A 56495-nucleotide genomic window follows, 5' to 3' on the forward strand; every position below is an offset into this window, starting at 1 on the left:
GAAAACCCCGGTCGACCACAAAGGCAATGCGGTGCATCAGGCCCATTTCTTCCAGCGCAATCAGCAGCAGCAACAGCGGCAGCATGTAGGGCACCACGATGCCGATCAGGCCAATGAAGCCATCGACCACGGCGCGCGCCACCACTCCAGGCGTGGACTGCGGCTGCCAGCCGCTGGCGGCCTCGATCAGGCGCTGCGTGGTTTGGCTGTCGATCCAGCCGCTGACCTCGAACACCACAAACAACACGCTGGCGAAAACCGCCAGGCTGGCCAGCAGCCCCCACTGCCGGTGCAGCATGAAGGCATCCAGCCAGAAGCGCCAGCCGCGCCCCGGCTCCAGCGGCCCCGGGCGCTGCGCCGCCTCAAAAATGGTGGCGGCGCGGTGGTGCCGGTCGGCATGGATCTCTTCGGCCAGCGGGCGCGGCAAGCCCAGGCCGGACGCTGCGCGCAGCGCCAGCAAGGATGGCATCAGCGGGCCGAAGTGCTCCTGCAATTCACGTTCGATATAAGCATGGCCGGAGGCAAACAACATCAACAACAACTGGTGCGGCATGCGAAATGCGGCGTCAATGCCGGGCTGCTGCAAGGCGCTGCCCAGCGCCTCCAGGCTGCTGGCAATGTGCTGGCTGGGCGCCTGCGGCAGCGGGCAGACGGCTTGGCGCACCGTGGCCACGGCGGTCCGGAAGAGCTCGGCAACGCCTTGCCCCATCAGCGCTGAAATGGGCACCACGGGCATACCCAACTGGCTGGACAAGGCCTGCAGGTTGATGTGCAGGCCCTTGCGGCGCACCTCGTCCATGTGGTTGAGCGCGAGCACCACCGGACGCCCCAGCTGACTCAGCTCGAGTGTGAGTTCAAGCTGGCTTTGCAGGTTGGTGGCGTCGACCACTTGCACGATCAAATCGGGCGGTTCGAACGGCGCTGGCGCGGCACCGGGCTCGTGCGCCGTGATGGGCGGGCGCTCATTGCCCCACAGCAGGTACTTGAGTGTGCCAAGGTCTTCGTCCTGAAGATGGTGCAGCGCGCTCAGGCTGGGCAGGTCGACCACACTGGCCTCGTCCAGGCCGATCTGCACCGTGCAGGCGCGGTAGATGCGGTGTGTGTCGGTGAGTTCGCCAATCTGTGGCGCGGTGCTGGACACCGCCTTGAACAGCGTGGTTTTGCCGGCACCCGGCAAACCAACCAAGGCGATGCGCAGGCGGCGTGCGCCGCGCAGCAGCGGGGTATGCAGCATGATGCTGGTTTCGGACACGTGGGTCCTGGGGCTTTTCGTGGGGTGGTGACTGACTGCCATGGGCAGGCGTATTGTCGCCCAAGGCACCAGGTCAATCTGCTATAAAGCGGCAAGAAGGGCTAGCGCATTACCATGAATCAATTGCATCGCATCCACGCCAGTGGCTCGCAGGAGCGGCTGGACCGCCTCATTCAGGAGCGCCTGGCGCCGGACGCTGACAAGGCGCGCATCGACCAGCGCATCTGGGACCTTTTTGGTGAGGACTGGTGCGTCATGTTCACTGACCTGTCCGGTTTTTCGCGGCGTGTGGAAGAGTTCGGCATCATCCATTTTCTGCAGATCATTCACGAAGCCGAGCGCTTGCTGATTCCGGTCATCGAGGACCATGAGGGCATTCTTTTGAAGCTGTTGGGCGATTCCTTTCTGGTCATTTTTCGCAATCCGCAAAAAGCCATGAAATGCGCCCTGGGTCTGCAGCAATTGCTGGCCGCGTACAACCTGGACCGGCTGCCAGAAGAGCAGGTGCTGTTATGCGTGGGCCTGGGCTATGGCCGGGTCCTGCGCATCGGCGACAGCGATGTGTTTGGCGCCGAGGTCAACGCTGCCAGCAAATTGGGCGAGGACATCGCCAGGGGCGGTGAAATACTGGTGACCGGCGCGTTCAGGCAGCAGTGCGGGGATTTGGCTGGCACCAGCTTCATGCAGCTCGCGCAAGCGCCAGCGGGTACCGCCACGGCTTTTCGGGTTGTGTTTTGACAAGCCGCCCGGATCTCAGGGCCTGACCACCGGCCACCCTCGGCGCACCCATTCGCTCATGCCGCCCTGCACAAATCGCACGTGCGGGTAGCCGCGTTCACGCAAGGCCGACAGCGTTGAACTGCTGCGGTTCTGCGTGTTGCAAATCAGCAGCACCGGCTTGTCACTGGCAGTGGGTATTTCCGACAGGCGCGCGCCGAGTTGGCGCATGGGCAGCAACTGCGCGCCTTTGGCCACGCCCGTGGCGTGCTCGTTGGGTTCGCGAATGTCGATCAGCACCACCCGACCGGCCTCATGCTCGGCGCGCGCGAAATCCAGCGTCACCGAATCCGACGTGGCGGCTTCCGGGCTGCAGGCGGCCAGGGTCAGCCCCAGGCTGATCACAAGCAAGGACAGGCTGCGTCGTGTGCATGGAAATGAAAAGTCCTGATGGCTGGCGGGAAGGCGGGTCGTGCGTGGCATGGTTGGCGTCTGAAAAAGGAGGAACGGGGGCAATTCGGGTTGAACTATTATCCTTCCACCATGACCACCACCCATTTGCTCTATCTGCACGGTTTTCGCTCGTCGCCCGCTTCCAACAAGGCGCGCCTGATGGCGGCCACGGTGGCCAGCCGACACCCGGACGTGGTCTGGTGGTGCCCGGCGTTGGCGGCGTCGCCGAAACAGGCGATGGCCGAGGTGCTGGAGGGCATTGCGGATTGGCCAAGAGACCGCATGGCGGTGCTGGGCTCTTCACTTGGCGGGTTTTATGCCACCTGGCTGGCCGAGCGTCTGGGCTGCAAGGCGGTGCTGTTGAACCCTGCGGTGCACCCGGCGCGTGACCTGGCGGCCTACATTGGCGACAACGCGCTGTGGCATGACCCTGACCAAAGCTTTTACTTCGACCCGACTTTTGTCGATGAGTTATTGGCGCAGGAAGTGACCCGCATCAGCCGCCCGGAGCGCTACTTGGCCGTGATCGCTCGCGGCGACGAGGTGCTGGACTGGCGCGAGATGACCGGCCATTACCCCGGTGCCACCATCAAGCTGCTGCCCGCTGGCGACCATGCCCTGAGCGACTTTGAGCAGCATCTGGAGGACATCCTGGCGTTTTTGGCATTGGCCTGAACGCCAGCAATGGGCTCAGTTTTCGACCACGCGCAAAGACCACGGCGTTTTTTGCCAGGCCACGCATTCTTCGTTGAGCAGGTAGGCTGACTGTGGGTACAAACGGGCCCAGTCGCTGTTGAAGTGCAGCACAAATTGGCGCACGTTCTTGGGATCCTGGTGCAGGCTGATGCCCGTCACATCCGGGTCGCGCCGGGCGTGGCACAACACCACCGCCAGGCGCAGCACCAGCAGTTGCTGGATGAACAGCTGGTCTTCAAAGTCGGCCTCCAACTTGCGCAATTTGCCGCGGTGCCCCAGCACCAGCAGGCTGAGCTTGTGCAGTTCGGTCAGGGCGAAACCCATGGCGTCGGTGTTGTCCAGAATGTAGGCGCCATGCTTGTGGTAGTCGCTGTGCGAGACGTGGCTGCCAATCTCGTGCAATTGCGCGGCCCAGGTGAGTTTGCGGCTGACGCGCTCGTCCACTGTCGCGTTGTTGAGCTGCCGGTAAAGCGCGTTGGCAATCTGGCCGACCCGTCTGCCGTGCACCGGATCGGCGCCAAATTTGGCAGCGAGGCGCTCCACCGAATGGTCGCGCAGGTCGGTGTGCTGCTGGCCCGACCCCAGCATGTCCTGCAGCAAGCCGTGGCGCAGACCGCCGGTGGCCTGTTCCAGGCGCTCGATGCCCAGCAGGTCAAACAGGGCGCGCAGCACGCTCAAGCCGCCGCCAATGATGGGTTTGCGATCGTCGCGCATGCCGGCCAGGCGCAAGCGGTCGGTGCTTTGGGCCGCCAGCAGTTTGTCTTGCAGCCAGTCCAGCCCGGGGCGCGTGACCGAGCCGGCCGGCCAGCCCGCAGCCACCAGCACGTCGACCACCGCGTTCACCGTGCCTGCCGAGCCGTAGGCCACGTCCCACTGGTCGGGACTGTACAGGCTCAGGGCTTCGTCCAGCACGGCTTTGGCGGCAATTTCGGCCATCTGAAACGAGCGCTTGGTGAACTGGTTGTCACCAAAATAGCGCATCGACCAGGCAATGCTGCCCACCCGGTACGACTCCATCTGAAGCGGCTCGCGCCCATGACCCAGAATGATTTCGGTGGAGCGTCCGCCAATGTCGATGACCAGGCGGCGTTCCTGCGTGCTTGGCAGCGCCTGGGCCACGCCCTGGTAAATCAGCCGGGCCTCTTCGCGGCCCGAGATGACGTCGATCGGGAAGCCCAGTTTTTCGGTGCCGATGGCCAGGAATTCGTCCCGGTTACGGGCTTCGCGCAGGGTTTGGGTGGCTACGGCACACACTTCGGCCTCGGAAAAGCCCGCCAGCCGTTCGCCAAAGCGTGCCAGGCAGTCCCAGCCGCGCTGCATGGCAGCCGGCGTGAGGTTGCGGTTGTCGTCCAGGCCATTGCCCTGGCGCACGGTTTCCTTGAGGTATTCGGTGCGGTAGAACTGACCGTGTTCAATACGGCCGATTTCGAGCCGGAAGCTGTTGGAGCCCAGGTCAACAGCCGCCAGGCGTGGTGTGTTTTGCATGGTCAAAAATTCAAATCGTCAGACTCCCCAGCATAGCACCAGAAGCCGGCGTGTCCGGGCCACTCCATGCTTTCAGCGCGCGCAACAGCGGGCGTTTTTTGGCCTGGTGGCCACCCATGCGTTGCAGGATGTCGTCCAGCGTGCGAATGGCCTGGCTGATGTAGGGCCCCTTGTTGAGCATGACGCACTCGGCGCGCACACCCAGGCCGGCGTCCGAGATCTCGGCGCGCGAGGGCAGGCCGGTCTTGGCCATGAATTCGAGCACCTGGGTGGCCCAGATCACCGGCATGTGGGCGGCTTCGGCGCACCACAAGATTTCTTCCTGCACTTCGGCCAGGCGCTCATAGCCGCACTCCACCGCCAGGTCGCCGCGCGCAATCATCACGCCCGACACGTTCGAAGCCATGGCTGACAGCATCAGCTCAGGCAGGTTTTCGAAACCCTGCAGGGTTTCGATCTTGAGCACGATGCCCATGTCGTCGCGGCCCAGACGCTGCAGCTGCCCGCGCAGCAGCGCAATGTCAGCCGGCTTTTGCACAAACGACAAGCCCACCATGTCGGCCTCGGCCGCCACCGTCTGCAGGTCTTCGATGTCCTTGTCGCTCAGCGCGGGCAGGTTCAGTTTGCTGTCGGGCAGGTTGATGCCTTTGTCGCCCGTGAGTTTTTCACCTTCCGGGCGCGCCTGGGTGATCTCGATGTCGAGCCAGTCGTCGGTTTGCTGGCGGATCACGCCGCCAATGCGACCATCGTCAAACCAGATGCGCTGGCCCACCCGGGCCTGGTCGATGACCTGCGGCAGGGTCACGGCCACGTGTGCCGGCTCCGGGCTGGGCGCGTCGGAGTCGTCGTCCATCGCGGCGGGCTGGCCGAGCCCGTCACGCGTCAGGCGCAGGTGGTCGCCCACATGCAGGCGCAAGGCACCTTGTTGGCTGTCAATCTGACACACCAGGGTGGCGTGTTTTTTCTTGCCGCCCGCGCCACCGAGAGTCAGCACGGTTTCCGGCGTCAGGTAAGCCGTTTGCAGGCATTCGGTGACGGCGCCGGTGTCGTCGTTGTGGACCACCAGCAGCTGGCGCTTGGCACCACGCGCGTCGGTGAAATGGATGTGGCTGCCGGCTTTCAGGCGCGCCAGCCAGACCTCCCAAACGCCCACGCTGGCGTCGACATGCGGTACTTGCGCGGTGCTGTCGATGGGGCGCAGGTGCAGCCGGGCCGGGCGCACCACCCGGCCCATGTCGTCCTTGCCGGGCTTGAGCTTCAAGACCGGTGGCCGGTCCGCCACGGGGCCGGTCCTGATTTTGGGGCCACCCAGGTCCATCAGCAGCTTCACCGGCCGCTGGGCTGCGGCGGCGGCGCTGCGCACATGGGCGCTCATGCGTTGCCAGTCGCTTGGCGTGTCGTGGGCGCAGTTGATGCGGGCAATGTCCATGCCGGCGTCCACCAGTTCGCGTACCAGTTGGGCGTCGCTGGCGGCGTCCGAGGGCAGCGTGACCATGATGCGGACCGGGCGCCCTGCGGGGGCCTGGCCCAGCAGCCTGAGCGTGTGTTTTTTGAGCAGCGCACGGCTGCTGATGCTGCCCGCAGGTTCTTCGGCAGACTTGTCCTGCCAGGCCTGGCCGGTCAGGCGGTGCAACAGGCCCAGCACCTTGTCCAGGCTGGCCAGCACATGCGACTCGGAGCGTCCCAGCGACGACAGCCCGAGCCTGGCGAGTTGTTCCTGCAGCGGACGCAGGTCGATGCTGCGCAGGGTCAGGTAATGAATCAGGTTGCGCGCGCTCTTGCGGTACTCGGGCAGCACCTTGTCAAGCTCAAGCTTGAGCGCTTTTTCGCGCGCCAGCATGGCCTGTCGCAAGGCCCACAATTGGTCGATGAGCTTGAGGCAGATGTCAAAGTCCTGCGGGTCGCCCCCGACAGTTGGCGATGGGGCAGCAGCGGCTGCAGCGTGGTCTTGTTTACTCATGCCGCCGTTTATAGGCGCCTTTCATGACACTGTCATGAAAATGGCATGATGAGTCAGTCGCAAGGATAATTTGCGCAAGTCCTGGGTCAACCTGCCTTGAAAGGCCTTACGCCATGAAGTCACGCCCGCACCACAGCGCGCCGCAAGAGGTGGAACTCAAACTGAGCCTGCCGGGTCCCCATGCGGCTGAGCTGGCCAAGCGGCTGGCCCAACTGCCGGCATTGGCGCGGCGCAAGCCGTCCCGGCTGTCCCTGAGCAATATTTATTTCGACACACCCGACCAGGCTTTGCGCCAGCAAGGTGTTGCCTTGCGTTTGCGCCGGGTTGGCAGCGAGGCCGATCCGCGTTGGCTGCAAACCCTGAAAACCAGCAGCGGCGAGCGCTCCGCCCTGAGCCAGCGCGGCGAATGGGAAAGTCCGGTGGCCGGGCCGGCGCTGGACCGGGCGGCGCTGGCCCACACCGCCTGGACCGGCATCGACCCCGATGGCCGCCTGTTTGCTGCCCTGGCGCCGTGTTTTGTCACCCGCTTCGAGCGCACCCTTTGGCTGGTACGCCGACGCGGTGGCAGTGTGGTGGAAGTGGCGCTGGACATCGGTCAGGTCGAGGCCAACGGCAAACAGGCCCCTATTTGCGAACTGGAGCTTGAACTCAAGGCGGGTGATTCCACGGCGCTGTTCGCGCTGGCGCACCAGCTGGGCCGGGGTGTGGCGCTGCTGCCGGCCAACCGCAGCAAGGCCGAGCGCGGCTTTTTGCTGGCGCAAGACGCGCTCGACCTGCCGCAGCGCGCGCAGCGGGCCCCCCTGGTTTTGCCCTTGAGCCGGCTCGAGCTGGCGCAGCGCGTGCTGCGCGAGATGTTTGGGCACTTCAGTCAAAACCTGGAAGCCCTGGGCACGTCGGACGATCCCGAGGTGGTGCACTAGGCCCGCGTGGGCTGGCGCCGCTTTCGCTCGGGCTTGCGGCTCTTTGGCAAGACGCTGGCGCTGTCCCAGCCGCCAGCGTGGCTGGACTTGCAGCCCTTGCTGGCGGGGCTGGGCGCGCTGCGCGACCTGGATGTGGCCGTGACCGAAACGCTGCCAAGCCTGGCCGATGGCTACACACTGGGTGATGTCGGTCGAGCCCAAGCCTGGCAGGCCGTGTTGGCCGCCCTGACGCAAGCCGCCGCCGCGCAGCGCCAACAGCTGCGCCAAAGCCAGCAGGCACCGGCTGTTGGCCTGTGCTTGCTGGCGCTGACCGAATGGCTGGAAAATTTGTCGGCAGCGGACAACGGCGGGCCGGTTCAAAGAGGCGCGCTGCGTCGTTGGGCCAGGCGCCGCACCGGGCGCCTGCAGCAGCGCCTGGCGCAGGCCCACAAGCAGGCTGACACGCCGCAGCAGCAACACCGGGTGCGCATTCTGGCCAAAAGGCTACGTTATGGGGTCGAGGCGCTGCGCGCGCTGTTGCCCCGGCATCAGGCAGACACCTGCATCGAGCAGGCCAGCCAGCTTCAGGGCCGCCTTGGCCAGTCCCGCGATGTGGCGCAGGCCAGCGCCTTGGTGGTTGCGCTGGCGCTGGACCGCCACATTGAGGCCTATTTGCAAGGTGTGGCGGTGGGTTTTAAAGCAGGTCTGGGCTCTGCACCGTGACCACCAGGGTCTGCGCCTGGGCTTCGCGCTCGCGGCTGCGCAGCCACCAGACCGCGCCCTTTTTGACCGAACATTCAGCGACGCTCAAGCCAAGCAATTGGGCGATGGTTTGCCCCAGTGTGGGTTGATGCCCCACCACCAGCACGCATCCCCTGGCATCGGGCCATTGCACCAACTCCAGCAACTGCGCCGTGCTTGCGTCCGGCTCCAGCTCGGACCTGAGCTTGAATTTCCGGCCCAAGGCGCTGGCAGTTTGCTCGGTGCGAACTGCCGGACTGACCAGAATGCGGGTGTTGTCGGGCAACTGGCGATCGAGCCAGCCAGCCATGCGCTTGGCCTGCTTTTCGCCGCGCGTGGTCAGGCGCCGGGCCATGTCGTCACAGCCCTGCGTCCATTCTTGCGCCTCGGCGTGGCGCCACAAAATCAGGTCCATGCCCACAATATAGGTCAAAAAGATGTCAATTTGAAGACAATGCCGCCGCGCGGCCGCGCTGCACGTTCACCGGCACCAGCAGCACCAGGCCCAGCACAAACAGCACCGAGGTGCTCAAAATGGCGGTGCGCTGGTCGCCACCAGTGACCCAGGTGATGAGGCCGTAGCTCAAGGGGCCGACGATGCTGGCAAGGCGGATGGCAAAGGTCCACAGGCCGTAAAACTCGGCCACCTGGCGCTGCGGCGCAAACAGGCCTGCCATGGCACGCCCGGCCGACTGGCTGCTGCCCATGCACAGGCCGGCAATCACGGCGGCGTACCAGAAGTCGCCCTTGCTGCCGGCCTGCGCGGCGATGACGCAGGTGGCAATCCAGCCCAGCAGGGTGATGGCCAGTGCAATTTTGTGACCGATGCGGTCCTGCAGGTAGCCCCAGCTGAAGGCGCCTGCAGCGGCGGCCAGGTTCAGTACAAAAATCAGCACCATGGTTTCCTGCTGCGCAAAGCCAATCACCTGCTCGGCATAAATGGCAGCCAGCGCAATCGCCACGGCCACGCCGGCCTGGTAACACACGGCGCAGGCCAGCAGCCACATGAAGTCCGTGAACTGGCGGGCCTGATGAAAAGTGTGTTGCAACTGCTTCAGGGCGGCCCGGAAGCCGCCTTGGCCGAGCGCGGCCGGGTTGGGCTGCGCCCGCTCTTTCAGCAGGGCAAAGGTGACCAGCGCCGCCGCACCGTAAAGTGCCGCCGTGATCAGCATCGTCACCGGCACAAACTGCGCCGCGCTCTGGCCCTGGCCTTGCGCCCACAGCACATAAGCCAGGCACAACCCGAGCGCCAGCATGCCGCCAAAGTAGCCAAAGCTCCAGCCCCAGCCACTGACCTTGCCCAGCGACTCAGCACGCGCCAGTTCGGGCAGAAATGCCGCCGTCATCGACTCGCCCCAGGCGTAAAAGGTGTTGGACACCACAATCAATACGATCGCCAGCGCCACGCTGCCAGGGCCGACCAGCGCCAGCGCCGCCGTGGCCAGCACGCAGCCCGCCGTGAACAGCGTGAGCAGGCGCTTTTTGGCCGCACGCAAGTCGGCGTAGGCGCCCAGGCTGGGCATGGTGAGCATGACGATGGCGTTCGACAAGCTCAGTGCCGCCGTCCAGGCCAGCGTGGCCCAGGGCGCGCCTTGCGCCACACTGCCGACGAAATAGGCCGCAAACACGGCGGTGATGACCACCGTGGTGTAGCCCGAGTTGGCAAAGTCGTACATGGCCCAGCCAAAGACCTCGCGCTTGCGCACGCCAGGCTGGAGGGCTTGTTGGGAGAAAAGTGGCATGGTGGTTTGCAGTGTAAAACAGCCGTCCCCAAAACAAAAAACCCGGCCCCCATGCAAGGGCCGGGCAAAGCGGCATGGCCGCGGTTAACGTCGATTTTCTGGCTGAGGTGCCAAGGCATCAGGTTCCGATTTTTCCGCCATCATTCTTGGTGATGACGATGGTGGCCGAGCGCGGGCGCTTGCCGGCGCCGTAACCGGCGTTGCCGGGCCACTGGCTGGTGTACTTGGATGGGTCGGCAATGTCGGCCATCTTGGTGTTCTCGCCCGGGTGCTGGATGTTGATGAACATCGTCTTGCCGTCCGGCGTTTCGCACAGGCCGGTGATTTCGGAGTCCTTCGCGCCGACCAGGAAGCGCTTGAGCTTGTCGTCGCCCGGTGCTTTGCCCACGTAGGTGTCCACGCTCACCGTCGTCTTGTCGGCCTTGGTGTAGCTCAGCGTTTTCTTGGCGCCATCGCCCACGGAGCCCGGCAGGGCGGCGAGCATCATGCAGTTGCTGACATCGGTGAAGGCGCCGTCGTCGGTCTGGATCCACATGATGCCGGTGGAAGGGCTGAACACCAGGCCGTCAGGGCTGGAGAAGTCTTGGTCGTCGGTCAGGCTGGACAAGTTGACGGTGCCCGGTGCGGCGCTGGATTCGGCACCGAACAGGTACACGTCCCAGTTGAAGCTGGTGCCGGCGTTGCCGGCCGTGCCTTCCTTCATGCGCAACACATGGCCGTTCGGGTTGCCGGTTTGTGTGCTGCTGCCGTTTTTGATGTCGCTGTAGACGCGCGGGTTGGCGCTATCGGGTGCAGCCTGGCTGCTGTTGGCGGGCTCGATCCGGCGGTTGCTGTTGTTGGTCAGGGTGAAATAGATTTCACCATTGGCCACGTTGGTCGAGCACCACTCCGGGCGGTCCATTTTGGTTGCGCCCACCGCATCGGCGGCCAGGCGTGAATTCACACAGATGTCGGCCTGGTCGGCGAAGGCGTAAGCGGCGTAGCCCGAGATCAGCGGGTTGCTGGTGCTCAACTCGATCCAGCCACCGGTGCCGTCGCTTTTGAACTTGGCGACAAACAGTTTGCCGGCGTCGAGGTAGGTGTCGCCGGTGGTGATGCGGTCGGCCGGGTTGGCGTCGGCAGCGGCCCAGGACTTGGCGGACACGAACTTGTAGATGTACTCGCCGCGCGAGTCGTCACCCATGTACACGGCGAGCGGCTGGCCCACCACCGGCTTGCCAAAAGCCGCGCTTTCATGCGCGAAGCGGCCCAGGGCGGTGCGCTTGCGGGCGGCCTTGGTTTTGTCGTAGGCGTCGATCTCGACGATGTAGCCGAAGGTGTTCATTTCATTGCGGTAGTCGTCGCTGCCATCGGTGCTGGTGCCGAGCTTGCTGTTGTTCCAGCGTGCGTATTTGTCATCGCTGCCAGCAGATTCCCAGCCGTGGCGCGAGGCTGCGCCCTGGCTTCGGCCATAACGCTTGAGTGCCACCACGCTCTTGTCCGCGCGGGCCGCGTCATCCGTGGCGCTGCGGAAAAAGTAACCCGCCCAATTCTCTTCGCCGGTCAGAAAGGTGCCCCAAGGCGTCTTGCCGGTGCCGCAGTTGTTCAGCGTGCCGCGGGACTTGGTTCCGTCGGTGGAGTGTTTGGTTTTCAGCAGCGCGTTGCCGCGGGCGGGTCCGGTGAGCTGCATGTTGTCGCTCAGGGCGGTCAGGCGGAAGTTGAAGCTGGATGCCGGGACGGTGGCCCACTTTTTCCCGGCCTTTTTGATTTCGACCACGGACACGCCGTGAATGGCCGTTTCCTTGTCAACTTCAGCTGCCGGGCGGGGCAGGGTGCTGGCACCGCCGTTGGCATGCAGGAAGAAAGAGCTGAGCTTTTCGTCGGTGGTGGCTTCGTGGTTCACTGCCAGCAAGCCGCGGTCGACGGACGACAGCGAGGGCTTGCCGGATTTGTCCAGGCCAAACCATTCCATGCCGTCGTGGTGGTCGCCGGCGCGGTGCTCATAGTCGGTGTCGGTGCCGTCGTTTTTGTAGGCGGGCGTGCCTGCGGTCAGGGGATCGCCCAGTGCGTAGAGCACGCTGGCGGTGTAGCCGGCGGGCACCACCACGGTGTCAGCCAGGCTCTTGGCGACCGCCTTGAAACCCAGCTTGCCCGCGGCCGACGCTGCAGGCTGCGCGGCAACGGCCACGCCACTGGCAGCCAGCCCGGCACCGCCCAGCATCGCGGTGCCGACGCTGCTCACGCCGCCAAGCAGCACGCCGCGGCGACTCAGGCGCGCTTGCAGCACCGAATCAAAGCTCGGGTTGTTGCTGGTGTTGGAGTTTTCGTCGTTAAAGTCAATTTTTTCGGTCATTATGGTGTTCCTGGGGGTTTCGTTGCGTCTACAAAAATCGCCTGCGTAGCTTACGGAGGCACTGTGACGCTTTGGTGAAAATTGAATGATGATTTGGTGACAGTCGCGTGTTTGTGAGCTATTCGGATGGCGGCATCAGCGAGGGCGAAGGCCGGGCTTCAAGTCGTCTGGCCTGCCTCTTGGCCCCATAGGGCCATGCCGTCGGCAGATTGTTTGGCCGCTGCTGCTGCATTGGCCACCTGCTCTGCGTTTCCGAAATCACCGGGGTGTACCTCAACTGCGCCGATAGACAGGGTGGTCAAGGCAAAAAATTGCGAGAAGCCCTGACGGTCTTGCGCTTCGATGCCGCCCCTCTGCCGGTCGCGTTCGTCAAACAGATGGGCCGCCTGGGTGTTGAATTTCTCGATCATGCAACGGCATTGCGCGGCCCAGTTCGCGCTTTGAAACACCACGGTGAAGTCGTCACCGCCCACATGGCCCAAAAAATCGCGCCGCTCCTGCACGTGGCAGGCAGCCACCCGGGCCACCAGCCGGATCACGTCATCGCCACGCCAGTAGCCGTAGCGGTCGTTGTCCATCACGATGAAGCCATCGTCCAGGTAACGTTGGTCGTCGGACGTCAGAATGCCCAGCAGGTCATCAATGGTGTGCTTGCTTTCGATCAGGCGCGGCTGCAAATTGGCCCATTGCAGGCACTGCTTGTTGCCCCACAACTCCCGGGAAGAGAGCTTGCTGTATCGGTCCAGAAAGTTCATCCGGTTGATGATGCCGATGGGGCTATCGCCCCCAACCAGGGGCAATGCATGCAGGTGCGGATGCTTTAAAAATAAGGCTGCCACCTGGTCGATTTGGGTTTGGGGCCCCATGGTCGGGGCTTGCAAAATGTTCAAACGGTCAAAGATGTTGGCCTGCGTGCTCTGTCTGACTTCCGGGTAAACCGCCACCTGGCTATTTACCAGTACGGCCACCGCACCGGGCTGTACCGCGGTGCAGGGCTGGGCATGCGGACGCGCCAGAAAGTAGCCCTGCCCAAAGGTGAGTCCGAGGTCACGCAGAAGGCGCAGGTCGTCGTCGGTTTCAATGCCCTCCGCGACCAGCTCGGAGCCAAAAATTTCCGCAATTTTTTGCAGTGTCTGAATGGTCTTTGCTTTGTCGGCATGTGTGCTCACGGTGTTTGGTGTGGTGTTCGCACCCATCAACATTTTGGCGGGCATGGGCGGCATGTCGGAGTTTTCCATGATGACTCAGGGAATTCCCTGGTCCATTGCCTATGGTGCATTTTTTGTTGGGCGCGGCCCTGATCGGCGTGCTGACTTTTACCGCGCTCAAACGCCTGGAAACCCGCCAGCTCAAACTGAAGAAATCGCGCTGAGCGGTGGTAGCTCTGGCGGCATCAGGCGCCAGCGCGCGCCGTGGGCGTTTGTTTCATGTAGTCTTTGACTGGCAGGTCGTTTTCACTGATGTGGTGGCCCATCCAGTCAGCAATCAAGCCACTTAAAACCGGTCTGTCCAGAATGCTGCGGGAGGCGTCTGCCAACAAGTTGTCCAGCTGCGTTCGCGCGGCCCGGTGCACCCCTTTATGTTCTGCCAGCGTAGGGCAGTCGTTGGCTTCCAAAATGCTTTCCTCCAGCGTGTCGTGCAGTCGCGCCAGCCTGACAATGTCCTCCAGCGCGCTGTTAATCTGGTCTTCGGTGGCGGTATCGGTGTCCAGCAGGCGCATCAGGTCCCGGCCCAATTCCAGCAGGGTGATGTGCTGCTCGTCCAGTTTGGCATTGCCCACACTCAAGCTGGGTGACCATTTTGGAATTGGTTTGACGCGGTGCGGTTTGGAAGGATTTTTGGGCTGCATGGCATTCATCAAAAATTGCTGTGTGTTCACGCGTCCGGGGCTGATCAAGCGGTGAATTGTCGCAAAAAATGGGAATGTCAAACAAAGAAATTTCGCGCCCGGCTTGGACAGGTCAAAGTCCAAGCGGGCATTCATCAGTTTTCAGTCCTTGGCGGGCCGACCGGTTTTGATGGCCGGAATGGCCTTTGTGACCTTCAGAAAATTGGCATCGGACATGCTGGCCAAGGCCAGGATGCCGGCGCGAATCAGTTCGCTCTTCTTGATCGAAGTTCCCAGCTTGACACTGCGGTGCTTCAACTCTTCCAGCTTGAGGTATTCCAGCTTGGGGATGGTGAAACTGTCACGCACCAGCTTTGGTTTTTTAGGCTTCAGCAACTTGATTTCTGCCTGCTTTGCAGTTGCCGTGACTGGCGCCTTGGGCTGGACTTTCACTGCTGTTTTAACTTCAAGATTGGGCGCGACGGTTGGCGTGGTACGCACGACCGGTTTGACCGCTGCCTTGGGCGTTGCCTTTTTGGCGACGGACTTGACAGCCACCTTGGCCGCCGGCTTGGCCGGGGCAGCTACTTTTTTGACGGCTGTTCGAGGTGCTCTTTTGGCCACTGCCTTGGCGGCTGCAGAGGCGGGTGCAACGGGCACTGATGGCACTGGCGCTGTGCTGCCGGCGCCTGGCTGGACTGCAGGGGGCTCGGTGGCCGCGTCTGCTTGCATGCTTGATGTCATGGTGGACCTGCTGGAGTTAAACAAGGTAAATAGTTTATACCGTTTAAGGAAATCGGGGCAATTCAATCAGCGCGCGTCACACCATTGTCATTGCCGTCTGTCAAATTGAAACTGCTCGTGGCACTTCTGTACGGCCGATGCGGTCTACCAGAATCTGCGTGAAATTGGCCACGCCAAAACGGACCACGTATGGGTGTTGTCAGGTAATCACATTTACCGCATGGATTACGGACGTCTGCTGGCAGCGCATGTCGAGCGTGAGGCCGACCTGACCGTGGCTTGCATTCAGGTGCCAGCGTGCGACGCAGCATGCTTTTTTACGGCGTGCATGTGCACAGCCATGCCCTGATCGAGGATTCGATCGTGCTGCCCAAGGTGCCCGTCAGGCGTGACTGTCAACTCAAAAAATGCATCATCGACCGTGGCTGCCATCTTCCCGACGGCAGCCAAATTGGTAATGATCCGGTCGCGGACCACAAACGTTTTCATGTCACAGCGTCGGGCATCACCCTGGTGACCCGGAGGATGCTCGGTCAGGATGTGAGCTTGCTTCGATGAACGGCTTCCACTGGCCGTTGACTTGTCACATCACTGAAACGCCACCCACGCAGAATGCTCTCATCTCTTCAACGTCAAGAAGCACCTTCAAGTTCCATGTACATCGACGAATCGACAAAAATCTCAGCCTGCGGCCTTCGTTATCTGTCCAAAGAAAAAGGCGCGCCATTTCAACCGGCTGGAGCGCCCGGCGAAACTCGCAGTTGCATCAAATGTGGCCAACACAAGGCGCGCAGCAGAGGCAGCATTCAACGCTATTTGAACGCCCTGATGTTTTTTTGTTTTGACTGCCGTCCCGTCCGTCTGTCACGGACTGACCGATGCTGACGGCCGCCAAAGCCTCGATGCCAGGCCGCCGCAGCACGCTCTTTTAGCCGGTCTGCCTAGTAGACTTCGGGCACCAGGATTTCGTTGGGGACGGGCAGGCGCACGTAATCTTCGTTGCGCTCACGCGGCGGCAACATGATCGGTGGATGTGTGATTTCGTGGTAATCGAATTGGCTCAAGAGGTGATGGATGCAATTGAGCCGGGCCTTTTTCTTGTCGTCAGCCTGAACCACCCACCAAGGCGATTCCGGTGTGTGCGTGCGCTCGAACATGACTTCCTTGGCCTTGGTGTATTCCTCCCAGCGGCGGCGCGACTCCATGTCCATCGGACTGAGCTTCCATTGCTTCAGCGGGTCATGGATGCGCCCCAAAAACCTGATTTGCTGCTCTTCGTCTGAGATGGAAAACCAGTACTTGATCAGGGTGATGCCCGAGCGCAGCAGCATTTTTTCGAATTCGGGTACCGAGCGAAAAAATTCTTCGTACTGCTCGTCCGAGCAAAAGCCCATGACGCGCTCCACACCTGCGCGGTTGTACCAGCTGCGGTCAAACAGCACGATTTCACCGGCGCCGGGCAGGTGCGCCACATAGCGCTGAAAATACCACTGGGTTTGCTCGCGGGCATTGGGGGCCGGCAAGGCGGCCACGCGGCAGACCCGCGGGTTCAGCCGCTGGGTAATGCGCTTGATGGTGCCGCCCTTGCCGGCGGCATCGCGGCCCTCGAACAGGATCACGATTTTCTGGCCGGTCTTGACGACCCAGTCCTGCAGCTTGACCAGTTCACCCTGCAGCCGGAACAGCTCGCGGAAATACAGCTTGCGGCCGTTTCTGTAGGCCTCGGACTCCAGGTCCAGCGTGCTGTCGGCCATCTCATCGAGGTTGCGGTCTTCGAGCTCGAGTTCAAACTCTTCGTCGTTGCTGTCGGCCAGGTCGCGGCGGATGCGCTGGACCAGTTTTTCCTCGTTCAAATCCAAGTTCAACTCCTGAGTGCTGTGGCTTGATAGGGTTTAAATGGACTTTGACGTGGCGGGTGTCGCGTCAGCCATCCCCTGTGCCATGGCACTTGAGTCGAGCAGACGCAGTTTGCTGGCGTAATGCCGGTCGAGTCGCCATTCGTTCAGGATTTCAAGGGCTAACTCAAAGCGTTTGTCGTCCAGCGAATAAAGCTGTTCGACCGAAAGGGTGGTTTCGCTCTCAAGCCCCAGCACCAGCGCTGCAATGATTTTGGCGGCAGCGTCGTTGGGGTTGTTCTCAATCAGTTTGCGGGCTTTTTTGATGGCAAGCATGGTGTGTTTTCCAAATGTTGTAACCGAGCGATTCTGTTTTCGGCCTAGGATAGCTGACACTCTAGCGCTATTTGATGTCATTTTGGTGACATTCGCATGAAGCTCGCGCTTGGGCCGACTGCTAGAAATTGCTATTTTTGTCACGGTTCTGACATATTGGTGTCGTAAATTACAGCTTGTCGAGCCAAACAGGGTTCAACATTTGATCCATTCAATTAAAGGATTCCTCATGAATAAAAGTATTTTCAAGTCCGTTTTGGCGACCACCATGGTGTCTTTCTTCGGCGCAGCGGCATTGACCAGCGTGGTCAATGCCCAAAGCATCACCGGTGCAGGCGCAACCTTCCCGGCACCTATTTATGCCAAGTGGGCTGCCGAGTACAACAAAGCCACCGGCATCAAGGTGAACTACCAGTCGGTGGGTTCGGGTGCCGGCATCAAGCAAATTGACTCCAAAACGGTTGATTTTGGCGCCTCTGACATGCCTCAGACCGACGACGTGTTGAAAGCCAAGGGTCAGTTCCAGTTCCCCACCGTGATTGGTGGCACCGTGCCCGTGATCAACATCAAGGGTATCGCTCCGGGCCAGATGAAGCTGGACGGCCAAGTGCTGGGTGACATCTATTTGGGCAAGATCACCAAGTGGAACGATGCCGCCATCAAGGCGCTGAACCCTACGCTGGCTTTGCCGGATGCCGACATTGCGCCCGTGCGTCGTGCCGACGGTTCAGGCACCACCTTCAATTTCACCAACTACCTGAGCCGCGTGCATCCGGAATGGAAAGCCAAGGTGGGTGAGGGCACGGCTGTAAATTGGCCGGTGGGTGCCGGTGGCAAGGGCAACGAAGGCGTGGCTGCATTCGTCAACCGTCTGCCGAACTCGATAGGTTACGTTGAATATTCGTATGTGATTCAAAACAAAATGAATTACACCTTGATGAAAAACAAGGATGGTGTGTTTGTTTCTCCAAGCGAAGAGGCTTTCAAGGCGGCGGCTGCCGGTGCCGACTGGAACAAGACTTTCTACCAGTTGATCACTGACCAGCCTGGCAAGGGCACCTGGCCCATTTCCACTGCCACGTTCATCTTGATGCATGTGCAGCAAGACAAGCCCGCACAGGCTACCGAGACCTTCAAGTTCTTCACCTGGGCGTTCAAGAACGGCGATGCGCTGGCTTCCAGCCTGGATTACGTGCCACTGCCTGACAGCGTGGTTTCCACCATCGAAAAAGCCTGGGGCACGGTCAAGGACACCGCTGGCAAGCCTGTTGCATTGAAGTAATTCGCTCTGCGGGGAGCCGGTTTGACTTATCTGGAACACTTTTCATGTCTACTACACTTCCGACCAGTGAAATGTCGATCAATTCATCCCATCCAACTGCCGGACGTGCCATGACTAAAGTTTCTTCGGTTAAACAGGCTCCCTCAAACCCCTGGGCTGACCGCATTTTTGCCTGGTTTGCAAAAAGCGCTGCATTGTTGACCCTGGGGCTTTTGATTGCCATCCTGGCTTCACTGACGATGGGGGCCTGGCCGGCCATTGAGAAATATGGCTTGGGTTTCTTGACCACGGCCACTTGGGACCCGGTGCAAGAGGAGTTTGGTGGCCTGGTCATGATCTACGGCACCTTGATGAGTTCTTTCATTGCTTTGCTGATTGCTGTGCCGGTCAGCTTCGGCATCGCCATTTTTTTAACCGAGTTGTCGCCCGCCTGGCTGAAACGTCCGCTGGGTACGGCCATTGAGCTACTGGCGGCCATTCCCTCCATTGTTTACGGTATGTGGGGCCTGCTGGTGTTCGGTCCGATCCTGTCGACCTATGTGCAACAGCCGTTGCAGGCGCTTTTTAAAGGTGTTCCTTACATGGAGGCGCTCTTCTCCGGGCCGCCGGTGGGTATCGGTCTGCTGTCTGCCGGCATTATTCTGGCCATCATGATCATTCCCTTCATCGCTGCGGTGATGCGTGATGTGTTCGAAGTGACACCTACCTTGCTCAAGGAATCCGCTTACGGCCTGGGTGCTACCACCTGGGAGGTCGTGTCCACGGTGGTGCTGCCCTACACCAAGGCGGGCGTCATTGGCGGCATCATGCTGGGGCTGGGGCGCGCCATTGGTGAGACCATGGCGGTCACCTTCGTGATCGGCAACTTCAACCAGCTCGATTCGCTCAGCTTGTTTCAGGCGGCCAACAGCATTACATCGGCCTTGGCCAACGAGTTTGCCGAGGCTGGCGAGGGTTTGCACCAAGCCTCCCTGATGTACCTTGGTTTGGTGTTGTTTTTTATTACCTTTGTGGTGTTGACGCTGTCAAAGCTGTTACTTAGCCAGCTCAAGAAAGGTGAAGGAACCAAAACATGAGTTCAATTGATTCTTCACATAATCCTGCGGCACTGCTTCAGGCGCGCCAGCAGCGCTTCAGTTCTCGCAAGAGAATCAATCAGCTGGCCTTGGTGTTGTCATTGCTGGCCATGGCATTTGGACTTTTTTGGCTGTTCTGGATTCTGTTTGAGACCGTGACGCTGGGCGTGGTTGGCTTGAGCACGGCAGTATTTACCCAAATGACGCCAGCACCCAACGACGTCGGTGGTTTGGCCAATGCCATCTATGGCTCGTTTTTGATGGTGTGTCTGGCTACTTTTGTCGGCACGCCCGTGGGCGTGATGGCTGGTATTTTTTTGGCTGAGTTTGAGCCCAAGAGCGGTTTGGCTTCGGTGACCCGGTTTGTTAATGACATCCTGTTGTCTGCGCCGTCCATTGTGATCGGCCTGTTTGTGTATGCGGTGATCGTGACCCAGTTCAAAACATTTTCTGGCTATGCCGGTATTGCAGCACTGACCCTGATTGTGATCCCGGTCGTGATTCGCACCACCGAGAACATGTTGCAACTGGTGCCACCCGGCCTGCGCGAGGCTGCTTATGCCCTGGGTGCGCCCAAGTGGAAAGTGATTATGAGCATCACCATGCGCGCTGCCCGTGCCGGCGTGGTCACGGGCATTTTGTTGGCGGTGGCTCGCATTGCAGGTGAAACGGCGCCACTGCTGTTCACTGCCTTGAGTAACCAGTTCTGGACCTCCAATTTGGGCGAGCCCATGGCCAGCTTGCCAGTGACCATCTTTAAATTCGCCATGAGTCCTTACGAGAACTGGCAACAGCTGGCGTGGGTCGGGGTGTTTTTGATCACGCTGGCGGTGTTGGCCCTCAACATACTCGCGCGGGTACTGACTCGCGCCAAACTGTGATAGCCCTCCATTCAATTTAATCGATTGTTAAAAATGACTGCAACCACCATCGAACAACTGACAAAGCCGAAGTTGACGGTTAACAAGCTTGATTTCTTCTACGGAAAGTTCCATGCGCTCAAGAACATCAATCTTGAGATTCCCGAGAACAAGGTCACAGCTTTCATTGGTCCGTCGGGCTGCGGCAAGTCCACCTTGCTGCGCGTCTTTAACCGCATGTTCGAGTTGTACCCTGAGCAGCGCGCTGAGGGCGAGGTGATTCTGGACGGTGAGAATCTGTTGACCAGCAAGCAGGACGTGGCGCTGTTGCGCGCCAAGGTCGGCATGGTGTTTCAAAAGCCAACCCCGTTTCCGATGTCCATTTTTGACAACATTGCCTTCGGTGTGAAGTTGTTCGAGTCGCTCAATGCCACCGACATGGAAGAGCGTGTGGAGTGGGCCTTGCGCAAGGCGGCCTTGTGGACCGAGGTCAAGGACAAGCTCAAGCAAAGCGGCTCCAGCCTGTCAGGCGGACAACAGCAGCGCCTGTGCATTGCCCGCGGCATTGCGATCAAGCCTGAGGTGTTGTTGCTCGATGAACCCTGTTCGGCGCTTGACCCCATTTCCACGGCCAAAATCGAGGAACTGATCATTGAGCTCAAGGCCGATTACACCGTGGTCATCGTGACCCACAACATGCAGCAGGCTGCCCGCTGCAGTGATTACACGGCCTACATGTACCTGGGTGATCTGATTGAGTTTGGTGCCACTGAACAAATCTTCTTCAAACCCAATCGACAAGAGACAGAAGATTACATTACCGGCCGTTTCGGTTAAGCAAAAAGGGGACATTGTCATGAGCGAGAAACATTTATCAAGTCAATTCGACAGCGAACTCAGTGCGGTCTCCACCCGCGTGATGGAGCTCGGCGGCCTGGTCGAGTCGCAGATTCGCCAAGCCATATACGCTTTGTCGCAGTTCAGCGTGGAAGTGGCCGACCAGGTCACGGCAGCCGAGGCCAAGGTCAACGCCATGGAGGTCGACATTGATCGCGAGCTCTCCAGCATCATTGCCCGGCGCCAGCCCACCGCGCGTGACTTGCGCCTGTTGATTGCGATTTCCAAAGCCACCGCCAATCTGGAGCGGGTCGGCGATGAGGCCGAAAAGATTGCCCGCATGGTGCGTTCCATCATTCAGAGCGGTGCGCCACGCTCCCTGCCATCGCTGGAGTTGCGCGTGGCTTCGGACATGGCCTCGGGCCTGTTGCGCAAGGCGCTGGATGCCTTTGCCCGACTTGACACCACGGCGGCGCTGTCGATCCTCAAGGAAGACAACCTGATTGACCAGGAATTCGACGGTTTCATGCGCAAGCTCATCACCTACATGATGGAAGACCCGCGCATGATTTCGCCCAGCCTGGACCTGCTGTTTCTGGCCAAGGCGATCGAGCGCATTGGTGATCACGCCAAGAACATCGCTGAACTGATCATCTACATCGTCAAGGGCGCCGATGTGCGCCACACGCCACTGGCAGATATCGAGTCGGTGTTGAAATGAGACGTGTGCCCGGCGTGCTGGTTGTCGAGGACGAACCGGCCATTGCCGAACTGATTTCAGTCAACTTGCGGCACAACGGTTTCCGCCCGGTCTGGGCCATGGACAGTGCCACGGCCCAGCTGGAACTGGACGCCGTTTTGCCCGACGTGATTTTGCTGGACTGGATGCTGCCCGGGGAGAGTGGCTTGACTTTGGCCAAACGCTGGCGTTCTCACCCGCGAACCAAGGCCGTGCCCATCATCATGCTCACCGCGCGTGGCGATGAGGTGGACCGGGTGGCGGGTCTGGATGCTGGCGCTGACGACTACATTGCCAAGCCGTTCTCCACCAAGGAACTGCTGGCGCGCATCCGTGCCGTGCTGCGCAGGCGTGCGCCAGAGCAGGACGAAGGTCAGGTGAGCTTGGGTGACTTGTGTCTTGATGCCGGTACTTACCGCGTCACGTTCCAGGGGCAGTTGCTGAAGCTGGGGCCGACCGAATTCAAGTTGCTGCATTACCTGATGACGCATGTCGAGCGCGTGCACAGCCGGTCGCAGTTGCTCGACAAGGTGTGGGGCGACCACGTCTTCATCGAGGAGCGCACCGTGGATGTGCATATCAAGCGCCTGCGCGAGGCCTTGGGCGAGGCCGGGCAGATGGTTGAAACCGTGCGCGGTGCGGGCTATCGCCTGACCGTGCAAGCCTTGTTGACGAAGTCGGCCTGAGTCTGGCACCTTCATGCTGGGTCGTTTTGTTCTTTTTTTGGGGTGCCTGCTGACGGCTGGCCTGTTAGGCTGGTGGCTTGATACGCATTGGCCCGGTGGTTATGCCGTGCCGGTCGGTCTGGTTCTTGCTGCCTCCATTTGGGTCTTGTTTGACAGTGCACGTGCCGGAAAATTTCTGAACTGGCTGCGCCTTGGTGGTGGTGCCGAGGGCGGCTCGGTCTCGGGCTTCTGGGGCGACATCACCACCCGGGTGCGTCGCGCCTTGCGCGAGCGCGAGCGCCAGACCCTTGAATGCCAGGCGCGCTTGCACGATTTTTTGTCGGCCCTGCAGGTTTCGCCCAATGGCGTCATGCTGCTTGATGGCGAGGCGCGTATCGAGTGGTGCAACCAGACCTCCGCGGCGCATTTCGGTTTGGATCTGCAGCGTGACCTGATGCAGACCATTGGTAACCTGGTGCGCGAGCCCGGTTTCGCCGCTTACCTGGCAAAGGGCGACTTTGGCAGCACCCTGACCATGCCCGGGCGCGACAGCAGTCCCACGCGGCCGGTCACGCTTTCGGTGCAGCTTCATCCCTATGGTGACGGACGAAAATTGCTGTTGTCCCGTGACATCACGGTGCTGGAGCAGGCCGAAGCCATGCGACGCGACTTTGTGGCCAATGTGTCGCACGAGATTCGCACGCCCTTGACGGTGCTGGCTGGTTTTGTGGAAACCTTGCAAACGCTCCGGCTGGAAGACTCCGAGCGGCAACAGTATCTGGCGCTGATGTCTCAGCAGGCCGAGCGCATGCAGACCCTGGTGAGCGACTTGCTGACATTGTCAAAGCTTGAGGGCAGTGCACCCCCCGGGGTGGATGCCCAGGTGTCGGTACCCAACTTGATGCGCCAGCTGGAAACCGACGCGCTGGCGCTGTCGCAGGTCATGGGCGAGCCCGGTGTGACCGACCATCATTTTGTTTTTGACTGTGGCTTTGACGGCTTTCTGGCGGGCACCACCAGTGAGCTGCTTAGCGCCATGGGCAACCTGGTCAGCAACGCCGTGCGCTACACCCCGGCGGGCGGCGACATCACGGTCAGGGTCCGTCAGCGGGCCGATGGCTGCGTGGTTTTTTCCGTGGCCGATACCGGTCCGGGCATTGCCGCCGAGCACCTGGGTCGGTTGACCGAGCGCTTTTACCGTGTGGACCGCAGCCGTTCACGGGAAACCGGCGGCACCGGCTTGGGCCTGGCGATCGTCAAGCATGTGGCACAGCGCCATGGCGCTGTCCTTGCCATCGAGAGCACGGTGGGCAAGGGCTCGCTGTTCAGCCTTGTTTTTCCAGTGCAACGGGTGGTGTCGGGAGCGGCAGGCGGCGCTCATACAGCCAGAGTGAATCCTTCCGTTCCGCTGGATGGCCCATGGATTGACGTCGTTGCCAAACCGGGTTTGCAGTGAGCTCCGGGTGCTGGCGAGCGGTCTCGATGTCGGCCAGCAGCCATTGGCAGCTTGGGGCCTGATCAAGCGCTTGCAGCTGGAGCTGGCCGTGGAACTGAAGCGCCGCGATTTGGCCTCGGCTCAAACCCAGTGTGGCGACACAGCCAGGTGATGGCGGCATGGCCGCTGTGACCTGTTTGACCATGGGTGCGTAACTGCGGGCGAAATCAAGCAGCGGCAGCCACAGGGTCATCAGCAGCAACCAACTCAGTGCCGCACCACCGGCGGGCAGCACCACGCTTTTCCAGATTGCGGCCTGATGCCGGTCCACACGCCATTTCACCAGCCAGGCCCAGACCAGACTGGCCGCCAGCGCCAGCAAAAACGGGGCCAGGGAAAAGCTGTGCACAAAGCCCGGCACCAGCCGCGCCACGTTGGCTGCGGGTTTTGCCGGAAAACCGGTTTGCATGGAAATCCAGACCACCCAGATCACCAGCGCGCTGCCCGTGAAGAACACCAGCGTGAACCAGTCGATCAAGGCGCCGACACTGCGACTCAGCGTGGGCAGGGCAAAGGCGGCCAGCGCCGCCAGTGCGGGCAGGGCCAGCAGCAGGGAGCGGTCGGCGGCATGGGTGGTCAGGGTGGCCACGCTGGCCACGGTGACAAACCAGATTGGCAACCAGAGATGCAGGCCGGTGAATTGGACGTTGAAGATCTGGCGGCGCCAGCGCCAGAGTGTCCAGAGGGCCAGTGGCCAGGCAGGCCAGGTGAACCACAGGAAAAGACGGCCCAGACGTTGCCACTCAGGCAGATTGGCGCGCGGCAAATCAATGCCCCAGTGCCAAAGTTTCAAGTAGCTGGCCAGCAGGGCGCAGCCCAGGGTCATCATTGCCAGGCCGCTGGCGCGCCATTTTTTTGGCGAAGCCTCGGCTGCCGGTGCCAGCAGGTAGATGGCGGTGCCGCCCAGGCCTAAAAACAGGGCCATGAAGGGAGCGCCCGAGAGCGTCAGACCCAGCAGTGCCACCGCCGCGCTCACGCCCGGTGAAATGCGCCGATAAGGCAGGGCAGCCATGGCGTAAAACAGCAGGGCGGCAAAACACAGCTGGGTCAGTGCGGGCGTGGTTTCATGGGCCAGTTGGGCCAGCCCGAGACAGGCGATGAAGGCCAGCAAGCCGCCATCGGCAATGGCGCGCGCGTAATCGGTGGGTTGTGCTTCGCCGCCAAAGGCAAAGGGCACCGGTTGCGCCATCGGGCTGCGTGCCAGGTAATAGGTGCCGTACCAGGTGCCCATCAGGGCCAGCACCAGCAGCCCCATGAAGGGCATACGGCTTGCCAGCTCGGGCGGCAACCAGGCGGGGCTGAGTTGAATTGCCCAGGCACCCAGCCAATACGGCAGCAGGGCATCGATCTCGGGTGCCAAGCCGCCCAGTGCCGGCTGCCACCAGTCGGCTGCGCCGCGCGCCAGCTCGGTCATGTAGCCAAAAGTGCTGATGTCATCGCGCTTCCAGGGCGCGCGCCCCAGAAAACCAGGCAGCACATAGGCCAGGCAAAACAGCAGCAGCGCCAGGCGCGGCAGGCGCTTGACGCCCGCTTGCGCAACGATGGCTGGGGTGGGCTGATTCACGGAGGGGTGGGGCAAAAAGCTGGCGTCAGCGCAAAGAAAAAGGCAGCGCGGAATGACCCGGCTGCCTTTGGCAAAGCGCTAAGGGCTGCTTACTTGGCAGCGGTCTTGCCGAAGCGGTTGCGGAAGCGTTCCACGCGGCCACCCATGTTGTCCACGGATTTTTGTGTGCCGGTGTAGAAGGGGTGCGACTCGCTGGAGGTGTCGAGCTTGAACAGTGGCAGCTCACGGCCATCTTCCATTGTGATCTTCTCTTTGGCGCTGGCGCAAGAACGGGTCACGAACTTGAAGCCATTGGACGAGTCCAGGAAGCAAACTTCGCGGTAATTGGGGTGAATGCCGTCTTTCATGATTTCTCCATCAGTTGCGTTAGCCGCGCCAGCCCTTGCGCAAACCCATTGCGCAATTCAAAGCTGTTCGTACTTTTCGCTAAAACGTCAGATTATAGTGCAGCGAAGGTGCCGGTCTGATCAGCCGCCACGACGCATCATGTCGAAGAATTCGCTGTTGGTCTTGGTGGCGCGCATTTGTTTGAGCACCATTTCCATCGATTCGACTTCGTCCATGTTGTACAGGAACTGGCGCAGAATACGCGTCTTTTGCAAAATGTCGGGGGCCAGCAGCAGCTCTTCGCGGCGGGTGCCGCTGCGGTTGAGCTGAATGGACGGGAACACGCGCTTTTCGTACAGGCGCCGGTCCAGGTGAATCTCGCTGTTGCCGGTGCCTTTGAATTCCTCAAAGATCACCTCGTCCATGCGGCTGCCAGTGTCGACCAGGGCGGTGGCGATGATGGTCAGCGAGCCGCCTTCTTCCACATTGCGGGCAGCGCCCAAAAAGCGCTTCGGGCGTTGCAGCGCGTTGGAGTCAACGCCGCCGGTGAGGACCTTGCCGGAGGAGGGCACCACGTTGTTGTAGGCGCGTGCCAGGCGGGTGATCGAGTCGAGCAAAATCACCACGTCTTTTTTCAGTTCGACCAGGCGCTTGGCGCGCTCGATCACCATTTCAGCCACGTGGACGTGGCGCGCAGCGGGTTCGTCAAAGGTGGAGGCAATCACCTCACCCTTGACGGTGCGCTGCATCTCGGTCACTTCTTCGGGGCGCTCGTCAATCAGCAGCACCATCAGGTAGCTGTCGGGGTAATTGGCGGAAATGGCGTGCGCGATGTGCTGCATCATCACGGTCTTGCCACTCTTGGGCTGCGCCACGATCAGGGCGCGCTGGCCCTTGCCGATGGGGGCGATGATGTCGATCACGCGGCCGGTGATGTTTTCTTCGCCCTTGATGTCCTGTTCCAGCTTCATCTGGATCTTGGGGAACAGCGGCGTCAGGTTTTCAAACATCACCTTGTGTTTGTTTTCCTCGGGGCCACCGCCATTGACTTTTTCCAGCTTGTTCAGGGCAAAGTAACGCTCACCGTCCTTGGGTGTGCGCACTTCGCCTTCGATCATGTCGCCGGTGTGCAGGTTGAAGCGGCGCACCTGGCTGGGGCTGATGTAGATGTCGTCGGTCGACGCCGTGTAGCTGGTGTCGGGGCTGCGCAAAAAGCCAAAGCCATCGGGCAAAATTTCCAGCACACCGTCGGCAAAAATCTGTTCACCGGCACGGGCGCGCTTCTTGATGATGGCAAACATCAACTCCTGCTTGCGCATGCGCCCGGTGTTTTCGATCTCAAGATCTTCTGCTTGTTTCAGGACTTCTGACACATGGAGTGCCTTGAGTTCGTTTAAGTGCATGGAGTGGCTCGGTGTGTATTGGGGGGCTGCCGGGAGGGAAATGTTTTGGCGCGTCGGACTTGTGGTGGTTCAAGTCGCATTGGCTTTGCGCCTCTGACTCGAGCTGACCCTGGATGGGGGGCAGCGAGTGGCTGGAATTATGACAGGAAAAAAGCCCGACCAGAAAGGTCGGGCGCGAAACAGACGCCGGGTTTTGGTAAAAGCCGGTTTATGCCAATTGCTGGTCAATGAAGGCGGTGAGTTGGGCCTTGCTCATGGCGCCCACTTTGGTGGCGGCCAACTGGCCCGACTTGAAGATCATGAGGGTCGGGATACCGCGAATACCAAACTTGGCAGGAATATCGCGGTTTTCGTCCACGTTCATTTTGGCCACCTGCAGTTTGCCTTCGTAAACCGCAGACACTTCGTCCAGGATGGGCGCGATCATCTTGCAGGGGCCACACCATTCAGCCCAGTAGTCCACCAGCACGGGCACGCTGGATTGCAGCACATCGCCTTCGAATGATGCATCGGACACATGTTTGATCAGTTCACTGGCCATGTTTTTTCCTAAATTGAAAGATTGAAATGAATACAGTGCCGAAATTGTGACAGAAACCGAAACGGTGTTCCGCGCCCCGGGCCATTTGAGATTCCTGCTTTGACCTCGTTGGCGGTGTTTTCGGGGCCTTGTAGCGGTTCTAATGAGACATTATTCAAAAATACCAAATTCATGATGAAAAATGTTGTGGTGGTCGGTGCCGGTCCGGCCGGTTTGATGGCGGCCGAGGTGCTGTCGGGTGCGGGTGTGCAGGTACTGTTATTTGATGCCATGCCCAGTGTGGGCCGTAAGTTCCTGCTGGCAGGCAAAGGCGGGCTGAACCTGACGCACTCGGAGCCCGCCGAGATATTTGTCTCACGTTACGGTTCACGCCGTGCCCAATTTGACGCGCTGTTCAGGTTGTTGGACGCCGGCCAGGTTCGCGCTTGGTCCACGTCGCTCGGCATCGATACTTTTGTTGGCAGCTCCGGACGGGTGTTTCCGACCGGCATGAAGTCGGCGCCCCTGTTGCGGGCTTGGTTGGCGCGCTTGCGTCACCCCCAAAAGGGCCTGCCGGTGAAATTTTTCATGCGCCACCGCTGGACCGGTTGGCACCAGGCGGACGTATCCGCCACCGGATTGAGCCCCGACACGACCGCGACCTGGCTGGACTTTGACACGCCACAGGGGCCGATACAGGTACAGGCCGACGCCGTGGTGCTGGCGCTGGGCGGCGGCAGTTGGGTCCGGTTGGGCTCAGACGGCGCCTGGGTGCCTTGGTTGCAGGCGAAGGGCGTGGACGTGGCGCCGTTGTTGCCGGCCAATTGTGGTTTTGATGTGCAAAACGGCTGGAGCGACCATTTTTCCAGCCGATTTGCCGGTCAGCCCTTCAAGTCGGTGGCGATTGCCTTCACCAACGCACAAGGAACCAAGTTTGCCCGCAAGGGGGAGTTTGTTGCCACAGCCACCGGGCTGGAGGGCAGCCTGATTTATGCCGCATCCAGCTTGCTGCGCGACGAGATTCTGGCCCACGGGGCTGCCACCTTGCACCTGGACTTGCTGCCTGACATGCCTTTGGAGCGGGTGCTGGCTGAGGTGACGCACCCACGCGGAACGCGTTCGCTGTCGAGCCACCTCAAGAGCCGTCTGCACATTGAAGGCATCAAGGCGGGCATTCTGTATGAGTTGTTGGGCAAGGTGCAAATGGCAGACCCGGTGCAACTGGCCCAGGCCATCAAGGCCCTGCCCATCACCGTCACAGCGACCCGCCCCATCGACGAAGCCATCAGCAGCGCTGGCGGTGTGCGCTTCGAGGCCATGAACGACCAACAGATGCTGACATCTTTGCCAGGTGTGTTTTGCGCGGGTGAAATGCTGGACTGGGAAGCCCCGACGGGCGGTTATTTATTGACCGGGTGCCTGGCCAGCGGTGTTGGCGCGGCGCAGGGCGTGCTGTCTTACCTGAAGATCCCCACGCCGATTGGATGATGTGAGGTCGAGGAGGTTGCCCGGATAAAGCGCAAGCTCATCCGGGAAGGTTTATCTTGACGAGCGTCAGGACCGTGCAAGCTCAACGCTCATAATTATGAATTCAGTTTTATAAACACAGGAGACCGCCCATGACCTCATATGCCGACTTTCACCAACGATCCCTCTCTGACCGCGACGGTTTCTGGGGCGAACAAGCCCAACTGGTCGACTGGAAAGTCCAGCCGACCCAGATTTGCGACTACAGCAACCCGCCGTTTGCCAAGTGGTTTGTCGGTGGCGTGACCAACCTGTGCCACAACGCGGTGGACCGCCACCTGAAAGACCGTGCGGACCAGGCTGCGCTGATTTTTGTCTCGACCGAGACCGATCAGGAAAAGGTGTATTCGTTCCGTGAACTGCACGCTGAAGTTCAGCGCATGGCGGCGGTGTTGAAGGAACTGGGTGTCAACAAGGGTGATCGGGTTCTGATCTATATGCCCATGATTGCCGAGGCGGCGTTCGCCATGCTGGCCTGTACCCGTATTGGCGCAATTCACTCGGTGGTGTTTGGCGGTTTTGCTTCCGGTTCGCTGGCGTCGCGCATTGAAGACGCGGAACCCCGCGTCATCATCAGTGCCGATGCCGGATCGCGCGGCGGCAAGGCTGTGGGCTACAAGCCGCTGCTGGACGAGGCGATCCATCTCTCCAAATACAAACCCGAATCGGTTCTGCTGGTGGACCGCGGTCTGGTGCCGATGACACTGGTGGCGGGGCGCGACAAATTGTGGGCGCCGCTGCGCGACAAGCACATGAATACGGTGGTGGAATGTGAGTGGGTCGACGCCACCCACCCCAGCTACACGCTCTACACCAGTGGCACCACCGGCAAGCCCAAGGGGGTGCAACGCGACACCGGGGGGTACTGTGTGGCGCTGGCTGCCAGCATGAAACACATCTACGCCGGTAAGCCCGGCGAAACCTACTTCTCGACCAGCGACATCGGCTGGGTCGTGGGCCACAGCTACATCATTTACGGCCCGCTGATTGGCGGCATGGCCACCATCATGTACGAGGGCCTGCCGACCCGCCCGGACGGTGGCATCTGGTGGAGCCTGGTGGAAAAATACAAAGTGACGGTGATGTTCAGCGCGCCCACCGCCGTGCGCGTGCTTAAAAAGCAGGACCCGGCTCTGCTGTCCAAATATGACTTGTCCAGCCTGCGCGCGCTGTTCTTGGCGGGCGAGCCGCTGGACGAGCCCACCGCGCAATGGATCAGCGAAGGCCTGGGCAAACCGATCATCGACAACTACTGGCAGACCGAGACCGGTTGGCCCATCCTGTCGCTGTGCAATGGCGTTGAAAAAGCGGTCAGCAAGTTTGGCTCGCCGGGCAAAGCGGTTTACGGTTACGACGTCAAATTGCTTGATGACCAGACCGGTGAGGAACTGATTGGCCCGAACCAGAAAGGCGTGGTCGCCATTGAAGGCCCGCTGCCACCCGGCTGCATGCAGACCGTGTGGCGCGACGACGAACGCTTCGTCAACACCTACTGGAAAAGCGTACCCGGCAAGCTGGTGTACAGCACCTTTGACTGGGGCGTGCGTGATGCCGATGGCTACTACTTCATTCTGGGGCGTACCGACGACGTGATCAACGTGGCTGGTCACCGCCTGGGCACCCGCGAGATCGAGGAAAGCATCTCGGCGCACCCCAATGTGGCCGAGGTGGCCGTGGTCGGTGTGGCCGATCAGCTCAAGGGCCAGGTGGCGATGGCATTCGCCGTGGTCAAGGATGCCAGCCTGCTGACCGACGAGGCCAGCGCGCTCAAGTTGGAGGGCGAAATCATGAAGCTGGTGGACCGCGATCTGGGTGCCGTGGCCCGCCCCGCCCGCGTGCGCTTTGTCACCGTGCTGCCCAAAACGCGCAGCGGCAAGTGCCTGCGCCGTGCCATCACCGCGGTGTGCGAGGGGCGTGATCCGGGCGACCTGACCACCATGGACGACCCGGCAGCGCTGCAACAGATCAAGGATCTGGTGAGCCGATAAGCCTCGGAGTCATTCAAGGTCAATCAAGGTTTGTAAGGAATGTGCTGCCTTTCGGTGGCACAATTCTGCTCTGCATCCGGCCCTTCCAACGCCACTGTCGCATCCGCCAAACGGTTAAGCCGTGACGCGGGAGGTTAATCAACAATCAGCTTTAACCAGCCAAATTTCCTCAAGGGAAATGAAAGTCAGCGAAACATGAGTGAGACCAACACGGTTTACCAAGCCTACCAGGCGAATACCTACCTTTTCGGTGGTAACGCGCCATACGTCGAAGAGATGTATGAAAACTATCTGGAAAATCCGGGCAGCGTGCCAGACAATTGGCGTGACTACTTCGATGCGCTCCAGAATGTCCCGGCCGTAGATGGCTCAAATGCCAAAGATGTCCCCCACCAACCTGTCATCAACGCCTTTGCCGAACGTGCAAAACAAGGCGGCACCAAAGTGGTGGTGGCTGCTGGCGCCGACTCTGATCTGGGCCGCAAGCGGGTTTTTGTCCAGCAGTTGATCGCGGCCTACCGCAACATCGGTGCCAACTGGGCGGATCTCGACCCCCTGAAGCGTACCGAGCGCCAGCCGATCCCTGAGCTCGATCCGTCCTTTTATGGTTTCTCCGATGCCGATCAGGAAACCGTGTTCAACACCAGCAACACCTTTTTCGGCAAAGAGGTCATGTCGCTGCGTGATTTGCTCAATGCCTTGCGCGAAACCTATTGCGGCTCCATTGGTGCGGAGTACCAGTACCTGACCGACCAGACGCAAAAGCGCTGGTGGCAGCAAAAGCTGGAAAGTGTGCGCAGCAAGCCCAATTTCACAGTCGAACAGAAAAAACACATTTTGGGTCGCCTCACTGCCGCAGAGGGCCTGGAGCGTTTTCTGCACACCAAGTATGTGGGTCAGAAGCGTTTTTCGCTCGAAGGGGGTGAGAGCTTCATTGCCGCCATGGACCAGTTGATCCAGCAGGCCGGCAGTCTGGGAGTGCAGGAAATCGTGATCGGCATGGCCCACCGTGGTCGCTTGAACGTGTTGGTGAACACGCTGGGCAAAATGCCCGCCGACTTGTTTGCCGAGTTTGACCACACCGCCCCGGAAGACCTGCCGGCCGGCGACGTCAAGTACCACCAGGGTTTCAGCTCCGACGTGACCACCCCCGGTGGCCCGGTGCACCTGAGCCTGGCGTTCAACCCCTCGCACCTCGAAATTGTCAACCCGGTGGTGGAGGGCTCGGTGCGCGCCCGCATGGACCGCCGCGCGGACCCCACCGGCCGCCAGGTGCTGCCCGTGCTGGTGCACGGTGATGCCGCTTTTGCCGGCCAGGGCGTCAACCAGGAAACGCTGGCACTGGCGCAAACGCGCGGCTACAGCACCGCAGGCACGGTGCACCTGATCATCAACAACCAGATTGGTTTTACCACCTCCGACCCGCGCGACTACCGCTCCACGCTGTATTGCACCGACATCGTCAAGGGCGTCGAAGCCCCGGTGATGCACGTCAATGGCGATGATCCGGAAGCCGTGGTGATGGCCATGCAGTGGGCTCTCGAATACCGCATGGAGTTTCACAAGGACGTGGTGCTGGACATCATCTGCTTCCGCAAATTGGGTCACAACGAGCAGGACACACCCGCGCTGACCCAGCCGCTGATGTACAAGAAAATTGCAGCCCATCCCGGCACCCGCAAACTGTACGCCGACAAGCTGGCCGCGCAGGGCCTGGGCGCCACACTGGGTGACGACATGTCCAAGGCCTTCCGTGCCGCGATGGACGCGGGCAAACACACGGTGGACCCGGTGTTGACCAACTTCAAGAGCAAGTATGCGGTGGATTGGACACCTTTCCTGGGCAAGAAGTGGACCGATGCCGGTGACACCGCCATTCCCATGAGCGAGTGGAAACGCCTGGCAGAAAAAATCACCACCTTGCCGGCCAGCCTGACGGCGCATCCGTTGGTCAGGAAAGTTTACGATGATCGCGCTGCCATGGGGCGTGGCGATATTCCGGTCGATTGGGGCATGGGTGAGCACATGGCGTTTGCGTCGCTGGTGGCCAGTGGTTACCCCGTGCGCCTGAGCGGTGAAGATTGTGGTCGAGGCACCTTCACCCACCGTCACGCAGTCATTCACGACCAAAAGCGTGAAAAGTGGGACGAAGGCACATACGTGCCGTTGCAGAATGTGGCCGAAAACCAGGCGCCGTTTGTGGTCATCGATTCCATCCTGTCGGAAGAGGCGGTGTTGGGCTTCGAGTACGGTTACGCTTCCAATGACCCCAACACGCTGGTGATCTGGGAAGCCCAGTTTGGCGATTTCGCCAATGGTGCCCAGGTGGTCATTGACCAGTTCATCGCCTCGGGTGAGGTCAAGTGGGGTCGTGTCAATGGCCTGACCATGATGCTGCCGCACGGCTACGAAGGTCAGGGTCCGGAGCACTCCTCGGCCCGTGTCGAGCGCTTCATGCAACTGGCAGCCGACACCAACATGCAACTGGTGCAGCCCACCACGGCCAGCCAGATCTTCCACGTGTTGCGCCGCCAGATGGTGCGTAACCTGCGCAAGCCGCTGGTCATCTTCACGCCCAAGTCGCTGCTGCGTCACAAGGACGCGGCCTCGCCTTTGGCTGAATTCACCAAGGGTAGCTTCCAGACCATCATTCCAGACCAAAAGGCGCTCAAGGGCGACAAGGTCAAGCGGGTGGTGGCTTGCTCAGGCAAGGTGTACTATGACCTGGCCAAAAAGCGCGAAGAAAAAGGCGGCGATGATGTCGCCATCATCCGCGTCGAGCAGCTCTATCCGTTCCCGCACAAGGCTTTTGCCACCGAGCTGAAGAAGTACCCCAACGCCACCGAGGTGGTCTGGACGCAGGACGAACCGCAAAACCAGGGCGCGTGGTTCTTTGTGCAGCACTATATTCACGAGAACATGCTTGAGGGGCAAAAACTAGGTTACTCCGGTCGGGCGGCTTCGGCATCCCCGGCGGTGGGCTATTCGCATCTGCACCAGGAGCAGCAAAAAGCGCTGGTCGAAGGCGCCTTTGGCAAGCTCAAGGGGTTCATCCTGTCCAAGTGAGACAGAACCCGACCTATTCCGTTCAGGCCGGCGTACCGTTCTCCGGCTGAACTCTCAAGCTCATTTTTGAAAGAATTGTCATGGCAATCGTAGAAGTCAAAGTCCCGCAACTGTCTGAATCCGTGGCTGAAGCCACCCTGTTGCAGTGGAAGAAAAAAGTCGGCGACGCTGTCGCTGTGGACGAGATCCTGATCGACGTCGAAACCGACAAGGTCGTGCTGGAAGTGCCCGCACCTTCGGCAGGTGTGATCGTCGAAATCATTGAACCCGATGGCACGACCGTTGCAGCCGAGCAGTTGATCGCGCGCATCGACACCGAGGCTGTCGCGGGTGCCCCGGCACCCGTGGCACCTGTGGTGGCGGCCATGGCTGCGGCCGCGGCTCCGGTTGCTGCGGCTGTTGCGGCGGCTCCGGCTGGTGGCTCCATGGCCGGCGTGGCCATGCCTGCGGCGGCCAAGCTGATGGCCGACAACCAGTTGGCTTCAGGCTCCGTGGCCGGCACTGGCAAGGACGGCCGTGTGACCAAGGGCGATGTACTGGCCGCAGTGGCTGCTCCCAAGGCGGTTGTGGCGCCTGCCATGCCCGCAGCCAAACCGGCTGCACCTTTGTTGGCTCAGGTGGCGGCGCCGGCCAGCAGCCTCGCGGCATCGCTGCAAGGCCGCCCCGAGCAGCGCGTGCCCATGAGCCGCCTGCGCGCCCGTGTGGCCGAGCGTCTGCTGCAATCGCAGTCCACCAACGCCATCCTGACCACGTTCAACGAGATCAACATGGCGCCAGTCATGGAGATGCGCAAGCGCATGCAAGACCGCTTCGAGAAAGAGCATGGGGTCAAACTGGGCTTCATGAGTTTCTTTGTCAAGGCAGCCGTGCATGCCCTGAAAAAATTCCCGGTGCTCAACGCCTCGGTGGATGGCACCGACATCGTGTACCACGGCTTTTTTGACATCGGTATCGCGGTGGGTTCACCCCGTGGCCTGGTGGTGCCGATTCTGCGCAACGCCGACCAGATGAGTTTTGCCGACATCGAGAAAAAGATTGCCGAATTCGGCACCAAGGCACGTGACGGCAAGCTGGGCATGGAAGAAATGACCGGCGGCACCTTCTCGATCAGCAATGGCGGCACCTTTGGCTCCATGATGTCCACCCCCATCATCAATCCGCCGCAAAGCGCCATCCTGGGTGTGCATGCCACCAAAGACCGCGCCATGGTGGAAAACGGCCAGGTGGTGGTGCGCCCGATGAACTACTTTGCCATGAGCTACGACCACCGCATCATCGACGGCCGCGAAGCAGTGCTGGGCCTGGTGGCCATGAAAGAGGCACTGGAGGATCCGGCACGTCTGCTTTTCGATATCTGATCCACATGGTTCGACCCACCCTGCTGGCGCGGTTGACGCTGCCTGCAGAGGGTGGGTTTTTTTGATTCAAAGAACGGAATATGTATGAGCAAGCAATTTGATGTGATCGTGATCGGTGGCGGCCCGGGTGGCTACATTGCCGCCATTCGCGCTGCCCAGTTGGGCAAAAACGTGGCCTGTGTCGACGAGTGGAAAAACGCCAAGGGTGGCCCGGCACCGGGTGGCACCTGCACCAATGTGGGTTGCATTCCGAGCAAGGCACTGCTGCAGTCGAGCGAGCATTTCGAGCAGGCGAGCCACCACTTTGCCGACCATGGCATCACGGTCAAGGGTCTGAGCATGGACGCCGCCAAGATGGTGGCGCGCAAGGACGCCGTGGTCAAGCAAAACAACGACGGCATCCTGTACCTGTTCAAGAAGAACAAGGTCAGCTTCTTCCACGGTCGTGCCTCGTTTGTGAAAGCGGTGGACGGTGGCTACGAGATCAAGGTCGCCGGTGCCGCCGAAGAAACCCTGGTCGGTCAGCAGATCATTGTGGCTACCGGGTCCAATGCCCGTGCGCTGCCCGGTGCAGCGTTTGACGAAACCATGGTGTTGTCCAACGAAGGCGCGCTGGCGCTGACCGACGTGCCAAAGAAGCTGGGTCTGATTGGCTCGGGCGTGATTGGCCTGGAGATGGGCTCGGTCTGGCGCCGCCTGGGTTCCGAGGTCACCATTCTGGAAGGGTTGCCAGATTTTTTGGGTGCGGTCGACCAGCAAATCGCCAAGGAAGCGCACAAGGCCTTCGTCAAGCAAGGGCTCAGGATCGAGCTCGGCGTCAAGGTGGGTGACATCAAGGTCGGTAAAAAAGGTGTCAGCGTGGCCTGGACCAATGCCAAGGGCGAAGCCCAGACGCTCGACGTCGACAAACTGATCGTGTCGATTGGCCGGGTGCCCAACACCACGGGCCTGAACGCCGAAGCGGTGGGCCTGAAGCTCGACGAGCGTGGTGCCATTGTGGTCGACGGCGACTGCAAGACCAACCTGCCTGGCGTCTGGGCCGTGGGTGACGTGGTGCGCGGCCCGATGCTGGCGCACAAGGCCGAGGAAGAGGGCGTGGCGGTGGCCGAGCGCATTGCCGGTCAACACGGTCATGTCAACTTCAACACCGTTCCCTGGGTCATCTACACCAGCCCCGAGATCGCCTGGGTCGGCCGCACCGAGCAGCAACTGAAAAGTGACGGCGTGGCTTACAAGGCCGGCACCTTTCCGTTCCTGGCCAACGGCCGGGCGCGCGCCCTGGGCGACACCACCGGCATGGTCAAGATGCTGGCCGACGCCACCACCGATGAGATTCTGGGCGTGCACATTGTGGGTCCCATGGCCAGCGAACTGATTGCCGAGTGTGTGCTGGCGATGGAATTCCGCGCCAGCAGTGAAGACATTGCCCGGGTGTGCCATGCCCACCCCTCTTTGAGCGAGTCGACCAAGGAAGCCGCGTTGGCGGTTGACAAGCGCACTCTGAACTTCTGAGTCGGCACGAAGATGGCTGCCTGGGCTTGAGTACCGAGTTCAGGCTGTCATTTTTTCTGCGATCGTTGTCACGTGACCGTCAAAAAAATCTACCAAGCCGAGCTGCTGGCGCGTGGTTACAGCGCGGACCCGGCGCAGTTGCGCGCCGTACAAGTCCTTGAAGCCTGTTCGCGTGAATGGGGCAAGTACCGCGAGCAGCGCTCCAATGCGCTTAAAAAGCTGATCAACCGGCCCGCCATTCCGCACGGTGTCTACATGTACGGCGGCGTCGGGCGCGGCAAGAGCTTTTTGATGGATTGCTTTTACAGTGCCGTCCCTTTGAAACGCAAGACGAGGCTGCACTTTCACGAGTTCATGCGCGAGGTGCACCGCGAACTGGCCAGCATGCAGGGCACGGCCAACCCGCTGAACCTGTTGGCCAAGCGCATCGCTGACAAATACCGCTTGATCTGTTTTGACGAGTTCCATGTGTCGGACATCACCGACGCCATGATCCTGCACCGACTTCTCAAGGCCTTGTTCGAACACGGTGTGGGGCTGGTGACCACGTCGAATTTCAAGCCGGATGACCTCTACCTTCATGGTCTGAACCGCGATCGGTTTTTGCCCGCCATTGCCTTGCTGAACGAGCATCTTCATGTGATCAATGTGGACCACGGCACGGATTACCGCGGACAAACGCTGGCGCAGTTGGCGCTTTATCACACGCCCCTGGGTGACGCGGCTGAGGACGCCATGCGCGACGCGTTCGAACGCCTGGCCGAAACCCAGGACGAAGATCCGGTGCTGCAGATCGAGGCGCGCAAAATTTACGCCCGGCGCAAGGCGGGTGGTCTGGTGTGGTTTGACTTCAAGACGCTTTGCGGTGGGCCGCGTTCGCAAAATGATTACCTGGAACTTGCCACCCAGTTTCATACGGTGCTGCTCAGTGATGTGCCGCAAATGGCGCCGCGCATGGCCTCAGAGGCGCGCCGCTTTACCTGGCTGGTGGACGTGCTGTATGACCGCCGTGTCAAGCTGATCATGTCGGCAGCAGTACCTGCAACCCAACTTTATACCGAGGGACTTATGGCCAATGAATTTGCCCGTACCGTGTCGCGTCTGCACGAAATGCAGTCAGGCGAATTTCTGGCTCTGGGTCGGCGCGATGTAGACACGTCCCTGACATGAGCGCTCACCCTCTCTCTGGACTGGTTTGCCTGCTGGCACCGGCCTTGGTCGCGGCACAGCAACTGGTAGTGCCAGAACCGCTGCAGGAAGCCCCATGGCAGGCGCGGGATGAGCGTTTGCGTATTCAAGATGCACGCAAACAAGTGCAGGCCGAGACCGAGCAAGCCAATGCAGCCTGTTATCAGAAATTTGCCGTGAGTGACTGCCTGCGCGATGTGCGTGCAAAGAACCGTCCGCTGCTGGATGCTCTGCGTCGTCAGGAGATCATCCTGAACGACATGGAGCGCCAGGCCAAGGCCATTGAAGCACTCAAGAAAATCGAGGAAAAAAGTCTGGGTGAGGCAAAAAGCCCACCGGCCACTTTTTCAGGGCGACCCGCCGCGCAGTGAAGTCTGCGGACTCAGCTTGGCATGGGTTCGAATTTGACAATTATCAAAGAGAGGTTGTCGCCGGTGCCCCGGGCCCGTTCTCGGGCCTTTTCAATCAGGAATTCGGAGGCTTCGCGCGGTGCCAGCGCTTCCAGCACGGTACCAAGTTCGTCTTCGGTGAAGTAATGCCAGACGCCATCACTGCAGGCCATCAACACATCGCCAGCCCGCATCTGTGCAATGTGATGCAGACTGACGGGAGGGGCGTTTTCGGAGCCCAGACAGCCCACCAGAATGTTGGATTTCGGGTGATTTTGCGCCTGCTCGGGCGTGATCTCGCCGCGGTTGACCAGTAGCTGAACGTAAGAGTGGTCCAGCGTGCGCTTGACCAGTTGCTTGCCCTGGTAATGGTAGATGCGGGAATCGCCGGCGTGAATCCAGTGACAGTCGCCACCCGGATTCAATAAAAAGGCAACCAGCGTGCTGTGCGGCTCCTGCTCGGCCGAGATGGCGATCAGCTTGATCACCGTGTGGGCCTCGTTCAGCAATTGTTTCAGGATGGCATCGGCGTCGTCCGAGGCTGGGTCGTAGCGCTCAAAAAGCTGGCGCGCAGTCATCATGACCTGGTCTGAGGCCTTGCGGCCGCCGCTGCGACCACCCATACCGTCCGCCAGCACGGCCAGCAAGCACCCCTTGGCGCGCGGGTGGCTCAGCACCATCACCTGGTCTTGCTGGTAGTCGCGATCTCCCTTGTGAATCCCGGTGGCAGCGGTGAGCCGGTAGGCTTTGTTGGTCATGGGCTTACCAGATCTTCCACCACGGGTCGTTTCTGGATTTGAAGCCCTGCACCAGGTAAGGCGTTTGCGGATAGTTCTTTTCAAGCACGCGCTGCGTGTCGTCGCGTAGCGCCGTCATGCCCAGGGCATCATAGGACTTGACCATGATGAACAAGGCTTCTTCGAGGGCCGGCACCCCCTGGTAGTCGGTGATGGCGGTTTGGGCGCGATTGATGGCCGCCAGGTAAGCGCGACGCTCGAAATAGTAGCGCGCCACGTGCACTTCGGATTGCGCCAGTGAATTCACGATGTAATTCATGCGCTGGCTGGCCTCGGGCGCATAACGCGAGTCCGGGAAACGGTTGACCAGTTCCTTGAAGGCTTCAAAAGAATCCTTGGCAGCCTTTTGATCGCGTTCGGCCAGGTCCTGGCGGGTCAGGGCAGAAAACAGACCGAGGTCGTCATTGAAGTTGACCAGACCCTTGAGGTAGAGCGCGTAGTCAAGGGCCGGACTGGCAGGGTGCAATTTGATGAAACGGTCCAGCGTGGCGATGGCCAGCACCGACTCACCCGCCTTGTAGTGGGCATAGGCCTTGTCAAGCTGGGCCTGCTGGGCCAGCGGAGTGCCGGCGGCACGGCCTTCCAGTTTCTCGAACAGCACGACCGCCTTGTCGTAGGCGCCGCTGCTGAGCTCGTCTTTGGCCTCGGCGTAAATCTTGTTGGGACTCCATTCGGCAGTGGGGTCTTTGACGGTGGTGGAGCACGCGCTCAGAAAGACAACGCCAGCCGCCAACATCCAGGCGCAGACGGCAGATAATTTGGCATGAGGCATAGCGAAAGACTTTCTTGAAAAAAACAAACCTGATTATATCGGCCACCCCGTCCCTGGATGAACTGGATGGCGCCTCGCCGCTGGAGTCGCAAGCCGAGCAGCGGCCGCTGGTGTTTACGGCCGCCCAGCATGGTATGCGATTGGATCGCGCCCTGGTCGACCTGGTGCCGGAGTTTTCGCGTAATTATTTGCAACAACTCATCGAAGCCGGCAGTGTGCTGGTCAACGGCCAGGCCATGACCAAGCCATCGCACAAAGTCAAGGTTTCCGATGTGGGCGTGATTGAGCTGCGTCCCACGCCGCAAAGCCAGGCCTTCAAGGCGGAAAGCATGGCGCTTGACGTGGTTTTTGCGGACGCGCATGTGCTGGTGATCAACAAGCCCGCCGGCCTGGTGGTGCACCCGGCACCGGGCAATTGGTCAGGCACGCTGATGAACGGGCTGCTGGGCTATGACGCCCAGGCCTTCGACTTGCCGCGGGCCGGCATCGTGCACCGTCTTGACAAGGACACCAGCGGCCTGATGGTGGTGGCGCGCAGTCGGGCGGTGATGGACGCGCTGGTACGTGCCATTGCGGCACGCGAGGTCAAGCGCCAGTACCTGGCGATCGGGCAGGGCGCCTGGTCGGGTGCGCCCCAATGCACGGTGGATGCCGCCATTGGCCGCGATCCTGCCAACCGGCTGCGCATGGCGGCGGTTGACTTGAACCTCCATCCGGGCAAGACGGCCAGGACCGATTTTGCGCTGCTGTCCAACGGCACCCAAGCCTGCCTCGTGCACTGCACCTTGCACACCGGCCGCACCCATCAGATCAGGGTGCACATGGCGCAGCTCAAACACCCTTTGCTGGGCGACGCACTGTATGGTGGCGCCATGGGGCTGGGCATCAGCCGGCAAGCCCTGCATGCCTGTCGACTCGCCTTTGCGCACCCCATCACCGGTCAGCCCCTGTCTTTTTCAGCCCCGCTACCGGCCGATTTTTTGGCGGCGCTGAGCGCGATGGGTCTCAAGTACAATTGAGGTCATATTTGAACGTCTGCTCCAGTTCCTGTGGGCAGCGTCTGCGTCACCGATCAAGCTTCGGCCAGATACGCTCCTTCCATTCTTTGTCCTGATGCCCCTGGGTATCTTTTTTCGACACGACGACACCATGAAAACGCTGGATGCCAAGTGCATTCTCGAAGCCGCCTTGGTTTGTGCCCAACAACCCATGCCTCTGCGCGACCTGCAGCTTCTTTTGGGCCCGGAGCATAGCCTCGCCGATATTCGCCAGTGGTTGACGGAATTGCAGCAGGACTGGTCGCAGCGCGGTGTCGAGCTGGTGTCCCTGGCCAGTGGCTGGCGTTTTCAGAGCTGTGCAGAAATGCGGACTTATCTGGACCGCCTGTATCCGGAAAAGCCACCCCGGTATGCCCGGGCGACGCTCGAGACGCTGGCCATCATTGCCTATCGGCAACCGGTCACGCGCGGTGACATTGAGGACATTCGCGGCGTGACCGTGAATTCGCTGACGATCAAGCAGCTGGAAGACCGGGGCTGGATCGAAGTGATCGGCCACCGTGACACGGTCGGGCGTCCGGCGCTTTTTGCCACCACGCGGCAGTTTCTGGACGACCTGGGGCTGTCCTCGCTGGACCAGTTGCCGTTGTTGGAGGCGAGCGGTGCGGTCTTTGAAGCCCTGTCCCAGACGCCGGAACTGGATTGGTCTGCAGAGGTCCCTGCGGCTGAGGCCGTCGTGGATGAGTTGTCGAATTTGGAGTCAAAGGAATCAAGATGAAGCATGAAGAGGCAAGCCCCCCGGAGTCCACCGCCATCCGGTTCGAGGACGTGGTCTCGGGTCAATTTGATGCCGAGGACACCGTTGTCACCGCGCCCCTGAAGCGGGTGCTGCCGCCACAGCCGGAATCGCCCAAGCTGCACAAGGTGTTGGCACAAGCCGGCATGGGCTCCCGGCTGGAGATGGAGCAACTGATCCTGGAGGGGCGCATTACCGTCAACAACGAGCCCGCGCACGTGGGCCAGCGGGTTCAGTTTGGCGACCATGTCAAGGTCAATGGCAAGCCGATCCGCTTCCGCATCGAGCCGCCCCCGGCCCGTGTCATTGCGTACCACAAGCCAGCAGGTGAGGTCGTGTCCAACGACGATCCGCAAAACCGCCCCACCGTTTTTCGCAAGCTGCCCAAGCTGTTTCAGGGCAAATGGCAGTCGGTTGGGCGCCTCGACCTCAACACCGAGGGCTTGCTGCTGTTCACCAGTTCGGGGGAATTGGCCAACAACCTGATGCATCCGCGTTTTGGTCTCGAGCGTGAGTACGCCGTGCGGGTGCTGGGCGCCCTGAACCAGGAAGAAAAAAAACGCCTGCTCGAGGGCGTCAAACTCGACGACGGCATGGCCAACTTCGGTTCGATCGAGGAGGGCGGTGGCGAGGGCTCGAACTGCTGGTACCGCGTGACCATTTCCGAGGGGCGCAACCGCGAGGTGCGCCGCATGTTCGAAGCCGTGGGTCATGCCGTGAGCCGTCTGATTCGCATCCGTTACGGCGCCATGGTGTTGCCGCGCGGGCTTAAGCGAGGCGCCTGGATGGAGCTTGACGCCGGTGACATCAACGCACTGACACAAAAAGCCAGAAATTCTGCCGCCACGGCTGCCCAGGAGGCGTCTGCGCCGCTGGCCGACGAAGGCATGACGCGGGAGCGCCCACCGCGCCCGCCTTTGCGCGGTCGTCGCCCGGTAGGGCGAGCCCCTGTCGGACGCGGCAACAAGCCCAACAACGGCGCTACCGGCAACGCGCAGCCCGATCCGCTAAAAACCAATTTTGGCTACATTGGTGCCGACAGTTACAACCGGCAACGCCAGGAGCAGGGCAGCAAACGCGGCGCGGGTTCCGGGTCCTCGGGCGGACGGCGCGTCGGCAAGGGTCGCTGAACCGGTTGATTGACACCCTGAACGGGTCAAGGGGACGGCGTTCAGGTTAACATCCAAGGCTTTGACCAAGGGGTCAGAAATACCATTTATCAGGAAAAACCATGACTATTGAACGCACTCTCTCCATCATCAAACCCGACGCCGTTGCCAAAAACGTGATCGGTCAAATTTACGCCCGTTTTGAAGCCGCTGGCCTGAAGGTCGTGGCTGCCAAGATGGCCCACCTCTCGCGTGGCGAGGCCGAAGCTTTTTACGCGGTGCACAAAGCCCGTCCTTTCTTTAAAGATCTGGTTGACTTCATGGTTTCCGGTCCGGTCATGATCCAGGCCCTTGAGGGCGAAAACGCTGTCTTGAAGCACCGCGACCTGATGGGCGCGACCGACCCGAAAAAAGCGGCACCCGGCACCATCCGCGCCGATTTTGCTGACAGTATCGACGCCAACGCCGTGCACGGCTCGGATGCGCCTGAAACAGCCGCTGTGGAAATTGCGTTCTTCTTCGCCGGCATGAACGTTTACTCGCGTTAATGACGGGCATGACGGCTAATCTGCTTGATTTCGATCTTGAGGGCTTGGCCGTCTTTTGTGAACGGTTGGGGGAAAAGCGCTTTCGCGCCGTCCAACTGTTTCGCTGGATTCATCAAAAAGGGGCCAGCCAGTTTGATGACATGAGTGACCTGGCCAAATCACTGCGCGAAAAGCTCAAGGGCGTCGCGCACATCCGGGCGATGCCTGTGGTGTCGCAGCACATGTCGGCTGATGGCACCATCAAATGGCTCTTCGATGTCGGTGATGGCAACGCGGTCGAGGCCGTTTTTATTCCCGAATCCGATCGCGGCACGCTGTGCGTGTCGTCGCAAGCGGGCTGTGCCGTCGGTTGCCGTTTTTGCTCGACCGGCCACCAGGGTTTCAGCCGCAATCTCACCACCGCTGAAATCGTGGCGCAACTCTGGTTTGCCGAGCATTTCCTGCGCCAACATCTGAAACGTGATGAGCGCGTGATCTCCAATGTGGTGATGATGGGCATGGGTGAACCCCTGCAAAATTACAACGCCCTGATTCCGGCCCTGCGCGTCATGCTCGACGACCACGCCTACGGTTTGTCACGGCGCCGGGTCACGGTGTCGACCTCGGGCATTGTGCCGATGATCGACCGGTTGGCGCAAGACTGCCCGGTGGCGCTGGCGGTGTCCTTGCATGCGCCCAATGACGCATTGCGTGACACGCTGGTACCGCTGAACCTGAAATACCCCTTGGCCCAGCTGGTGGCAGCTTGCCATCGTTACCTGGCCCATGCGCCGCGTGACTTCATCACCTTGGAATACTGCATGCTCGACGGCGTCAATGACACCGACGCCTGCGCGCGCCAACTGGTCGAGCGCATCCGGGCCCACCCGGGTGCCTGGTGCAAGCTCAACTTGATTCCATTCAACCCGTTCCCGGCCTCCGGTCTGCTGCGCTCCAAGCCCGAGCGCGTGCAGGCCTTCGCCAAAATTTTGAATGACGCCGGCATCACCACCACCGTCCGCAAAACCCGGGGTGACGACATCGATGCCGCCTGTGGCCAGCTGGCCGGTGACGTCAAGGACCGCACCCGGGTGATGGTGCGCATGGAGCGCAACAGAAACCTGCACGTGTCCACTGGCCAGGCTTCAGTACCCCCGCCCGAAGGAGTGAATACATGAGCGGTTTTGCCTCGTCCCGCAGGCCGGGCTTCTGGTCGCGGTGGTCGCTCCTGCTGCTGTGCGCCGGTGTTTTGGCCGGCTGTGCCAACGGCCCGGCGGGTCAGGCCAATGCCGGACTGGATGACCTGGTCACCGATTCAGATGAATCCAACGACCGCAAACGAGCCCGCATCCGGGTCGAACTGGCCATGGGTTATCTGGAGCAGGGCAAGACCAACATCGCGCTTGACGAGGTCAAGCTGGCGCTGGCGGCGGATCCTTCGTTTGCCGATGCCTACAGTTTGCGCGGCCTGATTTACATGCGCCTCAACGAACTGCCGCTGGCGCAGGAAAGTTTTCTGAGGGCGCTGGCGGTGCGTCCCCGCGACCCCAACATCCTGCACAACCTGGGCTGGTTGAAGTGCCAGCAAGCGCGCTACCCCGAAGCCATGGCCGATTTTTCGCTGGCGCTGGCCAACCCCGGTTATGGTGAGCGCGCCAAGACCTTCATGGCCCAGGGCCTGTGCCAGATCAGGGCAGGGCAACGGCGTGAGGCAGAACAAAGCCTGCTCAAAGCCTATGAGTACGATGCCTTGAATCCCGTCACCGGCTACAACCTGGCCAACCTGCTGTTCCAGAACGCCGATTTCGCCCGGGCACAGTTTTATATCAGACGACTCAACAACAGCGAATGGGCCAATGCAGAGTCGCTTTGGTTGGGTATCAAGGTTGAAAACAAAATGAGTGACCGGGTGGCACTGATGCAATTGGCCACCCAGTTGGAAAAACGTTTTCCGCAGTCCAAAGAAGCATCCGCTTACCGGCGCGGCGCATTTGATGAGTGAGAAATTTCCCATGGACCAGGTCCTGCAGGCCGCTGATGCGGGCATCGAACCCGCCACTGCCGGTGTTTTATTGAAAGCTGCGCGTGAGGCCCAAGGGCTTCACATTGGCGCCCTGGCCGTGACGCTGAAAGTGCCGGTGCGCAAGCTTGAAGCGCTCGAGTCGGATCGCCATGAGGTTCTGGGCGATCTGGTTTTCGCGCGGGCGCTGGCCGCCAGCGTCTGCCGGGTGCTGAAAATCGACGCCGCGCCGGTGCTGGCGGCCTTGCCGCATTCGGAAATGCCGCGTTTCAAGACCGATGATGCCGGCCTCAACACACCGTTCAAAGAGAGCGGTGTCGTTTATGGACAGGCGCTCAAAAGTCGTTTGACCAGCCCCTTGGCACTGGCCGTGGCCTTGTTGCTGCTCGGGGCCTTGCTGCTTGTCCTGTTGCCTGAAAAAGAGGAATCTGACGTCATGCCCACCAGCGCTCTGCCCATGACCGAGACCGAAGTGATTCGGGTGGCGCCTGCTGTCGATTTGCCTGCCTCGGAGAGCCCGGTTGCCATTGCGCAGGAACGTCCAAGCACCCCGTTGCCTGTGGCTGACACGAGCGCGGCTGTTTTGGTGCTTGAGTCCCGTGGCGCCTCCTGGGTCGAAATCACGGATGCCCAAGGGGTATTGCAATTGCGCAGAGTCCTGGCTCCCGGGGAACAGGTTCGCTCTCAGGGTCCCTTGCCCTTGTCGGTGGTGCTCGGGCGTGCCGACGATGTGGCGGTCACCGTGCGTGGCCAGCGTCTGGATGTGAGCGCCATGACCAAAGCCAATGTAGCTCGATTTGAGGTGAAGTAATGCAAGAAAACCTGCCCATCGCCATGGCGGCTGCGGCGCCGCGCCGCTCACGCCAGGCACGCATTGTCTGGGGTGACCGTTGCGTGACCGTCGGTGGCGACGCGCCCGTGCGGGTGCAGTCCATGACCAACACTGACACGGTGGACGTGATTGGCACCGCGATCCAGATCAAGGAGCTGGCCCTGGCGGGCTCCGAGTTGGTGCGTCTCACCGTCAACACGCCCGAGGCGGCCCAGTCCGTGGCGCCGATCCGTGAGCAACTCGACCGCATGGGCATTGACGTGCCTCTGGTTGGCGATTTCCATTACAACGGCCACCGTCTGTTGACCGACTACCCGGAGTGCGCCCAGGCCCTGTCCAAGTACCGCATCAACCCGGGCAACGTGGGCAAGGGCGACAAACACGACCGCCAGTTTGGCGCCATGATCGAGGCCGCCATCCGCTGGAACAAGGCGGTGCGCATTGGTGTCAACTGGGGCAGCCTGGACCAGGAACTGCTGGCCAGTTTGATGGACCAAAATAGCCGCCGCAACCCGCCCTGGGGTGCCAAGCCGGTGATGTACGAAGCCTTGATCACTTCGGCGCTTGATTCGGCCCAGCAGGCGGTTGATTTGGGGCTGGACCCCAACCAGATCATCCTGTCGTGCAAGGTCAGCGGGGTGCAGGATTTGATCTCGGTCTATCGCGAACTGGCCAAACGCAGCACGTACGCGCTGCACCTGGGTCTGACCGAAGCCGGCATGGGTACCAAGGGCGCGGTCGCCTCAACGGCCGCGCTGTCCATTTTGCTGCAAGAGGGTATTGGCGACACCATCCGCGTCTCCCTGACACCGCAACCGGGCGAGTCGCGCACCCAGGAGGTGGTGATTGCTTCCGAGATTTTGCAGTCGCTGGAGCTGCGCTCCTTTGTGCCGAGCGTGACCGCTTGCCCGGGCTGTGGTCGCACCACCAGCACCACGTTCCAGGAATTGACGCAGCAGATTGAAGGTTTTCTGCGTGCCCAGATGCCGGTCTGGCGCACCAAATATCCGGGGGTCGAAACCATGAAAGTGGCCGTGATGGGCTGCATCGTCAATGGTCCTGGCGAAAGCAAGCAGGCCGACATCGGCATCAGCTTGCCCGGCACTGGTGAGGCACCTGCTGCGCCGGTCTTCATTGACGGCGAAAAACGCATGACTTTGCGCGGCGAGTCCATTGCCCAGGAGTTCCAGGCCCTTGTTGAAAACTACGTCGAAAAGCGTTTTGGTGCGTCAGCTTCCGTTGCGCCCTGATTTGAATTGTCATGACCGAAACCACTGCACCGAAAATTGAAAAACTGACTGCCGTCAAAGGCATGAACGACGTCTTGCCGCCTGACTCGGCGGCTGTCGAATGGCTGGAAGCCAAAGTGCGCGCCCTGATGGCGCGTTACGCTTACCGCAACATCCGCACGCCCATTGTCGAACGCACGCCCTTGTTCATTCGCGGTCTGGGTGAGGTGACCGACATTGTCGAAAAAGAAATGTACTGCTTTGAGGATCGGCTCAACGGCGACCCGTTGACGCTGCGCCCCGAAGCCACGGCCGGTGTGGTGCGCGCGGCGCTGGAGCACAACCTGCTGTACGACGGCGGCAAGCGCCTGTACTACATGGGTCCGATGTTTCGCCATGAGCGTCCGCAAAAAGGCCGTTATCGCCAGTTTGACCAGATCGGCGCCGAGGCGCTGGGCTTTGCCGGCCCCGAGGTCGACGCCGAACTGATCCTGATGGCGCATGCCCTGTGGCAGGAGATCGGACTGGATGATGTGCGCCTGGAGCTCAACAGCCTGGGCCAGGCGCATGAGCGGCTGGAGCACCGCAAGGCGCTGATTGCGCACCTGGAACAACACGCCGAACTGCTCGACGAAGATGCCCGGCGGCGTTTGCACAGCAACCCGTTGCGCATCCTGGACACCAAGAACCCGGCGATGCAGTCGCTGGTGGAAGCGGCGCCCAAGTTGCTTGACTTTTTGGGGGCCCAATCGCTGGCGCACTTCAAGACGCTGACCGATATTTTGCAAGCCAACGGGGTGGCCTACAGCGTGAACCCGCGCCTGGTGCGCGGCATGGACTATTACAACCTGACCGTGTTCGAGTTCACCACCGACCGGCTGGGTTCGCAGGGCACCGTGTGTGCGGGCGGGCGTTACGACTACCTGTTCGAGCAGCTCGGCGGCAAGCCGGCCCCGGCCGTCGGTTGGGCGCTGGGGGTGGACCGCGTGCTGGCGCTGGCTCGCGGCGCGGGCCTGCCCGATGTGGGCCCGCAGCTGGATGCCTATGCCATCGTCACCGACGCCCGGGACTTGCCGCTGGTGTTGTCCACACTGCAGCGTTTGCGCGCAGCGGGCGTCAGTGTGCAGATGCACACCAGCACGGGTGAGGCCATGGGCAGCATGAAGAGCCAGTTCAAGCGCGCCGACGCCAGTGGCGCACGCTTTGCCCTGATTTTTGGCCAGGATGAAATCCAGGCCCACCAGGTCACCGTCAAACCCCTGCGTGACGCCAGCGCTGTTCAGCAACTGCGTTCACTTGCCGACGTGGCGGGCTGGGCCGCCACCCTACAATCGGTCGCTTAACGAAATACCCTTATGGCCAACCAATTAGACCTCGAAGAACAAGAACAGCTTGACCAGATCAAGCATTTCTGGAAGCAGTACGGCAACGCCATCACCTGGGTGCTGATTGTGGTGATGGGCACCTTTGCCAGCTGGAATTTTTACCAGTATTGGCAGCGTAGCCAGGCCCAGCAGGCAGCGGCCTTGTTTGAGGAAGTGGATCGCGCCGTGCTGGCGGCGGACGCCGCGCGTATGGACCGCGTGTTCAGCGACATGAAGGACAAATTTTCATCCACCGCCTATGCGCAGCAGGCGGGCCTGCTGGTGGCCGGTCAGTACGTCACGCTGGGCAAGCCTGATGCGGCCAAAGCCGCGTTGGCCTGGGTGGCTGAACAGTCGTCCGACGCGGGCTACCAGGCTTTGGCGCGCTTGCGCCTGGCTGCCATTGCGATGGAATCGAAAAATTTCGACGAGGCTTTGAAGTTGTTGAACACGAGCCACCCTGCCAGTTTTGAAGCCCTGGTGGCAGACCGCAAGGGCGATGTTTTCATGTTGCAGGGTGACAAGCCCAAGGCGCTGGCCGAATATGAAAAGTCGTACCGTCTGTTTGACCCGCGTACCGAGTACCGTCGTCTGGTGGAGGTCAAGTTGAACGCCCTGGGGGTGGATGTCGGACCTCAAGATCAAGTCGTGGCCACTGCGGCCGGAAAGTAAAAATCATGGCAAATATGTGTTCCTTGGCCAGCGTGCGTCGCGTCGTGGTCCTTGCACTGGTCGGTGCCTTGACGGCCTGTGCCAGTGGTTCTGATGCCCTGAAACCAGCCGACCTGGGAGCCAATCCGGCCTTGCTGGGCGTGCGCACGGCCTGGACCGGCAAAATCGCCCCGGTTGACTTTCCCTTGCAGGCCAAGGTGACGGGTCAAACCGTGGCGCTTGCCGGCAATGACGGTGCCGTGCTGTCGCTTGATGCGCGCAGCGGCGCCGTGTTGTGGCGTACCGAGGTGGGTGGACCCATCGCCGCGGGTGTCGGCAGTGATGGTCGTTTCAGCGCGGTGGTCACGCGTGCCAACGAGTTGGTGGTGCTCGAAGCGGGCCAGGTGCGCTGGCGTGCCGGTCTGACAGCGCAGGTGTTCACTGCACCGCTGGTGGCCGGCGAGCGTGTCTTTGTGTTGGCTGCTGATCGTAGCGTGGCGGCCTTTGATGCCAGCAGCGGACGCAAGCTCTGGCAGCAGCAACGCCCCGGTGAAGCCCTGGTGTTGCGCCAGGCGGGCGTTTTGACGGCGGTGGGCAACACCCTGGTGGCAGGACTGTCCGGCCATCTGGTGGGTATGAATCCTGTGAACGGAAATACCGTGTGGGACGCCACCCTGGCCGCGCCGCGCGGCACCAACGACATTGAACGCCTGGTCGATCTGGTCGGCGGCTTCAGCCGCAACGGCAACGAGCTGTGTGTGCGTGCTTTTCAGTCTGCGGTGGGCTGCGTCGATGCGCTGCGCGGCAGCGTGATCTGGAAACGTGTGGCCGCCGGTGCCGTGGGCGTGCATGGTGACGACGCGCAGGTGTACGGGGTTGAAAGCGACAGCCGGGTGCTGGCCTGGCAGCGTGCCAACGGTCAACCGGTCTGGACATCCGACCGGCTGCTTTACCGCAAGCTGAGCGCGCCGCTGGTGTTGGGCCGCTCGGTGGTGATGGGCGATGCCACGGGGCTGGTGCACTTGTTGTCACGCGCTGACGGCACGCCGCTGACCCGTTTGTCGACCGATGGTTCGGCCATCGAGGTCACGCCGGTGGTCGCGGCAGGCACCCTGGTGGTGGTGACGCGCAATGGTGGTGTCTACGGCTTCCAGCCTGAATAAAACTGATCTTTCTCACGGACTTCACTGAATGAAACCTGTATTGGCATTGGTCGGGCGACCCAACGTGGGCAAGTCGACCTTGTTCAATCGGCTGACCAAATCGCGCGATGCCATCGTGGCAGATTACGCGGGCTTGACGCGCGACCGGCATTACGGCAACGGCAAACTTGGCAAGCATGAGTACATCGTGATTGACACCGGTGGTTTCGAGCCTGACGCCAGTGCCGGCATCTACAAGGAAATGGCCAAGCAAACCCGCCAGGCGGTGGCCGAGGCCGACGTGGTGATTTTTGTGGTCGACGCGCGGGCCGGCGTCTCAGCGCAGGACCATGACATCGCCAACTACCTGCGGCGCCTGGGCAAACCCTGCGTCATGGTCGCCAACAAGGCCGAGGGCCTGCTGGCCGGCGGCCAGTTGGTGGAGTTTTATGAACTCGGCTTTGGTGAAGTGCTCGCGGTGTCGGCAGCGCACGGCCAGGGCATTCGGGAGTTGCTGGATCAGGCCTTGTTGCCTTTGCAGCCCGCCGAAGACGAGCTTGTGGAGGCCGAGCAGCCCGGCGTCATCAAGCTGGCCGTGGCGGGTCGCCCCAACGTGGGCAAGTCCACTCTGATCAACGTGTGGCTGGGCGAGGAACGGCTGGTGGCCTTTGACTTGCCGGGCACCACGCGCGACGCCATCTCGGTGCCGTTCGAGCGCAACGGCCAAAAATTTGAACTGATCGACACCGCCGGCCTGCGTCGTCGTGGCAAGGTCTTTGAAGCCATCGAAAAATTTTCGGTGGTAAAAACCCTGCAGGCGATTGAATCCGCCCATGTGGTCCTGTTGCTGATCGACGCGACCCAGGGTGTGACCGACCAGGATGCCCATATTGCCGGCTATATTCTTGAGAACGGTCGCGCCGTGGTGCTGGCCGTCAATAAGTGGGACGCCGTGGACGAGTACCAGCGTGAGCTGGTCAAGCGCTCCATTGAAACCCGCCTGCCTTTTTTGAAGTTTGCCAACCTGCATTTCATTTCGGCACAAAAGCGCCAGGGCCTGGGGCCCTTGTGGGCTTCCATTGCGCAGGCCTACAAGGCGGCCACGTGCAAGATGTCCACCCCGGTGTTGACCCGTTTGTTGCTCGAAGCGGTGCAATTTCAAAGCCCGCAACGCGCTGGCATGTACCGGCCCAAATTGCGTTATGCCCACCAGGGTGGCATGAATCCACCGGTCATCGTGATCCACGGCAACTCGCTGGAGCACGTGACCGATGCCTACAAGCGTTTCCTTGAAGGTCGTTTCCGTAAGGAATTTGATCTGGTGGGTACGCCGCTGCGCATCGAAATGAAGACCTCCAGCAACCCGTTCGCCGACAAGGTGAGCTGAGCGGGTTTGTTTTTGGGTGCCTCAGGGTTTCTGGGGGAAATAGCCCCGCCTCCTTCCGGAGGCACGATGGCACTGTGGTATCGTTCCTCCTTCTTAAAATTCACAACACGGAGAATATCGTGAATAACAAAGGCCAACTCTTGCAAGATCCCTTTCTGAACGCACTGCGTCGGGAGCACATTCCGGTGTCAATTTATTTGGTCAATGGCATCAAGTTGCAAGGTCAGATTGAGTCGTTCGATCAGTATGTCGTGCTGTTGCGCAACACCGTCACACAAATGGTCTACAAGCACGCCATCTCGACCATCGTTCCGGGTCGGGCCGTGAACTTTGCAGTGGCCGAGGGTGAACAACCTGCAGCAGCCTGATCGCCCTGTCACCCCGACCTTGTTGGTGGGGGTCGATTTTGGTCTTCCCTTTTTTGACGCCGAACTCGAAGAGCTCGGTTTGCTGGCCCAGACTGCGGGTCTGACGCCGGTGGCACGCATGACGTGCAAGCGCAAGGCGCCTGATGCGGCGCTTTTTATCGGCAGCGGCAAGGCCGACGAAATCAAGCAACTTGCGATCCAACTCGGCGTGCAGGAGGTGCTCTTTGACCAAAGTCTGAGCCCGGCGCAGCAACGCAATCTGGAGCGCCACCTGGAGCTCCCGGTCAACGACCGCACCCTGTTGATCCTGCAAATTTTTGCCCAGCGGGCGCGCAGCCACGAAGGCAAGTTGCAGGTCGAGCTGGCCCGCCTGCAGTACCTGAGCACACGCCTGGTGCGGCGCTGGTCGCACCTGGAGCGCCAAAGCGGCGGCATCGGCATGCGTGGCGGCCCGGGGGAATCACAGATTGAGCTGGACCGGCGCATGATCGCGGACAGCATCAAGCGCATCAAGGAACGCCTCGTCAAGGTCAAGCGTCAGCGCCAGACCCAGCGCCGCCAGCGCGAACGGCGCGACGCCTTCAACATCTCGCTGGTGGGCTACACCAACGCGGGCAAGTCCACGCTGTTCAACGCCTTGGTCAAGGCGCGCGTGTATGCCGCCGACCAGTTGTTTGCCACGCTCGACACCACCACGCGACAGTTGTACCTGGGTGAGCTTGGGCGTGTTATTTCCCTGTCGGACACCGTGGGCTTCATCCGGGATTTGCCTCACGGTTTGGTCAATGCCTTTCAGGCCACCTTGCAGGAAGCCGTGGACGCAGACCTGCTCTTGCATGTGGTTGATTTTTCCAGCCCCAATCATCTTGAGCAGATCGCTGAAGTCCAGCGCGTGCTGGCTGAAATTGGCGCGGGCGATATTCCCCAGATGCTGGTGTTCAACAAGCTCGATCAGGTCGATCCGACCCTGCGTCCGCATGCGGTGCAAGACGTTTACGAGCTGGCGGGGGTGCCCACCCCGCGTATTTTTCTCAGTGCGCAAACGGGTGACGGCGTGGCCGTCTTGCGTCAGATGCTGGTTGACAAAATCCAGGCACCGCAAGAGACCCCCGAGGATTCGTCAGATTTCCATGCAAGTCATGAGGCTGACCCTGATTTCGGCACAATAGAGCCAAAATAAATACGAGTGATTCGATGAAACTTCAACGACCGATTTTTAGCCTGGCTTTATTGCCCACGCGCCTGCGTGGCATGTTCAATCTGAACGATCCACGCTGGGGACGTTCGGACGACGCTTCCGATGCGAGCGAGGGGCAAGGCGCGAAGCAGCCCCCCGAGCAAGCGCCCGATGCGCCGCCGTCCAGTCCGGCGCCTTCCGGCCCCAGGCGGGGTGCCAACCAGGGACCGCCCGACCTCGATGAGTTGTGGCGCGATTTCAACCGCAAGCTGGGCGGCCTGTTCGGCAACGTGAAGAGTGGCGGTCGTGGTGCCACGCCTATTCGTGGCGGAGGCAACGGCGGCGGTAATGGGGGCGGCACCGGTGGCGGTTTCCAGCCTGACATGAAGAGCGCCGGGCTGGGCATGGGCTTGGTGGCGGGCGTTGCGGTGCTGATCTGGCTCGGCACCGGCTTCTTCATTGTGCAGGAGGGCCAGCAAGCCGTCATTACCCAGTTTGGCAAATACAACAGCACGGTGGGGGCCGGTTTCAATTGGCGCCTGCCGTATCCGATCCAACGCCACGAACTCGTTTTTGTGACCCAGATCCGCTCGGTGGATGTCGGGCGTGACGTGGTCATCAAGGCCACCGGGTTGCGCGAGTCCGCGATGTTGACCCAGGATGAAAACATTGTCGAGATCAAGTTTGCCGTGCAATACCGCCTCAGCGACGCGCGTGCCTTCTTGTTCGAGAGCAAGAACCCGGCCGATGCCGTGGTGCAGGCCGCTGAAACGGCGGTGCGCGAAGTCGTCGGCAACATGAGGATGGACAGCGCCTTGTCCGAGGAGCGAGACCAGATTGCGCCGCGCGTGCGTGCCCTGATGCAATCCATTCTGGACCGCTACAAGGTGGGTATCGAAGTGGTCGGCATCAATTTGCAGCAAGGCGGTGTGCGGCCTCCCGAGCAGGTGCAGGCGGCGTTTGACGATGTGCTCAAGGCAGGCCAGGAGCGCGAGCGTGCCAAGAACGAAGCCCAGGCTTATGCCAATGACGTGATTCCCCGTGCCGTTGGTGCGGCCTCGCGCCTGAAGGAAGAAGCTGACGCCTACAAATCACGCATCGTGGCGCAGGCCCAAGGTGATTCGCAGCGTTTCAAGTCGGTGTTGGCCGAGTACCAGAAGGCACCCCAGGTCACGCGTGACCGCATGTACATCGATGCCATGCAGCAAATCTACAGCAGCGTGACCAAGATCATGGTGGACTCCAAGCAGGGCAGCAATCTGCTCTATCTGCCGCTCGACAAACTGATCCAGATGACAGGTCAGGTGGCGCAGGAGACTGCCGCCATGCCGGCGGCGTCAACGCCCAGCCCGGCCAATGCAGCCGCCGCCATCACGGACGCCCGTGCCCGCGATGCGGCACGTGACCGTACCCGTGAAACCCGATAGGAGCCCGGCATGAACCGCCTAGGATTTGTTTTTTCAAGTGTTATCTTTGCGTTGGCTATTCTCAGTTCGATGCTCTTTGTGGTGGACCAGCGCCAGTTTGGTGTGGTGCTGGCGCTGGGGCAGATCAAGGAAGTGATCACCGAACCCGGCTTGAACTTCAAGCTGCCACCGCCCTTCCAGAACGTGTCGTACATCGACAAGCGCCTGCTCACGCTCGACAGCACCGATAACGAGCCGGTGCTGACCGCCGAGAAGCAGCGGGTGGTGATCGACTGGTACGTGCGCTGGCGCATTTCCGAGCCCACCGAGTACATCCGCAACGTCGGCACCACCGAGGCGGCCGGTGCCAGCCAGCTGAACCGGGTGGTGCGCAATGCGTTCCAGGAAGAAGTCAACAAGCGCACCGTCAAGGAGCTGCTGTCGGCCAAGCGCGAGGAAGTCATGCAGGACGTCAAGAAAGAGGTGCTGAGCCAGGTGCGTGGCGCCAAGCCCTGGGGTGTCGATGTGATCGACGTGCGCATCACCCGGGTCGACTATGTGGACGCCATCACCGAATCGGTTTACCGCCGCATGGAGGCTGAGCGCAAGCGCGTGGCCAACGAACTGCGTTCCACCGGTTTTGCCGAAGGTGAAAAAATTCGCGCCGATGCTGATCGTCAGCGCGAGGTGACCGTCTCCAACGCCTACCGTGATGCGCAAAAATTCAAGGGTGAGGGCGATGCCGAGGCGGCACGCTTGTACGCTGAAGCCTTTGGCCGTGACCCCCAGTTTGCCCAGTTCTACCGTAGCATGGATGCCTACAAGGCCTCCTTTGCCAACAAGAACGACGTGATGGTGCTGGACCCTTCAAGTTCCGAATTTTTCAAGTCCATGCGCGGTGGCGTGTCGGCAAGCCCTAAAAAATAACACCTGGGGCTGGTTTGGACGGCACCACCTTTTGGCTGGCCGTGGCGCTGGTGCTGGTGATTGAGGGCTTCATGCCCTTCATGTCACCGGCCACCTGGCGCCAGACCATGGTCCAGATTCTCAAGCTTGGCGACGGTCAGTTGCGTTTCTTTGGTTTGTGCAGCCTGTTGCTGGGAG

54 protein-coding genes and 1 pseudogene (2 of these 55 cut by a window edge) are annotated in these 56495 nt (G+C 60.9%); 37 read left to right on the top strand and 18 right to left on the bottom strand.

Annotation, left to right across the window (positions count from 1 at the left end; all coding sequences use genetic code 11):
- Positions 1–1234: the 5' portion of a ferrous iron transporter B gene (locus Q7U49_RS13805; protein WP_304764874.1), read on the bottom strand. Its footprint begins 779 nt before the window's first position; only the first 1234 of its 2013 coding nucleotides appear in the window; its start codon is at positions 1232–1234; its stop codon lies off the left edge, out of view.
- 132 nt (positions 1235–1366) lie between these two features.
- Here Q7U49_RS13805 and Q7U49_RS13810 point away from each other — a divergent pair, with 132 nt between their 5' ends.
- Positions 1367–1990: an adenylate/guanylate cyclase domain-containing protein gene (locus Q7U49_RS13810; RefSeq protein ID WP_304764876.1), complete on the top strand. Its 624-nt coding sequence runs from the start codon at positions 1367–1369 to the stop codon at positions 1988–1990.
- A 15-nt stretch (positions 1991–2005) separates the two neighbouring features.
- Here the strand turns inward: Q7U49_RS13810 and Q7U49_RS13815 are convergent, their stop codons facing one another.
- Complete coding sequence (locus Q7U49_RS13815) at positions 2006–2452, bottom strand: rhodanese-like domain-containing protein (RefSeq protein ID WP_304764878.1); 447 nt, start codon at positions 2450–2452, stop codon at positions 2006–2008.
- A gap of 60 nt (positions 2453–2512) precedes the next feature.
- Here Q7U49_RS13815 and Q7U49_RS13820 point away from each other — a divergent pair, with 60 nt between their 5' ends.
- Positions 2513–3097, top strand: coding sequence for a YqiA/YcfP family alpha/beta fold hydrolase (locus tag Q7U49_RS13820; RefSeq protein WP_304764879.1), 585 nt, complete (start codon positions 2513–2515; stop codon positions 3095–3097).
- Between the two features lie 15 nt (positions 3098–3112).
- Here the strand turns inward: Q7U49_RS13820 and Q7U49_RS13825 are convergent, their stop codons facing one another.
- Positions 3113–4603 (bottom strand): Ppx/GppA phosphatase family protein, encoded by a 1491-nt coding sequence (locus tag Q7U49_RS13825; RefSeq protein WP_304764881.1) that lies wholly within the window; start codon positions 4601–4603, stop codon positions 3113–3115.
- A gap of 10 nt (positions 4604–4613) precedes the next feature.
- Positions 4614–6563: a pyruvate kinase gene (locus Q7U49_RS13830; RefSeq protein ID WP_304764883.1), complete on the bottom strand. Its 1950-nt coding sequence runs from the start codon at positions 6561–6563 to the stop codon at positions 4614–4616.
- Between the two features lie 113 nt (positions 6564–6676).
- Here Q7U49_RS13830 and Q7U49_RS13835 point away from each other — a divergent pair, with 113 nt between their 5' ends.
- Together Q7U49_RS13835 and Q7U49_RS13840 are read left to right on the top strand one after the other, a co-directional pair.
- Positions 6677–7483 (top strand): inorganic triphosphatase, encoded by an 807-nt coding sequence (locus Q7U49_RS13835; protein WP_304764885.1) that lies wholly within the window; start codon positions 6677–6679, stop codon positions 7481–7483.
- A gap of 6 nt (positions 7484–7489) precedes the next feature.
- Positions 7490–8185: a CHAD domain-containing protein gene (locus tag Q7U49_RS13840; protein ID WP_304764887.1), complete on the top strand. Its 696-nt coding sequence runs from the start codon at positions 7490–7492 to the stop codon at positions 8183–8185.
- Here the strand turns inward: Q7U49_RS13840 and sixA are convergent.
- From sixA to Q7U49_RS13870, 6 genes are all read right to left on the bottom strand, one after another.
- A complete protein-coding gene (sixA, locus tag Q7U49_RS13845; RefSeq protein WP_304765212.1) occupies positions 8157–8618 on the bottom strand; it encodes a phosphohistidine phosphatase SixA in 462 nt (153 codons plus the stop codon). The genes Q7U49_RS13840 and sixA overlap by 29 nt on opposite strands.
- A 25-nt stretch (positions 8619–8643) precedes the next feature.
- Complete coding sequence (locus tag Q7U49_RS13850) at positions 8644–9945, bottom strand: MFS transporter (RefSeq protein WP_304764889.1); 1302 nt, start codon at positions 9943–9945, stop codon at positions 8644–8646.
- A gap of 118 nt (positions 9946–10063) precedes the next feature.
- Positions 10064–12277, bottom strand: a complete 2214-nt coding sequence (locus Q7U49_RS13855; protein ID WP_304764891.1) for a PhoX family phosphatase — start codon at positions 12275–12277, stop codon at positions 10064–10066.
- A 158-nt stretch (positions 12278–12435) separates the two neighbouring features.
- Positions 12436–13515 (bottom strand): EAL domain-containing protein, encoded by a 1080-nt coding sequence (locus Q7U49_RS13860; RefSeq protein ID WP_304764893.1) that lies wholly within the window; start codon positions 13513–13515, stop codon positions 12436–12438.
- 155 nt (positions 13516–13670) lie between these two features.
- A complete protein-coding gene (locus tag Q7U49_RS13865; RefSeq protein WP_304764895.1) occupies positions 13671–14126 on the bottom strand; it encodes a bacteriohemerythrin in 456 nt (151 codons plus the stop codon).
- 141 nt (positions 14127–14267) lie between these two features.
- A complete protein-coding gene (locus Q7U49_RS13870) occupies positions 14268–14849 on the bottom strand; it encodes a hypothetical protein (RefSeq protein WP_304764897.1) in 582 nt (193 codons plus the stop codon).
- Positions 14850–15012: 163 nt separating this feature from the next.
- Between Q7U49_RS13870 and Q7U49_RS17465 the strand changes: the two genes are divergently transcribed.
- Together Q7U49_RS17465 and Q7U49_RS13875 are read left to right on the top strand one after the other, a co-directional pair.
- Positions 15013–15198: a sugar phosphate nucleotidyltransferase gene (locus Q7U49_RS17465; protein WP_370654015.1), complete on the top strand. Its 186-nt coding sequence runs from the start codon at positions 15013–15015 to the stop codon at positions 15196–15198.
- On the top strand, positions 15147–15407 hold the full coding sequence (locus Q7U49_RS13875; RefSeq protein WP_304764899.1) for a hypothetical protein: 261 nt from the start codon (positions 15147–15149) through the stop codon (positions 15405–15407). The genes Q7U49_RS17465 and Q7U49_RS13875 overlap by 52 nt, the downstream gene beginning before the upstream one ends.
- Positions 15408–15790: 383 nt before the next feature.
- Here the strand turns inward: Q7U49_RS13875 and ppk2 are convergent, their stop codons facing one another.
- Complete coding sequence (gene ppk2 / locus Q7U49_RS13880) at positions 15791–16702, bottom strand: polyphosphate kinase 2 (protein ID WP_304765215.1); 912 nt, start codon at positions 16700–16702, stop codon at positions 15791–15793.
- A 39-nt stretch (positions 16703–16741) separates the two neighbouring features.
- A complete protein-coding gene (locus Q7U49_RS13885) occupies positions 16742–17020 on the bottom strand; it encodes a hypothetical protein (protein WP_304764901.1) in 279 nt (92 codons plus the stop codon).
- Positions 17021–17249: 229 nt separating this feature from the next.
- Between Q7U49_RS13885 and pstS the strand changes: the two genes are divergently transcribed.
- The 7 genes from pstS (at position 17250) to phoR (ending at position 23935) form a co-directional block, all read left to right on the top strand.
- Positions 17250–18302 (top strand): phosphate ABC transporter substrate-binding protein PstS, encoded by a 1053-nt coding sequence (pstS, locus tag Q7U49_RS13890; RefSeq protein ID WP_304764903.1) that lies wholly within the window; start codon positions 17250–17252, stop codon positions 18300–18302.
- Between the two features lie 110 nt (positions 18303–18412).
- Positions 18413–19378, top strand: a complete 966-nt coding sequence (gene pstC, locus Q7U49_RS13895) for a phosphate ABC transporter permease subunit PstC (protein ID WP_304764904.1) — start codon at positions 18413–18415, stop codon at positions 19376–19378.
- A complete protein-coding gene (pstA, locus tag Q7U49_RS13900) occupies positions 19375–20259 on the top strand; it encodes a phosphate ABC transporter permease PstA (RefSeq protein ID WP_304764906.1) in 885 nt (294 codons plus the stop codon). The genes pstC and pstA overlap by 4 nt, the downstream gene beginning before the upstream one ends.
- Before the next feature lie 33 nt (positions 20260–20292).
- Positions 20293–21075 (top strand): phosphate ABC transporter ATP-binding protein PstB, encoded by a 783-nt coding sequence (gene pstB / locus Q7U49_RS13905; RefSeq protein ID WP_304764908.1) that lies wholly within the window; start codon positions 20293–20295, stop codon positions 21073–21075.
- A gap of 19 nt (positions 21076–21094) precedes the next feature.
- Positions 21095–21796 (top strand): phosphate signaling complex protein PhoU, encoded by a 702-nt coding sequence (gene phoU, locus Q7U49_RS13910; protein WP_304764909.1) that lies wholly within the window; start codon positions 21095–21097, stop codon positions 21794–21796.
- A complete protein-coding gene (phoB, locus tag Q7U49_RS13915; protein ID WP_304764911.1) occupies positions 21793–22500 on the top strand; it encodes a phosphate regulon transcriptional regulator PhoB in 708 nt (235 codons plus the stop codon). Before phoU ends, phoB begins: the two co-directional genes overlap by 4 nt.
- Before the next feature lie 13 nt (positions 22501–22513).
- Positions 22514–23935 (top strand): phosphate regulon sensor histidine kinase PhoR, encoded by a 1422-nt coding sequence (phoR, locus tag Q7U49_RS13920; RefSeq protein WP_370654009.1) that lies wholly within the window; start codon positions 22514–22516, stop codon positions 23933–23935.
- Here the strand turns inward: phoR and Q7U49_RS13925 are convergent.
- From Q7U49_RS13925 to trxA, 4 genes and pseudogenes are all read right to left on the bottom strand, one after another.
- Positions 23844–25538, bottom strand: a pseudogene (locus Q7U49_RS13925) (hypothetical protein); the annotation flags it as partial. The gene phoR and the pseudogene Q7U49_RS13925 overlap by 92 nt on opposite strands.
- An 89-nt stretch (positions 25539–25627) precedes the next feature.
- Positions 25628–25885 carry a type B 50S ribosomal protein L31 gene (locus Q7U49_RS13930; RefSeq protein WP_304764915.1) on the bottom strand — a complete coding sequence of 86 codons (258 nt, stop codon included), beginning with the start codon at positions 25883–25885 and terminating at the stop codon, positions 25628–25630.
- A gap of 120 nt (positions 25886–26005) precedes the next feature.
- Entirely contained in the window at positions 26006–27268 is a 1263-nt protein-coding gene (gene rho, locus Q7U49_RS13935; protein WP_304764917.1) for a transcription termination factor Rho, read from the bottom strand.
- Positions 27269–27476: 208 nt separating this feature from the next.
- Positions 27477–27809, bottom strand: a complete 333-nt coding sequence (trxA, locus tag Q7U49_RS13940) for a thioredoxin TrxA (protein WP_304764919.1) — start codon at positions 27807–27809, stop codon at positions 27477–27479.
- 174 nt (positions 27810–27983) lie between these two features.
- Here trxA and Q7U49_RS13945 point away from each other — a divergent pair, with 174 nt between their 5' ends.
- From Q7U49_RS13945 to Q7U49_RS13975, 7 genes are all read left to right on the top strand, one after another.
- Complete coding sequence (locus Q7U49_RS13945; RefSeq protein ID WP_304765218.1) at positions 27984–29276, top strand: TIGR03862 family flavoprotein; 1293 nt, start codon at positions 27984–27986, stop codon at positions 29274–29276.
- Positions 29277–29407: 131 nt separating this feature from the next.
- Positions 29408–31303: a propionate--CoA ligase gene (locus Q7U49_RS13950; RefSeq protein ID WP_304764921.1), complete on the top strand. Its 1896-nt coding sequence runs from the start codon at positions 29408–29410 to the stop codon at positions 31301–31303.
- 195 nt (positions 31304–31498) lie between these two features.
- Positions 31499–34369: a 2-oxoglutarate dehydrogenase E1 component gene (locus Q7U49_RS13955; protein ID WP_304764923.1), complete on the top strand. Its 2871-nt coding sequence runs from the start codon at positions 31499–31501 to the stop codon at positions 34367–34369.
- Positions 34370–34449: 80 nt separating this feature from the next.
- Positions 34450–35727 carry a 2-oxoglutarate dehydrogenase complex dihydrolipoyllysine-residue succinyltransferase gene (gene odhB / locus Q7U49_RS13960; protein ID WP_304764925.1) on the top strand — a complete coding sequence of 426 codons (1278 nt, stop codon included), beginning with the start codon at positions 34450–34452 and terminating at the stop codon, positions 35725–35727.
- An 84-nt stretch (positions 35728–35811) separates the two neighbouring features.
- Positions 35812–37239 carry a dihydrolipoyl dehydrogenase gene (lpdA, locus tag Q7U49_RS13965; RefSeq protein ID WP_304764927.1) on the top strand — a complete coding sequence of 476 codons (1428 nt, stop codon included), beginning with the start codon at positions 35812–35814 and terminating at the stop codon, positions 37237–37239.
- A gap of 72 nt (positions 37240–37311) precedes the next feature.
- Positions 37312–38409: a cell division protein ZapE gene (zapE, locus tag Q7U49_RS13970; protein WP_304764929.1), complete on the top strand. Its 1098-nt coding sequence runs from the start codon at positions 37312–37314 to the stop codon at positions 38407–38409.
- Entirely contained in the window at positions 38406–38798 is a 393-nt protein-coding gene (locus tag Q7U49_RS13975) for a hypothetical protein (RefSeq protein WP_304764931.1), read from the top strand. Before zapE ends, Q7U49_RS13975 begins: the two co-directional genes overlap by 4 nt.
- Positions 38799–38809: 11 nt before the next feature.
- On the opposite strand, the gene Q7U49_RS13980 is transcribed toward Q7U49_RS13975, so the two are convergent.
- On the bottom strand, positions 38810–39574 hold the full coding sequence (locus Q7U49_RS13980) for a PP2C family serine/threonine-protein phosphatase (RefSeq protein WP_304764933.1): 765 nt from the start codon (positions 39572–39574) through the stop codon (positions 38810–38812).
- A gap of 4 nt (positions 39575–39578) precedes the next feature.
- A complete protein-coding gene (locus Q7U49_RS13985; RefSeq protein ID WP_304764934.1) occupies positions 39579–40385 on the bottom strand; it encodes an outer membrane protein assembly factor BamD in 807 nt (268 codons plus the stop codon).
- Between the two features lie 14 nt (positions 40386–40399).
- Between Q7U49_RS13985 and Q7U49_RS13990 the strand changes: the two genes are divergently transcribed.
- The 17 genes from Q7U49_RS13990 to Q7U49_RS14070 form a co-directional block, all read left to right on the top strand.
- Positions 40400–41404 (top strand): RluA family pseudouridine synthase, encoded by a 1005-nt coding sequence (locus tag Q7U49_RS13990; RefSeq protein WP_370654010.1) that lies wholly within the window; start codon positions 40400–40402, stop codon positions 41402–41404.
- Positions 41405–41534: 130 nt separating this feature from the next.
- Entirely contained in the window at positions 41535–42161 is a 627-nt protein-coding gene (gene scpB / locus Q7U49_RS13995; protein WP_304764936.1) for an SMC-Scp complex subunit ScpB, read from the top strand.
- Positions 42158–43309 carry a pseudouridine synthase gene (locus Q7U49_RS14000; protein ID WP_370654011.1) on the top strand — a complete coding sequence of 384 codons (1152 nt, stop codon included), beginning with the start codon at positions 42158–42160 and terminating at the stop codon, positions 43307–43309. Before scpB ends, Q7U49_RS14000 begins: the two co-directional genes overlap by 4 nt.
- Positions 43310–43410: 101 nt before the next feature.
- A complete protein-coding gene (gene ndk, locus Q7U49_RS14005; protein WP_304764938.1) occupies positions 43411–43836 on the top strand; it encodes a nucleoside-diphosphate kinase in 426 nt (141 codons plus the stop codon).
- An 8-nt stretch (positions 43837–43844) separates the two neighbouring features.
- The gene (gene rlmN, locus Q7U49_RS14010; protein ID WP_370654012.1) at positions 43845–44993 is read left to right on the top strand and encodes a 23S rRNA (adenine(2503)-C(2))-methyltransferase RlmN; all 1149 of its coding nucleotides are present in this window, start codon (positions 43845–43847) and stop codon (positions 44991–44993) included.
- A complete protein-coding gene (gene pilW / locus Q7U49_RS14015) occupies positions 44990–45817 on the top strand; it encodes a type IV pilus biogenesis/stability protein PilW (protein WP_304764942.1) in 828 nt (275 codons plus the stop codon). Before rlmN ends, pilW begins: the two co-directional genes overlap by 4 nt.
- Positions 45810–46646 (top strand): helix-turn-helix domain-containing protein, encoded by an 837-nt coding sequence (locus tag Q7U49_RS14020; protein WP_304764944.1) that lies wholly within the window; start codon positions 45810–45812, stop codon positions 46644–46646. Before pilW ends, Q7U49_RS14020 begins: the two co-directional genes overlap by 8 nt.
- On the top strand, positions 46646–47917 hold the full coding sequence (gene ispG, locus Q7U49_RS14025) for a flavodoxin-dependent (E)-4-hydroxy-3-methylbut-2-enyl-diphosphate synthase (RefSeq protein ID WP_304764946.1): 1272 nt from the start codon (positions 46646–46648) through the stop codon (positions 47915–47917). Before Q7U49_RS14020 ends, ispG begins: the two co-directional genes overlap by 1 nt.
- A 35-nt stretch (positions 47918–47952) precedes the next feature.
- Positions 47953–49239 carry a histidine--tRNA ligase gene (hisS, locus tag Q7U49_RS14030; RefSeq protein WP_304765224.1) on the top strand — a complete coding sequence of 429 codons (1287 nt, stop codon included), beginning with the start codon at positions 47953–47955 and terminating at the stop codon, positions 49237–49239.
- 12 nt (positions 49240–49251) lie between these two features.
- Positions 49252–49932: a tetratricopeptide repeat protein gene (locus Q7U49_RS14035; RefSeq protein ID WP_304764948.1), complete on the top strand. Its 681-nt coding sequence runs from the start codon at positions 49252–49254 to the stop codon at positions 49930–49932.
- Positions 49933–49937: 5 nt separating this feature from the next.
- On the top strand, positions 49938–51074 hold the full coding sequence (gene bamB, locus Q7U49_RS14040; RefSeq protein WP_370654013.1) for an outer membrane protein assembly factor BamB: 1137 nt from the start codon (positions 49938–49940) through the stop codon (positions 51072–51074).
- 28 nt (positions 51075–51102) lie between these two features.
- The gene (gene der / locus Q7U49_RS14045) at positions 51103–52440 is read left to right on the top strand and encodes a ribosome biogenesis GTPase Der (RefSeq protein ID WP_304764949.1); all 1338 of its coding nucleotides are present in this window, start codon (positions 51103–51105) and stop codon (positions 52438–52440) included.
- Positions 52441–52559: 119 nt separating this feature from the next.
- Positions 52560–52808, top strand: a complete 249-nt coding sequence (hfq, locus tag Q7U49_RS14050; RefSeq protein WP_304764952.1) for an RNA chaperone Hfq — start codon at positions 52560–52562, stop codon at positions 52806–52808.
- Positions 52786–53988 carry a GTPase HflX gene (gene hflX, locus Q7U49_RS14055; RefSeq protein ID WP_304764954.1) on the top strand — a complete coding sequence of 401 codons (1203 nt, stop codon included), beginning with the start codon at positions 52786–52788 and terminating at the stop codon, positions 53986–53988. The genes hfq and hflX overlap by 23 nt, the downstream gene beginning before the upstream one ends.
- 14 nt (positions 53989–54002) lie before the next feature.
- Positions 54003–55412, top strand: a complete 1410-nt coding sequence (gene hflK, locus Q7U49_RS14060) for an FtsH protease activity modulator HflK (RefSeq protein ID WP_304764956.1) — start codon at positions 54003–54005, stop codon at positions 55410–55412.
- Between the two features lie 9 nt (positions 55413–55421).
- Positions 55422–56318: a protease modulator HflC gene (gene hflC / locus Q7U49_RS14065; protein ID WP_304764958.1), complete on the top strand. Its 897-nt coding sequence runs from the start codon at positions 55422–55424 to the stop codon at positions 56316–56318.
- A gap of 14 nt (positions 56319–56332) precedes the next feature.
- Positions 56333–56495: the 5' portion of a DUF2065 domain-containing protein gene (locus Q7U49_RS14070; protein ID WP_304764959.1), read on the top strand. It continues 26 nt past the right edge of the window; the window shows 163 of its 189 coding nt (coding positions 1–163); the start codon lies at positions 56333–56335; its stop codon lies beyond the right edge, outside the window.

Source organism: Rhodoferax sp. (assembly GCF_030653815.1).
GTDB lineage: Bacteria > Pseudomonadota > Gammaproteobacteria > Burkholderiales > Burkholderiaceae_C > Rhodoferax.

Excerpts from the sequence above, each read along its gene's own strand:
- Q7U49_RS13810 (WP_304764876.1), top strand. The coding sequence starts at position 1,367 with ATGAATCAATTGCATCGCATCCACGCCAGTGGCTCGCAGGAGCGGCTG.
- Q7U49_RS13815 (WP_304764878.1), bottom strand. The coding sequence starts at position 2,452 with ATGCCACGCACGACCCGCCTTCCCGCCAGCCATCAGGACTTTTCATTT.
- Q7U49_RS13820 (WP_304764879.1), top strand. The coding sequence starts at position 2,513 with ATGACCACCACCCATTTGCTCTATCTGCACGGTTTTCGCTCGTCGCCC.
- Q7U49_RS13825 (WP_304764881.1), bottom strand. The coding sequence starts at position 4,603 with ATGCAAAACACACCACGCCTGGCGGCTGTTGACCTGGGCTCCAACAGC.
- Q7U49_RS13830 (WP_304764883.1), bottom strand. The coding sequence starts at position 6,563 with ATGAGTAAACAAGACCACGCTGCAGCCGCTGCTGCCCCATCGCCAACT.
- Q7U49_RS13835 (WP_304764885.1), top strand. The coding sequence starts at position 6,677 with ATGAAGTCACGCCCGCACCACAGCGCGCCGCAAGAGGTGGAACTCAAA.
- sixA (WP_304765212.1), bottom strand. The coding sequence starts at position 8,618 with ATGGACCTGATTTTGTGGCGCCACGCCGAGGCGCAAGAATGGACGCAG.
- Q7U49_RS13850 (WP_304764889.1), bottom strand. The coding sequence starts at position 9,945 with ATGCCACTTTTCTCCCAACAAGCCCTCCAGCCTGGCGTGCGCAAGCGC.
- Q7U49_RS13855 (WP_304764891.1), bottom strand. The coding sequence starts at position 12,277 with ATGACCGAAAAAATTGACTTTAACGACGAAAACTCCAACACCAGCAAC.
- Q7U49_RS13860 (WP_304764893.1), bottom strand. The coding sequence starts at position 13,515 with ATGGAAAACTCCGACATGCCGCCCATGCCCGCCAAAATGTTGATGGGT.
- Q7U49_RS13865 (WP_304764895.1), bottom strand. The coding sequence starts at position 14,126 with ATGCAGCCCAAAAATCCTTCCAAACCGCACCGCGTCAAACCAATTCCA.
- Q7U49_RS13870 (WP_304764897.1), bottom strand. The coding sequence starts at position 14,849 with ATGACATCAAGCATGCAAGCAGACGCGGCCACCGAGCCCCCTGCAGTC.
- Q7U49_RS13885 (WP_304764901.1), bottom strand. The coding sequence starts at position 17,020 with ATGCTTGCCATCAAAAAAGCCCGCAAACTGATTGAGAACAACCCCAAC.
- pstS (WP_304764903.1), top strand. The coding sequence starts at position 17,250 with ATGAATAAAAGTATTTTCAAGTCCGTTTTGGCGACCACCATGGTGTCT.
- pstC (WP_304764904.1), top strand. The coding sequence starts at position 18,413 with ATGACTAAAGTTTCTTCGGTTAAACAGGCTCCCTCAAACCCCTGGGCT.
- pstA (WP_304764906.1), top strand. The coding sequence starts at position 19,375 with ATGAGTTCAATTGATTCTTCACATAATCCTGCGGCACTGCTTCAGGCG.
- pstB (WP_304764908.1), top strand. The coding sequence starts at position 20,293 with ATGACTGCAACCACCATCGAACAACTGACAAAGCCGAAGTTGACGGTT.
- phoU (WP_304764909.1), top strand. The coding sequence starts at position 21,095 with ATGAGCGAGAAACATTTATCAAGTCAATTCGACAGCGAACTCAGTGCG.
- phoB (WP_304764911.1), top strand. The coding sequence starts at position 21,793 with ATGAGACGTGTGCCCGGCGTGCTGGTTGTCGAGGACGAACCGGCCATT.
- phoR (WP_370654009.1), top strand. The coding sequence starts at position 22,514 with ATGCTGGGTCGTTTTGTTCTTTTTTTGGGGTGCCTGCTGACGGCTGGC.
- Q7U49_RS13930 (WP_304764915.1), bottom strand. The coding sequence starts at position 25,885 with ATGAAAGACGGCATTCACCCCAATTACCGCGAAGTTTGCTTCCTGGAC.
- rho (WP_304764917.1), bottom strand. The coding sequence starts at position 27,268 with ATGCACTTAAACGAACTCAAGGCACTCCATGTGTCAGAAGTCCTGAAA.
- trxA (WP_304764919.1), bottom strand. The coding sequence starts at position 27,809 with ATGGCCAGTGAACTGATCAAACATGTGTCCGATGCATCATTCGAAGGC.
- Q7U49_RS13945 (WP_304765218.1), top strand. The coding sequence starts at position 27,984 with ATGAAAAATGTTGTGGTGGTCGGTGCCGGTCCGGCCGGTTTGATGGCG.
- Q7U49_RS13950 (WP_304764921.1), top strand. The coding sequence starts at position 29,408 with ATGACCTCATATGCCGACTTTCACCAACGATCCCTCTCTGACCGCGAC.
- Q7U49_RS13955 (WP_304764923.1), top strand. The coding sequence starts at position 31,499 with ATGAGTGAGACCAACACGGTTTACCAAGCCTACCAGGCGAATACCTAC.
- odhB (WP_304764925.1), top strand. The coding sequence starts at position 34,450 with ATGGCAATCGTAGAAGTCAAAGTCCCGCAACTGTCTGAATCCGTGGCT.
- lpdA (WP_304764927.1), top strand. The coding sequence starts at position 35,812 with ATGAGCAAGCAATTTGATGTGATCGTGATCGGTGGCGGCCCGGGTGGC.
- Q7U49_RS13975 (WP_304764931.1), top strand. The coding sequence starts at position 38,406 with ATGAGCGCTCACCCTCTCTCTGGACTGGTTTGCCTGCTGGCACCGGCC.
- Q7U49_RS13980 (WP_304764933.1), bottom strand. The coding sequence starts at position 39,574 with ATGACCAACAAAGCCTACCGGCTCACCGCTGCCACCGGGATTCACAAG.
- Q7U49_RS13985 (WP_304764934.1), bottom strand. The coding sequence starts at position 40,385 with ATGCCTCATGCCAAATTATCTGCCGTCTGCGCCTGGATGTTGGCGGCT.
- scpB (WP_304764936.1), top strand. The coding sequence starts at position 41,535 with ATGAAAACGCTGGATGCCAAGTGCATTCTCGAAGCCGCCTTGGTTTGT.
- Q7U49_RS14000 (WP_370654011.1), top strand. The coding sequence starts at position 42,158 with ATGAAGCATGAAGAGGCAAGCCCCCCGGAGTCCACCGCCATCCGGTTC.
- ndk (WP_304764938.1), top strand. The coding sequence starts at position 43,411 with ATGACTATTGAACGCACTCTCTCCATCATCAAACCCGACGCCGTTGCC.
- rlmN (WP_370654012.1), top strand. The coding sequence starts at position 43,845 with ATGACGGCTAATCTGCTTGATTTCGATCTTGAGGGCTTGGCCGTCTTT.
- pilW (WP_304764942.1), top strand. The coding sequence starts at position 44,990 with ATGAGCGGTTTTGCCTCGTCCCGCAGGCCGGGCTTCTGGTCGCGGTGG.
- Q7U49_RS14020 (WP_304764944.1), top strand. The coding sequence starts at position 45,810 with ATGAGTGAGAAATTTCCCATGGACCAGGTCCTGCAGGCCGCTGATGCG.
- ispG (WP_304764946.1), top strand. The coding sequence starts at position 46,646 with ATGCAAGAAAACCTGCCCATCGCCATGGCGGCTGCGGCGCCGCGCCGC.
- Q7U49_RS14035 (WP_304764948.1), top strand. The coding sequence starts at position 49,252 with ATGGCCAACCAATTAGACCTCGAAGAACAAGAACAGCTTGACCAGATC.
- bamB (WP_370654013.1), top strand. The coding sequence starts at position 49,938 with ATGGCAAATATGTGTTCCTTGGCCAGCGTGCGTCGCGTCGTGGTCCTT.
- der (WP_304764949.1), top strand. The coding sequence starts at position 51,103 with ATGAAACCTGTATTGGCATTGGTCGGGCGACCCAACGTGGGCAAGTCG.
- hflK (WP_304764956.1), top strand. The coding sequence starts at position 54,003 with ATGAAACTTCAACGACCGATTTTTAGCCTGGCTTTATTGCCCACGCGC.
- hflC (WP_304764958.1), top strand. The coding sequence starts at position 55,422 with ATGAACCGCCTAGGATTTGTTTTTTCAAGTGTTATCTTTGCGTTGGCT.